General features: G+C 73.6%; 36 protein-coding genes and 2 pseudogenes (2 of these 38 running past the window's edge). 16 read left to right on the plus strand and 22 right to left on the minus strand.

The features are described 5' to 3' along the window. Positions 1-240 carry the beginning of a maltotransferase domain-containing protein gene (locus ACFYNL_RS04290; RefSeq protein WP_388796139.1) on the minus strand. 1,776 nt of this gene lie to the left of the window's left edge, so the window shows 240 of its 2,016 coding nt (coding positions 1-240); the start codon lies at positions 238-240; its stop codon lies off the left edge, out of view. 79 nt (positions 241-319) lie between these two features. Beyond that, positions 320-622: a DUF5133 domain-containing protein gene (locus ACFYNL_RS04295; protein WP_388796142.1), complete on the minus strand. Its 303-nt coding sequence runs from the start codon at positions 620-622 to the stop codon at positions 320-322. Positions 623-921: 299 nt separating this feature from the next. On the opposite strand from ACFYNL_RS04295, the gene ACFYNL_RS04300 reads away from it, so the two are divergent. Both ACFYNL_RS04300 and glgX read left to right on the plus strand, forming a co-directional pair. Next, complete coding sequence (locus ACFYNL_RS04300) at positions 922-1,431, plus strand: pep a2 (protein WP_388796145.1); 510 nt, start codon at positions 922-924, stop codon at positions 1,429-1,431. Beyond that, positions 1,428-3,584: a glycogen debranching protein GlgX gene (gene glgX / locus ACFYNL_RS04305; RefSeq protein WP_388796147.1), complete on the plus strand. Its 2,157-nt coding sequence runs from the start codon at positions 1,428-1,430 to the stop codon at positions 3,582-3,584. The genes ACFYNL_RS04300 and glgX overlap by 4 nt, the downstream gene beginning before the upstream one ends. A gap of 19 nt (positions 3,585-3,603) precedes the next feature. On the opposite strand, the gene ACFYNL_RS04310 is transcribed toward glgX, so the two are convergent. After that, the gene (locus tag ACFYNL_RS04310) at positions 3,604-4,407 is read right to left on the minus strand and encodes a VOC family protein (protein ID WP_388796149.1); all 804 of its coding nucleotides are present in this window, start codon (positions 4,405-4,407) and stop codon (positions 3,604-3,606) included. A gap of 169 nt (positions 4,408-4,576) precedes the next feature. On the opposite strand from ACFYNL_RS04310, the gene ACFYNL_RS04315 reads away from it, so the two are divergent. After that, positions 4,577-4,909: an ANTAR domain-containing protein gene (locus ACFYNL_RS04315; protein ID WP_388796152.1), complete on the plus strand. Its 333-nt coding sequence runs from the start codon at positions 4,577-4,579 to the stop codon at positions 4,907-4,909. 53 nt (positions 4,910-4,962) lie between these two features. On the opposite strand, the gene ACFYNL_RS04320 is transcribed toward ACFYNL_RS04315, so the two are convergent. Then, positions 4,963-5,754 carry an RNA polymerase sigma factor SigF gene (locus ACFYNL_RS04320; RefSeq protein WP_388796155.1) on the minus strand — a complete coding sequence of 264 codons (792 nt, stop codon included), beginning with the start codon at positions 5,752-5,754 and terminating at the stop codon, positions 4,963-4,965. A 560-nt stretch (positions 5,755-6,314) separates the two neighbouring features. Between ACFYNL_RS04320 and ACFYNL_RS04325 the strand changes: the two genes are divergently transcribed. Continuing rightward, positions 6,315-6,836, plus strand: a complete 522-nt coding sequence (locus tag ACFYNL_RS04325) for a hypothetical protein (protein ID WP_388796158.1) — start codon at positions 6,315-6,317, stop codon at positions 6,834-6,836. Positions 6,837-6,990: 154 nt separating this feature from the next. Here ACFYNL_RS04325 and hemC read toward each other — a convergent pair whose 3' ends face one another. From hemC to ACFYNL_RS04350, 5 genes and pseudogenes are all read right to left on the minus strand, one after another. Then, the gene (gene hemC, locus ACFYNL_RS04330; protein ID WP_388796161.1) at positions 6,991-7,926 is read right to left on the minus strand and encodes a hydroxymethylbilane synthase; all 936 of its coding nucleotides are present in this window, start codon (positions 7,924-7,926) and stop codon (positions 6,991-6,993) included. A 175-nt stretch (positions 7,927-8,101) separates the two neighbouring features. Then, positions 8,102-9,118 carry a questin oxidase family protein gene (locus tag ACFYNL_RS04335; RefSeq protein WP_388796164.1) on the minus strand — a complete coding sequence of 339 codons (1,017 nt, stop codon included), beginning with the start codon at positions 9,116-9,118 and terminating at the stop codon, positions 8,102-8,104. A 99-nt stretch (positions 9,119-9,217) separates the two neighbouring features. Then, a complete protein-coding gene (locus ACFYNL_RS04340; RefSeq protein WP_388796167.1) occupies positions 9,218-9,994 on the minus strand; it encodes an NPP1 family protein in 777 nt (258 codons plus the stop codon). Positions 9,995-10,135: 141 nt separating this feature from the next. Then, complete coding sequence (locus tag ACFYNL_RS04345; RefSeq protein WP_388796170.1) at positions 10,136-11,116, minus strand: ATP-dependent DNA ligase; 981 nt, start codon at positions 11,114-11,116, stop codon at positions 10,136-10,138. A gap of 74 nt (positions 11,117-11,190) precedes the next feature. Next, a pseudogene (locus tag ACFYNL_RS04350) lies at positions 11,191-11,655 on the minus strand (response regulator); the annotation flags it as partial. A gap of 88 nt (positions 11,656-11,743) precedes the next feature. Between ACFYNL_RS04350 and ACFYNL_RS04355 the strand changes: the two are divergent. The 3 genes from ACFYNL_RS04355 to ACFYNL_RS04365 all read left to right on the plus strand — a co-directional run bounded on the left by ACFYNL_RS04355 (position 11,744) and on the right by ACFYNL_RS04365 (position 15,043). Further along, the gene (locus ACFYNL_RS04355) at positions 11,744-12,124 is read left to right on the plus strand and encodes a DoxX family protein (RefSeq protein ID WP_388796173.1); all 381 of its coding nucleotides are present in this window, start codon (positions 11,744-11,746) and stop codon (positions 12,122-12,124) included. After that, positions 12,121-12,579, plus strand: a complete 459-nt coding sequence (locus ACFYNL_RS04360; RefSeq protein ID WP_388796176.1) for a peroxiredoxin — start codon at positions 12,121-12,123, stop codon at positions 12,577-12,579. Before ACFYNL_RS04355 ends, ACFYNL_RS04360 begins: the two co-directional genes overlap by 4 nt. Positions 12,580-12,688: 109 nt before the next feature. Continuing rightward, entirely contained in the window at positions 12,689-15,043 is a 2,355-nt protein-coding gene (locus ACFYNL_RS04365) for a SpoIIE family protein phosphatase (RefSeq protein WP_388796179.1), read from the plus strand. Between the two features lie 18 nt (positions 15,044-15,061). On the opposite strand, the gene ACFYNL_RS04370 is transcribed toward ACFYNL_RS04365, so the two are convergent. Together ACFYNL_RS04370 and ACFYNL_RS04375 are read right to left on the minus strand one after the other, a co-directional pair. Then, positions 15,062-15,496: a cupin domain-containing protein gene (locus ACFYNL_RS04370; RefSeq protein ID WP_388796182.1), complete on the minus strand. Its 435-nt coding sequence runs from the start codon at positions 15,494-15,496 to the stop codon at positions 15,062-15,064. A gap of 191 nt (positions 15,497-15,687) precedes the next feature. Further along, entirely contained in the window at positions 15,688-16,299 is a 612-nt protein-coding gene (locus ACFYNL_RS04375) for a DNA polymerase ligase N-terminal domain-containing protein (protein WP_388796185.1), read from the minus strand. A gap of 445 nt (positions 16,300-16,744) precedes the next feature. Here ACFYNL_RS04375 and ACFYNL_RS04380 point away from each other — a divergent pair, with 445 nt between their 5' ends. Continuing rightward, positions 16,745-17,719 (plus strand): TauD/TfdA dioxygenase family protein, encoded by a 975-nt coding sequence (locus tag ACFYNL_RS04380; protein ID WP_388796188.1) that lies wholly within the window; start codon positions 16,745-16,747, stop codon positions 17,717-17,719. A gap of 226 nt (positions 17,720-17,945) precedes the next feature. Next, a complete protein-coding gene (locus ACFYNL_RS04385; RefSeq protein ID WP_388796191.1) occupies positions 17,946-30,410 on the plus strand; it encodes an amino acid adenylation domain-containing protein in 12,465 nt (4,154 codons plus the stop codon). Here ACFYNL_RS04385 and ACFYNL_RS04390 read toward each other — a convergent pair. Both ACFYNL_RS04390 and ACFYNL_RS04395 read right to left on the minus strand, forming a co-directional pair. Further along, positions 30,391-31,893, minus strand: a complete 1,503-nt coding sequence (locus ACFYNL_RS04390; RefSeq protein WP_388796194.1) for a metallophosphoesterase family protein — start codon at positions 31,891-31,893, stop codon at positions 30,391-30,393. The two genes, ACFYNL_RS04385 and ACFYNL_RS04390, sit on opposite strands and share 20 nt — an antisense overlap. A gap of 93 nt (positions 31,894-31,986) precedes the next feature. Next, positions 31,987-32,850 carry an MHYT domain-containing protein gene (locus tag ACFYNL_RS04395; RefSeq protein ID WP_388796197.1) on the minus strand — a complete coding sequence of 288 codons (864 nt, stop codon included), beginning with the start codon at positions 32,848-32,850 and terminating at the stop codon, positions 31,987-31,989. Positions 32,851-33,158: 308 nt separating this feature from the next. Here ACFYNL_RS04395 and ACFYNL_RS04400 point away from each other — a divergent pair, with 308 nt between their 5' ends. The 3 genes from ACFYNL_RS04400 (at position 33,159) to ACFYNL_RS04410 (ending at position 35,927) form a co-directional block, all read left to right on the plus strand. After that, complete coding sequence (locus ACFYNL_RS04400; RefSeq protein WP_388796200.1) at positions 33,159-34,055, plus strand: arginase family protein; 897 nt, start codon at positions 33,159-33,161, stop codon at positions 34,053-34,055. Positions 34,056-34,158: 103 nt separating this feature from the next. Beyond that, the gene (locus tag ACFYNL_RS04405; protein WP_388796203.1) at positions 34,159-35,400 is read left to right on the plus strand and encodes an SLC13 family permease; all 1,242 of its coding nucleotides are present in this window, start codon (positions 34,159-34,161) and stop codon (positions 35,398-35,400) included. Positions 35,401-35,444: 44 nt separating this feature from the next. Beyond that, on the plus strand, positions 35,445-35,927 hold the full coding sequence (locus ACFYNL_RS04410; RefSeq protein ID WP_388796206.1) for a universal stress protein: 483 nt from the start codon (positions 35,445-35,447) through the stop codon (positions 35,925-35,927). Between the two features lie 139 nt (positions 35,928-36,066). Here the strand turns inward: ACFYNL_RS04410 and ACFYNL_RS04415 are convergent, their stop codons facing one another. From ACFYNL_RS04415 to ACFYNL_RS04425, 3 genes and pseudogenes are all read right to left on the minus strand, one after another. Further along, the gene (locus tag ACFYNL_RS04415; protein WP_388796209.1) at positions 36,067-36,864 is read right to left on the minus strand and encodes a DUF899 domain-containing protein; all 798 of its coding nucleotides are present in this window, start codon (positions 36,862-36,864) and stop codon (positions 36,067-36,069) included. A gap of 79 nt (positions 36,865-36,943) precedes the next feature. Further along, positions 36,944-37,642 (minus strand): annotated as a pseudogene (locus tag ACFYNL_RS04420) (dienelactone hydrolase family protein). Between the two features lie 119 nt (positions 37,643-37,761). Continuing rightward, entirely contained in the window at positions 37,762-38,382 is a 621-nt protein-coding gene (locus ACFYNL_RS04425; protein WP_388796212.1) for an L-threonylcarbamoyladenylate synthase, read from the minus strand. Between the two features lie 203 nt (positions 38,383-38,585). Here ACFYNL_RS04425 and ACFYNL_RS04430 point away from each other — a divergent pair, with 203 nt between their 5' ends. Continuing rightward, positions 38,586-40,118: a helix-turn-helix domain-containing protein gene (locus ACFYNL_RS04430; RefSeq protein WP_388796215.1), complete on the plus strand. Its 1,533-nt coding sequence runs from the start codon at positions 38,586-38,588 to the stop codon at positions 40,116-40,118. A 121-nt stretch (positions 40,119-40,239) separates the two neighbouring features. Here ACFYNL_RS04430 and ACFYNL_RS04435 read toward each other — a convergent pair whose 3' ends face one another. The 6 genes from ACFYNL_RS04435 to ACFYNL_RS04460 are packed head-to-tail and all read right to left on the minus strand — an operon-like array spanning position 40,240 to position 45,672. Continuing rightward, positions 40,240-41,487 carry a cytochrome P450 gene (locus ACFYNL_RS04435; protein ID WP_388796218.1) on the minus strand — a complete coding sequence of 416 codons (1,248 nt, stop codon included), beginning with the start codon at positions 41,485-41,487 and terminating at the stop codon, positions 40,240-40,242. Beyond that, complete coding sequence (locus ACFYNL_RS04440) at positions 41,484-42,755, minus strand: cytochrome P450 (protein ID WP_388796220.1); 1,272 nt, start codon at positions 42,753-42,755, stop codon at positions 41,484-41,486. The genes ACFYNL_RS04435 and ACFYNL_RS04440 overlap by 4 nt, the downstream gene beginning before the upstream one ends. Further along, positions 42,752-43,396, minus strand: coding sequence for an ATP/GTP-binding protein (locus ACFYNL_RS04445; RefSeq protein ID WP_388796223.1), 645 nt, complete (start codon positions 43,394-43,396; stop codon positions 42,752-42,754). Before ACFYNL_RS04445 ends, ACFYNL_RS04440 begins: the two co-directional genes overlap by 4 nt. Continuing rightward, positions 43,368-43,730 (minus strand): DUF742 domain-containing protein, encoded by a 363-nt coding sequence (locus ACFYNL_RS04450; protein ID WP_388796225.1) that lies wholly within the window; start codon positions 43,728-43,730, stop codon positions 43,368-43,370. The genes ACFYNL_RS04445 and ACFYNL_RS04450 overlap by 29 nt, the downstream gene beginning before the upstream one ends. Beyond that, a complete protein-coding gene (locus tag ACFYNL_RS04455; protein ID WP_388796228.1) occupies positions 43,727-44,149 on the minus strand; it encodes a roadblock/LC7 domain-containing protein in 423 nt (140 codons plus the stop codon). Before ACFYNL_RS04455 ends, ACFYNL_RS04450 begins: the two co-directional genes overlap by 4 nt. After that, the gene (locus ACFYNL_RS04460; RefSeq protein WP_388796231.1) at positions 44,146-45,672 is read right to left on the minus strand and encodes an ATP-binding protein; all 1,527 of its coding nucleotides are present in this window, start codon (positions 45,670-45,672) and stop codon (positions 44,146-44,148) included. Before ACFYNL_RS04460 ends, ACFYNL_RS04455 begins: the two co-directional genes overlap by 4 nt. Before the next feature lie 359 nt (positions 45,673-46,031). Between ACFYNL_RS04460 and ACFYNL_RS04465 the strand changes: the two genes are divergently transcribed. The 3 genes from ACFYNL_RS04465 to ACFYNL_RS04475 all read left to right on the plus strand — a co-directional run. Next, on the plus strand, positions 46,032-46,268 hold the full coding sequence (locus ACFYNL_RS04465; RefSeq protein WP_388796234.1) for a hypothetical protein: 237 nt from the start codon (positions 46,032-46,034) through the stop codon (positions 46,266-46,268). A gap of 366 nt (positions 46,269-46,634) precedes the next feature. Continuing rightward, the gene (locus ACFYNL_RS04470; RefSeq protein WP_388796237.1) at positions 46,635-48,377 is read left to right on the plus strand and encodes a fatty acyl-AMP ligase; all 1,743 of its coding nucleotides are present in this window, start codon (positions 46,635-46,637) and stop codon (positions 48,375-48,377) included. A gap of 125 nt (positions 48,378-48,502) precedes the next feature. Next, positions 48,503-57,671 carry the 5' portion of an SDR family NAD(P)-dependent oxidoreductase gene (locus ACFYNL_RS04475; protein WP_388796240.1) on the plus strand. The gene runs 4,757 nt beyond the window's last position, so 9,169 of the gene's 13,926 nt are visible here — the first part of the coding sequence; the start codon lies at positions 48,503-48,505; its stop codon lies off the right edge, out of view.

Raw genomic sequence — 57,671 nt, forward strand, 5'->3', positions numbered from 1 at the left:
GGGGGCCAGTTCCCGCATCGGCGTCCACGGGCCCGGACGGCCGTCCGGGTCGGTCAGCACGACATTGGCGGCCACGGCGTCATGGCCCTCACGGAACACGGTGGCGGTGACCTCGAAGGTCTCACCCACGACCGCCTTCGCCGGATGCCTGCCGCACGCCACGGCCGGCTGTACGTCGCGCACCGGGATCCGGCCGATGGTCGCGGCGCCGGTCCCGCTCCTGGTCTTGGTCCTGCCCATGGTTCACCTCCACCGTGCTGAGGGCCGGGCACGGGGCCCGGCCGGGAGTCGACACTGTCGAAACTGCGCCGGAAGGTCCTTACCGCCCGGCGAGGAAACGCCACCGCCCTGCCTTCGGAGGGCCCCGCCGCACGGTGGCGCTGAGCTGGGGGCGCTCGTCCTGTTCCCGGAGATAGGCGGCCAGGGTGATGCGCAGATAGCGCTCGGCGGCATCCGCGGCCTCGCGGGCGCAACGCTTGCCCATCAGCACACACAGGGTGTAGCCGGCGTCCTCGAAGGTGGCGCGCACCGTGAGGTCGGCCGGGGCCGCGAGCATGGCGCGTTCCCAGGCCCGGTATCGCCGCAAGTGCCGGGCGACTTCGGCTTTGGCCGGTAGCAGCATGGCGCCGTTCACCTTCCGGGTGCTCGATGACGCGTCTCCCGACCGTCGGGCGAAAACCCGTGCGCGTACACGCGCGGGTTCCGTTACGGGCATCGAGGTCTTCACACATGGTGCATGTTCGGACACAGACCGTCCTGTTGGGCATTCAACTACCTCAACATGCCCTCCTGTTGCACGAATGGCGTACCGCACCCACCCTGGAGTGACTCAAAAGCGATCAGTGCTCACGCTCCGTGATCGGGGCCCCGTCCCGCAGGGGCGAGGGGAGCGGGAGCTTTCGCGGTGAGGAGGTAACGACGGTGAAGACCGCAGTGCCCTGCTACTACCACCTCGACGTGGAAGTCAGCCCGGAACGGGTGGGTCAGGTCAGCCGAATTCTGGCCGCTCACCTCAGGTACTGGGACCTGGAGACGCTTGTGAAGCCCGTCTGCCGCGGCGCTGAGATGCTGCTGCGGGCCATCGACGAGCACGCGAGGGACAAGAACACCTCGATCGAGATGTGGTGGAACGGCCAGCACCTCATCACCGCCATCGGCGACAACGACCGCGCCGTGCGCCCGGACCACGAACTGCGCGCCTGCCTCCAGCACCTCGCCGCCATGAGCGACGGCTGGGGCTGCTGCGCCACCGAGACCGGAGCCAAGGTCATCTGGTTCTCCCAGCGTGCCCGCGCCGGCGAACGCGCCCCGCTCGTACCGGCGGCCCCCGCGCCCAGCCTGCGCGAGGCCCGCGGCGTGCCGCGCGAGATGCCCGTCACGGCCCTGGCCGGCGCGGGTGCCCCGGACGGCGTACCGGAGGAGGCCCGGTGACCGGGCGTCGCCGCCGCACAGGGGTGCCCGCCTGGAGCGGGCACCCCTACCCGCTGGGAGCCGCATTCGACGGCCAGGGCACCAACTTCGCCCTGTTCAGCGAGGTCGCCGAACGCGTCGAGCTGGTCCTCGTCGACGACAAGGACCGGCACACCGCGATCCCGCTCACCGAGGTCGACGGCTTCGTCTGGCACGGCTACCTGCCCGGTGTGGGCCCGGGACAGCGTTACGGCTACCGGGTCCACGGCCCCTGGGCCCCGGGCCTCGGCCACCGGTGCAATCCGGCCAAGCTGCTGCTGGACCCGTACAGCCGGGCGGTCGACGGCCAGGTGGACAACCACGCCTCCCTCTTCGAGCGCACCCCCGGCGCCCCGTCCGAGGCCGACAGCGCCGGGCACACCATGCTGGGCGTGGTCACCGACCCGTCCTTCGACTGGGGCGACGACTGCCCGCCCCGGCGGCCGTACGCCGACACGGTCGTCTACGAGGCGCATGTGCGGGGCCTCACCCGCACCCACCCCCACGTCCCGCCGAACCTGCGGGGCACCTACGCCGGACTCGCCCACCCCGCCGTCGTCGAGCACCTGACGTCCCTCGGGGTGACCGCCGTCGAGCTGATGCCGGTCCACCAGTACGTCCAGGACGGCGTCCTGCTCGACCGGGGCCTGTCCAACTACTGGGGCTACAACACGATCGGCTTCTTCGCGCCGCACAACGCCTACGCCGCCCACGGCACCCGCGGTGAGCAGGTGAACGAGTTCAAGTCGATGGTGAAGGCGCTGCACGAGGCCGGGCTCGAAGTGATCCTCGACGTGGTCTACAACCACACCGCCGAGGGCAACGAGCGCGGCCCCACCCTGTCCTTCCGCGGCATCGACAACGCCTCGTACTACCGCCTGGTGGACGGGGACTGGGCGCACTACTACGACACCACCGGCACGGGCAACAGCCTGCTGATGCGCCACCCGTACGTACTCCAGCTGATCATGGACTCGCTGCGCTACTGGGTCACCGAGATGCACGTCGACGGCTTCCGCTTCGATCTCGCGGCAACCCTGGCCCGCCAGTTCCACGAGGTGGACCGGCTCTCGGCGTTCTTCGACATCATCCAGCAGGATCCGGTGATCAGCAGGGTCAAGCTGATCGCCGAACCGTGGGACGTGGGGGAGGGCGGCTACCAGGTCGGCAACTTCCCGCCGCTGTGGTCGGAGTGGAACGGCAAGTACCGGGACGCCGTACGGGACTTCTGGCGCGCCGAGCCCGGTTCGCTCGGCGAGTTCGCCTCCCGGCTGACCGGCTCCTCCGACCTGTACGCGCACAGTCGGCGCCGTCCGCGGGCCAGCGTCAACTTCGTGACCGCGCACGACGGCTTCACCCTGCGCGACCTGGTCTCCTACAACGACAAGCACAACGAGGCCAACGGCGAGGACAACCAGGACGGCGAGAGCCACAACCGGTCCTGGAACTGCGGCGCCGAGGGCGGGACCGACGACCCGGCCGTGCTGCGCCTGCGCGCCCGCCAGCAGCGCAACTTCCTGGTCACGCTGCTGCTGTCGCAGGGCATCCCCATGCTCTGCCACGGCGACGAGCTGGGCCGGACCCAGCGCGGCAACAACAACGCCTACTGCCAGGACAACGAGATCTCCTGGGTCGACTGGCGCCTCACGGACGATCAGCGCGCCCTCGCCGACTTCACCCGGTACGTCATCGCGCTGCGCGCCCGCCACCCCGTGCTGCGCCGCCGCCGCTTCTTCCAGGGCGAGACGGCGACCCGCCCCGACCAGCCGCTGCCCGACCTGGTGTGGCTGCTGCCGGACGGCCGGGAGATGACCGACGAGGACTGGCAGCGCTCCGACGCCCACTCCCTCGCCGTCTTCCTCAACGGCGACGCCATCGCCGAACCCGACTGGTGCGGGCGCCCGGTCGTGGACGACTCGTTCCTGCTGCTGCTCAACGCCTACTGGGAGCCGGTGGAGTTCCACCTGCCGGACCGCGCCTACGGCGAACGCTGGACGACCCTGATCGACACCGCCGAGGCCCAGGGACCCCCGGACGAGTCCGAGCACAAGGCGGGCACGTCCCTCCTGGTCGAACACCGCAGCCTGGTACTCCTGTCGCGTCCGTCCCGCGCGGTACCGGCGACGCCGGCATGATCCGAACGACCGGCCCCAGCTAGCGGACGTGCCGGGAGGTGACCGTGAACTGCGCCCCGTCCGGGTCCCTCAGCACCGCCTCGTCGCTCCCCTTCGACAGCACGCTGCCCCCGTGGAGTTCCGCAGCCCGCGCACACCCCTCGACGTCCCCCACCGCGAAGTGAACCTGCCAGTGCGGCCGGATGGTCGGGTCGGGCGCGGCCTCCAGCGCACCCGACTCGATACGCGCGACGATGTCGCCGCCGCTGCGCAGCACGACCTCGCCGCCCTCGTAGCGGACCTCGCAGCACCCGGGCCGTTCCGACGCCCAGTCCAGGACCTCCCCGTAGAACATGGCGGCGTCGAAGGCGTCACGCGTGTGGAGGCGGATGAACGTCGGCGCGGCGCGCCGCCACGTCTCCCAGTTGGAGAAGAGTTCGCCCTCCCAGACACCGAAGGTCGCGCCGTCCCGGTCGGCCAGCAGCGCCGCCCGCCCCGGCGGCAGCGAGAGCGGCCCGACCGCCGCGGTGCCGCCCCGCTCCTGCACCCGCGCCACGGCGTCGTCCGCGCTCGGCACGGCGAAGTAGGGCGTCCAGGCCACGGCCATCTGCCACATCGAGGCGACCGCGCCGATCCCTGCCACCGGCACGCTCTGCGCCAGCGCGACCCGGAAGCGGTCGCCGAGCTTGGCCGGTCGCCATCGCCAGCCGAGGACGGCGGAGTAGAACAGCTGGGTGGCTTCGAGATCGCGGCTGGTCAGGCTCACCCAGCAGGGCGCGCCGAACACGGAGTGTGTGGACACGACCTCGGCCGTGCTACTGGAGGATCTTGCGTCGTGGTTCATGGCAGTCGCGTCCTGGTCTTCGCCCGACCGGCGGCCACCGGTCTTCTCCCAGTGTCCAGCCGGATCCGCTCCGGAGCCTGTCGAGTACCCCCGGCTCGACGGCCAAACGGCCGAGCGCGGGGGCCGTCGTTCACTGGCAGACGCTCGACCGAGAGACGACTATGGGAGCGTGACGCCGGTACCGAGCGAACCCGCCGACGAGACCCACCGGATCGCTGAGCTGGAGGAGCAGATCGACCAGCTCAAGGAAGCGGTGGTCTCGCACGCTGTCGTGGACCAGGCGATCGGGATGGTCGTCGCGCTGGGCCGCGTCTCCCCCGACGAGGGGTGGGCGATCCTCAGAGAGGTCTCGCAGCACACCAACATCAAGCTCCGCCGCGTCGCGGAACTGATCATCATCTGGGGCCGGATGGGGGAGATGCCGCCCGAGATCCGCGTCGAACTCTCAGACGCTCTGGAGCGTCACGGCCCGACGCAGATTCCGGGCTCGGCAGCGGAGTGATCCACTCCTTTCGAGTCCGGTCGAGGTCGAGGTCATCGAGTCGAGGTTCGAGGTCAGCGGGCTTCGGCGAGCAGTTCCTCGCGCAGATGGGCGAAGCAGCCGCTCAGCAGCCGGGAGACATGCATCTGCGAGATGCCCAGCTGCTGCGCGATGCGGCTCTGCGTCATCCCGCCGAAGAACCGGAGGTAGAGGATGGTCCGCTCACGCTCCGGCAGCTTCTGCAGGCACGGTTTGACGGCCACGCGGTCGACGACCACGTCGTACGCCGGGTCCGGGCCGCCGATGGCGTCCCCCAGCGCGTAACCGTCGGTACCGGGCATCTCCGCCTCCAGCGACAGTGCCGAGAAGCACTCCAGGGCTTCCATGCCGGTGCGTACCTCCGCCTCGGTCAGATGCGCGTGCTCGGCGATCTCGGCGACGGTGGGGGTGCGGCCCGGGGCGCTCTGCGACAACTCCTTCGCGGAACTGCGCACCCGGTTGCGCAGGTCCTGGACCCGGCGCGGTACGTGCAGCGTCCACATGTGATCACGGAAGTGCCGCTTGATCTCGCCGGTGATGGTGGGCACCGCGTACGCCTCGAAGGCGTGGCCGCGTGCCGGGTCGTAGTGGTCGACGGCCTTCACCAGCCCCAGGGCTGCCACCTGGTACAGGTCCTCCAGGGACTCGCCGCGGCCCTTGAACCGGACGGCGATGCGCTCGGCCATGGGCAGCCAGGCCTGTACCAGTTCGTCCCTGAGGACCTTGCGCTCCGGACCGTCGGGCAGTGCCACGAGCCGGTCGAACGCCGCGGCCGTGTCGGGGGCGTCGTCGTGCGGGTGCTGCTTCGTCCTGGTGGTGGCACTCATCTGGTGCGCACCTCCCTTAGCAGGTGCTGGTTGGACAGACACCATGGGAGGCGTGGTTCGGGCCACCAGGAGACATCCTGGGCCAGTCGAGGCCGACTCCCACGGACGTGCCTCCTGTCCGAAGCACATACACCAAGATACCCTCCCAATCCGCACCTGCAACAGATTTCGTGAATACGACTACGTGTTACTGCGGGACAACCGTGCGTCGGCGGAGCGCCCGGGCCGACTGTTGCTGCTGGTCACGGGCTGGCCGGTGGTCGGATCCGCCCCGCGCCGCCCCGCCGTGCACTCGGCTGCGCCGTCCCGCCGCGACCCGCCGCCCCGTGTGTCGCCGGCGCTCGTCCGCCGCTCGACCGGTCGGCTTGTCGATCTTGGCGTGGAACGTGATGTGCGGCACGTGGATGAGGTCGGTCGTCCGGCCGGAAAGCGCATTCTGGCAGCCCACGGCTTGATCGGTGATCAAGGGTGCGAATGGGCTGGCCACCGCGCATTCTGCTCATTTGACAGTGCACTGAGCCCAAAGATAGGAAGCAGCTCTCTGGGTCGAGAGGTGGATTGTGTACGAGCCGAACGTGGTCGGGGACTGGCACGAGTACGACGAGCATGCCGGTCTGCGTGTCCGCGTCCACCGACTGGAAGCCGCCGAGCCGCCGCGCGGTCGGGACGACGCAGCCGAGGGGCTCACGTACTTCAGGGTGCGTGTCACCGTCGAGAACCGCGGCGACCGGCACCTCGGCATCCACCTCGAGGACGGCCAGATCGACGTGCGGATCGGCCGCGACGGGGAGGCGGCCTTCATCGACTGGCGCAACTCGCAGTTCATCGAGGGCTTCGACGTCTACCCGCTGCGCCGGGCCACCGCCGTGCTGTACGCCGCCGGCCCCGAAGCGAGCCTGAACCAGGTCGATGTGCAGATCCAGCTGCGTGTCGAGGAGGAGTGGGCGGACCGTCGGCTGTGGAGCGGCGGCCTCGGCCTCCAGGAGGGTTCCCTCGGCGCCCACGCCGCCACCCTGCGGGACGGCCTCGCGCTCCAGGTGAGCAACTTCCTGCGCGAGCAGGCCGAAGAGGGCACCGCCTGACGGATCCGCCGGAGGCCGGGCTGCCGGCGGCGCGCGGTGCGTCGTCGTGCGCTCTCCGCTGCCGTGCGCGACGTGAGCTCTCCGCTGCCGTGCGCCCGGCGTCGCCTCACCGCCCGGGCCAAGATCGCCCGGATGGCGTCGGTGGGTGGAACGGCTAGTGCGGAATGCCGTCGATGATCTCGCGGGCGCCCTGCCGCAGCAGCGCCACGGCCACCGACGTGCCGAGGGTGGCCGGGTCCAGACGGCCGGCCCATTCGTGGGCGTTGAGGCGGGTCTTGCCGTCGGGGGTGAAGACACAGGCCCGCAGGGACAGTTCGCCGCTGCGGTCCACGCGCGCGTACCCGGCGATCGGGCTGTTGCAGTGCCCCTGCAGGACGTGCAGGAACATGCGCTCGGCGGTGGCCTCCCGGTGGGTGTCGGGGTCGCCGAGGCCGCTGACGGCGTCGATGAGCGCGCTGTCACCCTCGCGGCACTGCAGCGCGAGGATGCCCGCGCCGATCGGCGGCATCATCGCCTCGGGGGAGAGGACCTCGCTGATCACGTCCTCGCGCCCGATGCGCTCAAGGCCGGACACCGCCAGCAGCAGCGCGTCCGCCTCACCCGCCGCCAGCTTCTCCAGCCGGCGGTTGGCGTTGCCCCGGAAGGGCACGCACTCCAGGTGCGGGTGGGTCGCGGCCAACTGGGCGACGCGGCGCACGGAGGAGGTGCCGATGCGGGTGCCGTCCGGCAGCTCGTCCAGGGTGAGGCCGCCGGGATGCACGAGGGCGTCCCGGATGTCGTCCCGCTTCAGGAACGCGGCGAAGGTCGTGCCCGCGGGCAGCGGCCGGTCGGCGGGGATGTCCTTGACGCAGTGCACCGCGAGATCGGCCTCGCCCGCCAGCAGCGCCGCGTCGACCTCCTTGGTGAACGCGCCCTTGCCCTCGACCTGGGAAAGATCGCCCATCCACTTGTCGCCGGTCGTCTTCACCGGCACGACCTCGGTGCGGACACCGGGATGAAGGGCCGCCAACTCGGCGCGGACGCGCTCCACCTGGGCGAGTGCCATCGGCGAGTCGCGGGAGACGATACGGATCAGCTCAGGGACGGACATGCGGACACGATAGACCCTCGCGCCCTGCCGCCTTCGCCGTACCGGCGGATCTCCCGCCCCGGTGGCCGAGCACGGCGGCCGCCACTCGAAGGGGTGCAGGTCCGGGGCGCCGGGCCCCCTCGCCGTCCTCGCCGTCCCGTCCGCCACCACGGACCGGCCCGCCGCCACGCCCTGTTCAGGCCAGGGGCCGGCTGATCTCCACCGCCCGCAGGGCGGCCGTGAGGGCGGGTTCGTCGCCGACGTCCAGTGCGGTGTCGGTGAACTTGACGACGTGCTCGTCGCCGTGGGCGAGGGCCCGCTCCAGCACCTCCTCGGCGGTGAGCCGGGCCGCTGGGGTGTAGACGACGGGTTCCTTCGGCGCGTACATCGCGGTGACCGCCGCGGACGCCGTCCACGCGGCGTGCAGGCTCGGCGCCCACAGCTCGCGCGGCAGTGAATCCAGCGTCCGCAGCACCGCGTTGGGGGCGGTCGCCGCGTGCACGAGCATGGTCTCCTCGCCGTGGCCGTGGGTGGCGTAGCGGTGTGTCGCGGCACGGACGAGCTCGGCGAGGCGCTCGCGGGCCGTGTCCGGGTCGGTCACGTCGCCGGCCCAGACGGGCAGTCGGCGCACCGCGGCCAGACGGGCCGGAAACTCGTCGTCGGACTCCTCGACCGCGGGAACGGCGTCCAGCGACCGGGCGGCGGTCGGCGCACCCGGCAGCGCGGTGATACCGGAGACGGGCTGGTGCCGGGCGGCCCAGTAGCCGAGCGCGTGGGCCAGTTCGGTGACGCGGGGCGCGTTCTCGCCGTGCCGCAGGGCGCGCACGGCGTGGCCGACCCGGATCACCGGATGCGTGGAGCCGCCGTACAGCCCGGGCAGCAGGCGCGGCCACCATACGGCGAGGACGCTTCTCCAGGGCCGCTCGGCGAGGGCGCGGGTGAAATGGTCGGTCCAGTCCGCGGCGCGGCGTACGTCACCGAGTGCCGTGCGCCAGTCGGCCTCGGTCACGGGTGCCACGCGGTCCGGAAATTCCTCGAGCTTGCTCTCGTACCGGTCGAGCCACCGGTGCACGGCGTCTGACCGTCCGTTCGCCGCGAGTGCCTCGACGACCATCGGGGCGTGGTTCGAAAGCCGGCCGAGCCGCTCGGGGCCGGACGCGTGGAGTCGTTCCAGGGCTTCTTCGAGCTGCCCGCTCGTGTCGTGCGTGTCCATGCCGTCGACGCTATGCGTGCCCGGCGATCACCGGATCGGGCCCGGGGAGGAACCGGGGGTGCCCTCGGTCCTAGGCCCCGAGCCCGAGCCGGGACGCTGTCAGGCGTAGGGGTCGAAGGGGATGCCGGACGGCTTGGCCGAGGCCAGGTTGCCCGGGAAACTGCCGTCCTTCAGACCGAAGTTGGCGCTGCCGAAGTCGTGGGTGACCAGCTTGTCGCGCACGCCCGCCGGGTAGCCGTTCCAGCCCACCAGTGGCGGGTACTGCCAGGTTCTCTTGTGGTTCTCGGGCGGTTCGTCGTTCGAGTTGGCCAGGCGGAAGCAGTGGGTGCTGATGCCGTCCTTGTGGTAGACGATCTTCGGATGCGTGCCCTCGAAGCGGACCTTGGCGGCGGCGTGCACGGTGTACGAGCCGTGGTTGGACGTCGAGACGTACTGCACCTGGCCGTTCTGCACCCACACCACGACGTGCTCCCAGTCGTGCCGGTGCCCGCCGATGCCGGTGCCCGACAGTGCCTGGTCCTTCTCGAAGTACAGGTCGTACATGTAGGCGCACCAGCCGTTGTTGCACTTGTAGCGCGAGTACGCGTTCGTGTTGTCGAGGTCCGAGGCGTCCCGGCAGTCGCCGCTGAGCGAACCACTGGGCTTGAGGCCGCCGTTGACGGTTCCGTCGGGGCCGATGGCGGGGGTCGAGTAACAGCCGTCGGTGTCGTAGTCGTACGTCGGCTGGTACGTCCTCTCTGCCGCCTCGGCGTTGGCGGGCAGTGCCCCCGGCGGGGCGGCGAAGGCGGTGCCGGGGAAGGCGACGACCAGGACGGCGGCACCGGTGAGCCCGGTGAGCCATCTCCTGCGGTGCATGCGGGACGTAGGTGACGACACTGCGTCCTCCTCCTGATTCGGGCGCAGCCCAACGGTCATGGGGGGAAAGGCAGTTCAGGATGCTGGCTTTTCCCTGCCGTGCCAAGAGCCACGGACGTACCGCCGGTAACGATCAGCGCAACACTTGCGGCTGACGCCGTGTCACAGTGGGGTGTCCGGCAGGTCGGCCGCCGACTCCTCGGGTGTGAGGTCGGGCCTCAACCGCAGCCAGGACGGCTGGCGCAGCAGCCCGGAGCGGGTGCGGACGCTGTAGCGGACCTCCCCGACCAGCCGGGGCAGCACCCAGCGCGCGCCGGGCACGCGCGGAGCGGGATCGAAGGGGCAGGTGTCCGTCGCGGACGCCCGCAGCAGTTCGGCCAGATGCGTCCGCTCGGCCTCGCTCCAGCCGGTGCCCACGCTGCCGACGTACCGCAGCCGGCCCGCCGCGCGCTGGCCGACCAGGACCGCTCCCGGCAGGCCGGTGAGCCGTCCCTTGCCCGGCAGCCAGCCGCCGACGATGACGTCCTCACTGACCATGTTGCGGATCTTGATCCAGGCGCGGGAACGCACCCCGGGCTCGTACACCGAGTCCAGCCGTTTGCACAGGAGCCCCTCCAGACCGTGCTCGCGCGTCGCCCGCAGGGCCTCGGCGCCGTGCCCGACCAGCGCGGACGGCGTCGACCAGTACGGCCCGGCAAGGCCCAGCTCCTCCAGCCGCCCGCGGCGCCGGCTGTAGGGCAGCGCGACGAGGGACCGGCCCGCCAGGTGCATCACGTCGAACAGCACGAGATGGACAGGGGTCCGGGCCGCCATCCGCGCGGCCCGAGCGGGCGCGTGCGCCAGGCCCATGCGGGATTGCAGCAGTTGGAAGTCGGCGCGCCCCTCGGCGTCCAGCGCCAGGATCTCCCCGTCGAGCACGGCGGGCGTGCCGCCGAGCGCGCCGCCCAGCGGACGCAGTTCCGGATAGGCGGCCGTGATGTCCTCGCCGGAACGGGCGCGCAGCAGCAGGCTGCCGTCCCCCTCTACATAGACCACCGCGCGCTGGCCGTCCTGCTTGGTCTCGTACGCCCAGCGCGCGTCCTGCGCGGCGGGCGGCAGGGTGCCGGGCGTGGCGAGCATGGGAGGGATCAGCGGCAGGCTCACGGGTCAGTTCTCGACGATCCCGCCCCTCGCCACGCGCTCCCGCCGCCGTTTTCCCCTGAACGGCGGCCGTGGCGTCACTGCCCCCCGTTCGGCGGTACGGCCCGTACCAGCCCCGACTGGTAGGCCATCACGACGAGTTGCGCGCGGTCGCGGGCGCCGGGCTTCGTCATGGCGCGGTGGACGTGGGTGCGCCGTGTGATCAGCCTGCGGGTCGCGGCGGGGGAGACCAGGGACTCGCCGGCCGCCACGGTGCGGATGCCGTCGAGCAGCACGTCCGCGGTGACGTCCTTGCCCATGAAGTCGCCGGCGCCGGCCCGCAACGCCTGTGCGACGTACTCGTCGATCTCGAAGGTGGTGAGGATCAGCACCCGCACCGCCGCCGGACCGGGATCGGCACAGATCGCGGACGTGGCGGCCGGTCCGCCGGTGCCCGGCATGCGCATGCCCATCAGGACCACGTGGGGCCGATGGACCCGGGCGAGATCGATGGCCTCGGCGCCGTCGGCGGCCTCACCGACCACCTCCATGTCCGCACAGGCACAGCAGGGACGATGACGGCTTGGGCGGGTGGCGAGCCGTGATCTACCCTCCGGTAGCATCCGGCGGCAGGCCATCCAAGGAGGAACCGTGCCCCGGTCCCAACGCTCCCCCCTGCTGCTCGCCGGCCTGCTGGCCACCGCGGGCGTCGCCCACTTCGCCGCTCCCCGACAGTTCGACGCGATCGTGCCCGGCGTCCTGCCGGGTACGCCACGGACCTGGACGTACGCCAGCGGCGCCGCCGAACTCGCGCTCGCGGCCGGTCTGGCGCTGCCCCGCACCCGCAAGGCCGCCGCGCTCGCCACGGCGGCCTTCTTCGTCGGGGTGTTCCCCGCGAACGTGAAGATGGCCGCCGACTGGCGCCACCGCCCCGCCCGGCAGAAGGCCGCCGCCTTCAGCAGGCTGCCGCTGCAGGTACCCCTGGTGCTGTGGGCCCGGGGCGTCGCCAGGAACGCGCAGGGCCGGTCATGAGCGCCCGAGTGGAGGTCGGCGACAAGGTCGAGGACTTCGCACTGCCGGACGAGACGGGCACCGTGCGCAGCCTGTCCGAACTGCTCGCCGCCGGACCGGTGGTGCTCTTCTTCTACCCGGCCGCCCTCACGCCGGGCTGCACCGCGCAGGCCTGCCACTTCCGTGACCTCGCCACCGAGTTCGCCGCCGTCGGCGCGCACCCGGTGGGCATCAGCGGCGACGCGGTCGAACGCCAGCAGGAGTTCGCCGACCGGCACACGCTCGGCATGCCGCTGCTGTCCGACGCCGACGGGACGGTGAGGGAGCGGTTCGGCGTCTCCCGCGGCTTCTCGCTGGCGCCCACCAAGCGGGTCACCTTCGTCATCGGGCAGGACCGCACGGTCCTGGAGGTCGTCCGCAGCGAGCTGCGCATGAACGCCCACGCCGACCGGGCCCTCGCCGCGCTGCGCAAGTGAGCGCGCCCCCGGGCCGCCCGGCGGCATCCGCACGCCGTCGGGCGGCTTCGGCGCGACCGCCGGGGCACCGCGGTTGATGAGGTGCCCCGGAAGACTCATCCTGGACGGCATGGAGCACGTCTCCACCGCGGCACAGGAGCCCGCCGCGGTGATCATCGATGCCCAGGGTGCGGTCACCGGGTGGAGCGAGGGCGCCCAGCGGCTCACGGGCCTGACAGCCGGGGATGCCCTGGGACGTCCCGCGCGGGAGCTGCTCGCCGAGGCACCGCCCCCCGAAGCCCTGACGGCCCTGACCGGCACCGCCGTACTGCGCCACCAGGACGGCTCCACCGTCGCCGTGCCCGTGACGGCGTGCGCGCTGCTGGGCGCGGACGGCGCACCGGGCGGCTACGTGATCACCACCTCTGCGTCCGACGGCGCCGAGCCCTCACTCGCCGAGCTGGCCTTCCAGCAGGCGTCCATGTCCATGTCCGTCTTCGACACCGGGCAACGCTATCTGCGCCTCAACGAAGCGGCCTGCAAGGTCATGGGCGTACCGGAGGCCGTCCTGCTCGGCCGCCACTTCCCGGAGACGGTGGGGAACGAGGAGCACAGCCGGGGCTTCCTGTGGCATCTGCGCCAGGTCGCGCAGACCGGAGCGCCGCTGCGCTACGAGAGCTACGCGGGGGCACCGGCCCTGAACCGGGAGCACTCCTGGACCACCGACATGTGGCCCGTGCGGGACTCCTCCGGCCGGCTGGTCGGGACCGCGCTGGCCGCGTTCGACAGCACCGAGCAGTACTGGGCCCGGCAACGGCTGGCCCTGCTGAACGAGGCGGCGGCCGGCATCGGCACCACCCTGGACGTGGTGCGCACCGCCGAGGAACTGATCGAGGTCGTGGTGCCCCGGTTCGCCGACTTCGCCAGTGTGGACCTGTTCGACTGGGTGCTGGGAGCGGAGGAACCCCCGGCGCTGGCCGGCACGGACGTCGCGCTGCGCCGGATCGCCCACGGATCGGCGACCGAGGGCACCCCGGAAGCCGCCGTGCACCTCGGTGAACTGGACCACTACCCGCCGTTCTCGCCGCCGGCCCGAGCGATCCTCGAGGGCCGCGTGGTCCACAGCCAGGCGGGCGAGCCGGCGTTCATGCGGTGGGTCGCGGAGCGCAACGCCCGGTCACCGGCCGGCCGGCAGTACCGGGTGGGCGCCCACTCGATGATGGCGGTGCCCCTGCGGGCCCGCGGCACCACGCTGGGTGTCGCGGTGGTCGTACGCATGGGGCAGCCCGACGACTACGGCGCGGACGACGCCGTCTTCGCCGAGGAACTCGGCAGCCGGGCCGCGGTCTGCGTCGACAACGCCCGCCGCTTCGCACGGGAACGCACCACCGCGCTGACCCTCCAGCACAACCTGCTGCCCCGCGGGCTGCCCGGACAGGCCGCCGTCGAGGTGGCCCACCGCTATCGGCCCTCCGGTTCCCAGGCAGGCATAGGCGGCGACTGGTTCGACGTGATCCCGCTGTCCGGCGGCCGCGTCGCCCTCGTCGTCGGCGACGTCGTGGGGCACGGCATCCCCTCGTCGGCCACCATGGGCCGGCTCTGCACGGCCGTACGCACCCTCGCCGACGTGGACCTGCCGCCCGACGAGCTCCTCACCCACCTCGACGACCTCGTCACCCACCTCGCCGGGGACGACACCAACGAGGTGGCCGAGCTGGGCGCCACCTGCCTGTACTCCGTCTACGACCCCGTCACGCGGCGTCTCGCCCTGGCCGCGGCAGGCCACCCGCCGCCGGTCCTCGTGCTGCCCGACGGAACCACCCAGGTCATCGAGCTGAGCGCCGGGCCCCCGCTCGGCGTCGGAGGGCTGCCCTTCGAGGCGGTGGAGGTGGAGCTGCCGGAGAACTCCCTGGTCGCCCTGTACACGGACGGCCTCATCGAGGACCGCGACCGCGACATCGACCACGCGACCGGTGAACTGTGCCGCGCGCTGACCGCGCCCGCCGAGAGCCTCGACGCCCTGTGCGACAGCGTCCTGAAGGCCGTGCTGCCTGAAGACCCCGGTGACGACGTGGCCCTGCTGCTGGCCCGCACCCGGGCCCTGGGCGCGGACCGCATCGCCACCTGGGACGTACGGCCGGACCCCGAGCACGTGGCGGCCACCCGTCAGGCCGCGACGGAGCAGCTGACCGAATGGGGGCTGGACGAGGCGGCCTTCGTCACCGAACTCGTCGTCAGCGAACTCGTCACCAACGCCATCCGGTACGGCGCACCGCCCATCCAGCTCCGTCTGATCCGCGACCGCACTCTCATCTGCGAGGTGTCCGACGGCAGCGCCACCTCCCCGCACCTGCGCCGGGCCCACGCCTACGACGAGGGCGGCCGGGGACTGCTGCTCGTCGCCCAGCTCACCCAGCGCTGGGGCAGCCGGCAGACCGGCAGCGGCAAGACGATCTGGGCCGAGCAGCCGCTGCCGCCGACATGAGCCCCGCCGACGGGCCGGTCACTCGAACGGGCAGCCGGGGTTCGGCGCGTCCTGGGAGAACGGCGCGCCGTGCGGCAGCACGTACAGCACGTCGAGGACCACCGGCGTGCCGCCCTCGTTGCGGCCGATGTGCACGTTGCCGGGGCCCGCGGGTTCCTGGATGAAGCTGCCCTTCGGGTAGACACCGTCGGACACGCAGGTGGAGTCGTAGTGGCTCAGCGTGCCCTGCCGGGTGAAGGCGTACAGGGGTCCGTCGTGGTAGTGCCAGCCGGTGGCCTGGCCGGGCGGAATGGTGACCTCGCGAAGTATGTAGTCGGTGTCCCCGACGGTCTTCTGACTGATCGTGCGTGCCGTGACGCCGGGGCCGGGCGCAGTGGCCTGGGCCGGACCGGTGACCAGGACGGTGGCGGCTGCCACGGCGCCGGTGACGGCGATGCGGAGCGCGGGGCGCATACGAGGGCCTCCTGGGACGGGAGCTGCTGTCGCCGTGAACATAGAGGCCGGCACGGGTGGTTGAGGGCGGAACGACAACATCCGCCGAATTCAGGGACGCGACCGCAGCCCCGAGCGGGAGAGCAGCGCGTGCCGCCCACCCGCACGGCCGGGGCCGCACACCTGCCGATCCGCAAACCTGGTCGCCACCGTCACCCTTCGTCGCCGTCGGCGGCGACCTGGGCGAGGGTACGGCCGGTCCGCACCGAGCGGGCCCGGTACGGGTCGGGGGTGCCGTGCCCGCGCGCCCGCCCCCTGCCGGCCTTCACCAGCAGCCATGCCTCCCGGTCGCCGTCCCGTCCGTCGCGGATCCGGGTGAGCGCGTACTCGCCGTGCAGCTTCGAGCCGTTCAGCCGGAACGTGGCGTGTCCGCGCTCCAGGGACTCACCGAAGTCGACGGGCCGGCCTTTGCGGTCGTGGGACAACGGCTCGTACGTGCCGTTGTCCCAGACGATCACCGTGCCGCCGCCGTACTCGCCCTGGGGGATCACGCCCTCGAACTCCTCGTACTCCAGCGGATGGTCCTCGGTGGGCATGGCGAGCCGCTTGTCGCTGGGATCGCCGGAGGGGCCCTTCGGCACCGACCAGGACTTGAGCACGTCGTCCACCTGGAGCCGGAAGTCGAAGTGCAGGGTGCGGGCGTCATGGATCTGCACGACGAACCGAGGCTCCTCGCCGGGGGCCGCCGTGCTTCCCTCCGGCTCGCGGGTCCGCCCGAAGTCCCGTTTGCCATGATATTCGCGCAGTCGGTCCTTCCCGCTCATGAACGCCTCCTTCACGCGGGCACCGCGAGGCCCTTCCCGCCTGGACCCGAGTACCCGCCGGGACGCCCGCGACGCGCGTCAGAACTCCGCGTGCGCCTCATCGGTCGCCCGCCGCTCCCCGGCTCGGCCGGTGAGGCTCATCGCGGACGAGGGGTGCTGCGCGAGCGGGGGCGGCACACGGCGAACCGGCCCGGCGGGAGCGGTACTCGGGTGCGGTCGCTCCGTGCCCGATCCGGTGGGCGCGGTGTCGAAGGGGGTGGCGGGGCGACCGGCGCGCCGCGGAGCGGGGCGGTCGACGAGCTGACGGTCCCGGGACCACCGGTGCACCGAAGGTCCTTCGGCAGCCGGGTGCGCCGGGGCGCTGTCGCCATGTGCACCGAACCTGCCACGATCACCCTGGGACCGGCTCCGACCGGAGCCGGTGCGGACGACCGACGGAGCGCGCATGACGACGGACAGGGCCCCCGCCGACGGGACGGACCACATCGCGGGAATCGAGGTGAAACCGGTCGCCGGGCACATCGGCGCGGAGGTCACGGGCGTCGACCTGGCCGGGGAGCTGGACGACGCCGTGGTCGCCGCGATCCGGCAGGCGGTGCTGCGCTGGAAGGTCGTGTTCTTCCGTGGGCAGCGGCTGGACCACGCCGGGCATGTGGCGTTCGCGCGCCGGTTCGGCGAGCCGGTGGTGCTGGGCAAGCGGGGCAGCGCCTCACCGGCGGGGGTGCCCGAGGTCGAGACCACCGCCGACCGGCTGGAGCTGGGCGGGAAGTTCGGCATGGAGCACGACGAGTGGCTGCGGCGGCGCCGCCACACCCTGCTGCGCGGCTGGCACTGCGACCACGGCGCGCGCCTCGACCCGCCCGCCGCGACGATCCTGCGCGCCGAGACCGTGCCCCCGTACGGCGGCGACACCACCTGGTCGAACCTGGCGGCCGCGTACGCCGGACTGTCGGGCCCCGTGCGGGAGTTCGTGGACGGGCTGCGGGCCGAGCACCGTCTGGGCGTCGGCTACCAGCCGAGGCCCGGCGACGACGCGTACGTCCGCCATCTCCTGGACCACCAGGTCGCCTCGTTGCATCCGCTGGTACGCGTCCATCCGGAGACGGGGGAACGCGTGTTGTACGTCAACGGCTACTACGTCGAGCAGATCGCAGACCTCTCGCGGGCCGAGAGCCGCGCGATCCTCGACATGCTCTTGGAGCAGGCCGTACGGCCCGAGTACACGGTCCGCTTCCGCTGGGAGCCCGGCAGCGTGGCCTTCTGGGACAACCGTGCCACCATCCACCTCGCCCCGAGCGACAACGCCCACCTCGGCCACCCCCGGATCATGCACCGGGTGATGCTCGCCGGTGACGTGCCGGTCGGCGTGGACGGCAAGCCTTCCGAGCCGATCACCGGGACCGCAGCGGGGCGCTGGTAGCGGAGGGCCGGTCCGTCGGGCGCGGCCGCGCGGTGGGCGGACCCGACCCCGGGGGCCTGGGCGGATCCGGCTCGTGCGGAGTCGGCCGCACCCCCTCCGGCCGGGGTGAACCGTTCGACGAAACTGATCGTCGTACAGGTGAATGATCGAAAACGCCCGTGCCGGTACCGGATCCCGGCAGGGCCGGTCCGCGGGCGCGCGTTCCGTGGGACGAGGAAGGAAGCGCATGCCGACTCCCGGGCGCCGTACCGCCGCCACGCTCCTCGACATCCTGCTGCACGCCGCCGAGGAGGCCCCCGGTCAGGTCGTCGTCCACGTCCGCGGAGACGGCGGCGAGCGCACCGTCACCTTCGCCGAACTGCGCGAGGACGCCCTGCGCGTGGCCGGCGGCCTGCGCGCGGCGGGACTGGAGCCGGGCACGCCCGTGCCGCTGCTCGCGGCTCTGGGCGAGGACTTCCAACCGATGTTCTGGGGGGCGCTGGCGGCGGGACTCGTGCCCGTGCCGCTCGCTCCGGAGGCCCGCCGGGTGGGGCCGGTGTGGGAGTTCCTGGGCAGGCCCGCCGTGGTGGTGGACGAGACCACCGAAGCCCTGGTCGCCGAGCTGCCGGGCCCGGTGCGCGCCCTGCGGCTGGGTGAGCTGCGCGAGGGCGAACCATCGCGCCCGCTGCCCGCCCGGGACCCGCGCGACGTCGCCTTCCTGCAGTTCTCCTCCGGCAGCACCGGCGCCCCCAAGGGCGTGGAGGTCACCCACGAGGCAGTCCTCGCGAACCTCCGGCAGATCCGCGCGGCCATGGCGATCACCTCGGACGACGTGGTGGCGACCTGGATGCCGTACTTCCACGACATGGGCCTGATAGGAACCCACCTCGTCCCCATGGCGGCACACCTGAAGCAGGTGCGGCTGGAGCCGCTGACCTTCGCCAAGCGCCCGGCCCGCTGGCTCGAAGCCGCGGCGCGTCATCGGGCGACCCTGCTGTCGGCCGCCAACTTCGCGCTGGCCCTCGCGGTGCGGCGCGTGCCGGACAGCACCTGGTCCGCACTGGACCTCAGCGGCGTACGCCTGCTGCTCGTGGGCGCCGAGCCCATCGCGCCGCGCGTGTGGCGGGAGTTCACCGCGAAGGCCGGTGCGGCGGGACTGGACGCCAGGGCCATGCTGCCCGTGTACGGGTTGGCCGAGGCCGCGCTCGCGGTGACCGTACCCCCGCTCGGGGAGGTCGCCGCCCCGCTTCACCTGGACCGCAAGGAGCTCAGCCGGGGTCGGGCCGTGCCCGTGCGACCGGGCCCGGACGCCGTCGGGTTCATGGACGTGGGCCGTCCCGTCCCGGACTGCCGGATCCGCGTCACCGACGACGCCGGAGGACCGCTCGCCGACCGGCGTGTCGGTCACGTCGAGGTACACGGCCCCCAGGTGGCCCGCGGCTACCACCGCAGTCCCGAGGCGAGCGCGGAGGCGTTCACCGGAGGCTGGCTGCGCACCGGTGACCTGGGCTTCCTGCACGAGGGCCGGCTGTGTGTCACCGGTCGGCACAAGGACGTCGTCTTCGTGGGGGGCCGTACCTTCCACGCGCCCGACATCGAGGAGACCGCCGCCGCGACTCCGGCGCTGCCCCGGGGCGTGGTGGCGGCGATCGGCTCCACCAATCCGGACACCGGTGGCGACCGGGTCGTGGTGTTCGTCCAGTGGGCGCGGCCCGCCCTGGGCACCGCCCTGCCCGTCCTGGACGCGGTGGCGGCCAGGGTCAGGGAGACGCTGGGCCATGACGACGTACGGGTGTTGCCCCTGCCCCCCGGGGCGTTCCCGCGGACGACGAGCGGCAAGCTGCGGCGGGCGCTGATGCGTGCCCGGTTCGAGGCGGGCGCCTACGCGGCGGTGGAGGAACGGCTCTCGGGGGCGCGGGGGAGGGGCCGAACCGGGGCGGACCAGCCTGTGCGGGACGGTCGGCAGGGGGCGGCGCCGCGGTCGCGGCGTGACGTCGAGGACGTGGTCCGGGGGATATGGGCGCGGACGCTGGAGCTGCCGCCGACACAGATCGCCCGGCACGACCGGTTCTTCGCTCTCGGGGGTTCTTCACTGAAGGCGATGACCGTGCTCGCCGGGATCGAGGACGCCTTCGCCGTCACCGTGGAGCCCCGCGTCCTGCGCGACCACGACACGGTGGCGGGGCTGGCCGGGCATGTGCTTGCCCGCCTCGACGCGGCGGAGCGGACGTCCGCCGACACGGCGGAGCGGACGTCCGCCGACACGGCGGGCCGGGGTCGGGGGCCCGCCGGCAAGGACGCCGGGCGGGCCCCGGCGCCGCCCGGCGAGGGAGCGGGGCCGCTGGCGGTCCTCGGCATGGCCTGCCGCTTCCCCGGCGCCGAGACCCCGGAAGCGTTCTGGGAGCTGCTGGTGTCCGGGCGCGACACGGTGACAGCGGTGCCCGAGGGCCGCTGGGACGGCCGGGAGGGCCGGGACGGCCGGGAGGGCCGGGAGGGCCGGGAGGGTCGGGAGGACCGAGAGCGCCGGGAAGAGGGCCGAAGCGGCCGGGGACCGGGCGCCACCCCCGGCCTCTTCGGGTCCTTCCTCCCCGATCCCGCCTCCTTCGACGCCGCCTTCTTCGGCCTGGACGACGAGGAGGCCCGCGCGACCGACCCCCAGGCGCGGCTGTTCCTGGAGCTGGCCCACGAGGCGCTGGAGCGCGCCGGATACGCCGGGCCGCGGCGGTCCGGCCGCCGGATCGGCGTCTTCGCCGCCGTCGGAGACAGCGGCTACCGCGAGATCCTCGCCGCCGCCACGGACGGCGACCTCGCCGCCCAGCCCGCCGCGCTCACCGGCAACCTGCCCAACCTCGTCGCCGCCCGCCTCTCCCAGGCGCTCGACCTCGACGGCCCCGCCCTCGTGGTGGACACCGCCTGCTCCTCCGCGCTCGTGGCGCTCCACCTGGCGCGGCGCAGCCTCCAGAGCGGCGAGTGCGACATCGCCGTGGTCGGCGGCGTCCAACTCGCCCTGACCCCGACCGGCCACCGGCTGCTCGCCCGCGCGGGCGCGCTGTCCCCGACGGGCGGCAGCCGCCCCTTCGGCGCCGCCGCCGACGGCATCGTGCCGGGCGAGGGCGGGGCCACCCTCGTACTCGCCCGCCTGGACGACGCGCTGCGGGCCGACGACCCGGTGCTCGCCCTGGTCCGCGGCACCGCCGTCAACAACGACGGCCGCTCGCTCAGCCTGCTCGCCCCCAACCCGCGCACCCAGCGCGAGGTCATCACCCAGGCGTACGACGAGTGCGGCATCGACCCCGACACGGTCTCGTACGTCGAGGCGCACGGCACCGGCACCCCGGTCGGCGACCCGGTCGAGGCGCAGTCACTCGGGCACGCCTTCCCACCCCGCACCGACGGCCTTCCGCGCCTGCTCGGCTCGGTCAAGGCGAACATCGGACACCTGCTCAACGCCGCCGGGATGCCGAGCCTGGTCAAGACGGTCCTGGCACTCCAGCACCGCCTGATCCCGCCCTCCCCGCACGCCATCGAGCCCGCGCCCTACGTGCGCCACCTCGCCCCCGGCTTCGAACTCGTGGCGGGGCAACAGCAATGGCGGGCCCCCGGCCCTCTGCTCGCGGGCGTCAACGCCTTCGGCTTCGGCGGCACCAACGCGCACGCCGTCCTGGAGGAGCCGCCCGTCCGAACGCCCCCCGAGAGCCCCGGAGCCGACGGCCCGCACCTGCTCACCCTGTCGGCCGGCAGCGCCGAGGCCCTGCGCGCGTCCGCCGCCGAACTCGCCGCGTTCGTCCGGGCCACCCCGGACCTGGACGAGGCCGGCCTCTGCGCCACCGTCAACACCGCCCGCGAGGACGGCGCCCACCGTCTCGCCGTGGTCACCGACGGCGACCTGGCGGACCGTCTCGAAGCCGTACGCCCGTCGGACTTCACCGTCGCCCGGTCGCGCTCACGGATCGTGTTCCTGCTGCCCGGCCAGGGAACCCAACGGCCCGGTCAGGGACGCGCCCTGTACCGGTCGGCCCCGGCGTTCCGCGAGGTCCTGGACGAGGCGTCCTCGCTGACCGGGCCCGTCCTCGGACGCTCGCTCGCCGAGTGGTGCCTCGATCCGGGCGCGGACCCGCGGGAGTTGGCCAGGACGGAGGTGGCGCAGCCGCTGCTCGTCGCGTTCGGCGTGGGCCTGGCCCGGCAGCTGGGGGAGTGGGGCCTCGGCGCGGACGCGGTCGCCGGACACAGCGTCGGTGAGATCGCGGCCGCGTGTGCCGCCGGTGCGCTGAGCCTGGCCGAGGCGGTGGGGTTCGCGGCGGAACGCGGGCGCCTGATGGGCGAATTCGCCCCGCCCGGCGCCATGGCCGCGGTCAGGGGGGACGAGGACACCGTCGCCGACCTCGTCCACGGCTCCGGCGGCTCGCTCGGCGTGGCGGCCGTCAACGGGCCCGGTCAGGTCGTGATCTCGGGCTCCGAGGACGCCGTCGACCGGGCTCTCGCGGAACTGACCCGACGGGGTGTGACGGCGCGCAGGCTCCGTGTCTCGCACGCCTTCCACTCACCGCTGATCAAGCCGGTCCTCGATCCCCTGCGGGACGCGGCCAAGGCACTGACGGCCGAACCGGCGGACCTTCCCATGCTGAGCACGGTCACCGGGGAGTGGCGGCCCGACCTCACACCCGGCTACTGGCAGGAGCACGCCGTCCGGCCCGTGCGTTTCGGCGCGGCTGTGGCGAGGCTCCTGGAGGAGGGCTACGACACCTTCCTCGAACTCGGCCCGGACAACGCCCTGGGCGGCGCGGTCCGCGCGGTCGCCGGCGCGGGAGCCGCCCGCGACGTGGCGGTGTGGACGACGGGAACGTCCTGCGTCCCGGGCCGCAGCGGTGCCCCCTCCGGTGCCCGGGCCCTGCTGGAGACGGCGGGCCGCCTGTGGGCACGTGGAGCGGCGCTGGACCGGGAGGCTTTGGCCCGCGCGACGCGTGCCACCGCCGGCCCCAGGGTCCCGGTACCGACGTACCCGTACCGACGCACCCGGTACTGGCCGCGCAAGCCGGGCGCGGTGACCCTCGTCCGGCGCCTCGACTGGCGGGAGGCACCACTCACGCCGGCGGCGGGCCCGGGTGCGGTACGGCTGATCGGCGCCGACCACCCGCTCGGGCGGGCCCTGACCGAGCGTCTGACCGGCCGCGGAGTGACGGTGCTGGCGGAGCGTGAGGCTTCCCGGCAGGGTGCCGCCTCGGTCGACACGGTGGTGTGGCTCGGCGGCGCGGGGGAGGACACCCTCCTGGCGGCGGACGGCGGTGAAGGGGCGGCGGACGGCCGAGCCCGGGCGGCGGACGGCCGTGACGGGGCCAGGGATGTCAGCGAGCGGCCCGACCGTGCCGCGGACGTCGGCGACCCAGCCGCGATCGGCGCCCCCAGGCACGCAGCAGACCGCCCTCACCGGACCGGATCCACCCCTGACTGCCCCGCCACCGCCTCACCGCGCCCCGTGCTCGACGCACTCGCCGACGCCGACGGCTGTTCGCGTCTGCTGGTCGTCACCGAGGACGCCTTCGTGACCGGCACGGCCACGGAACGGGCACGCCCGGCGCGGGCGCTTGCGCACGGCTTCGCCCTCGCACTCGCGGAAGAACACCCGGGGCTCACCGCCCGCAGCGTCGACCTGTCCTCGCACGACACGCTCGACGCGCGGCTCGACGCCCTGGAACAGGAGCTGTGCTCGGCCCCCGACCCGCAAGGGCAGGGCGTGGGCGGTGCGGTCGCATGGCGCGGTGACCGCAGGCTCGTCCGTACGCCGTCCGAGGTTACGGACGCAGCCACGTCCCTCGGCGCCCTGCCTGCGCACGGCACCTACCTGATCACCGGCGGAGCCGGCGGCCTCGGTTCCGCACTCGCCCGTGACCTCGCCGGGCGCGGCGCACCCCGGCTCATCCTGACGGGGCGTTCCGCGACCGCCCCCGGCGACCTGCTCGCCGAACTCCGTGCCCAGGGCGCCCTGGCCGAGTACCACGCGACCGACGTGTCCGACGAAGCCGCAGTCGACGCCCTGTTCGCCACGCTGCCCGCTGTGGACGGCGTGTTCCACGCCGCCGGGACGGTCCGGCCGGGCACCCTCCGCTCCAAGACCGACCGGGAGATCGAGCAGGTGCTCGCCGCGAAGGTGCGGGGTACGTCGCTGGTCGCCGAGGCGCTGCACCGGCACGGCCGGCGCCCCGCGGTGTGCGTCGCCTTCTCCTCGCTCTCCTCCGTGGTGCCCGGCCTGGCGGGTGCGCTCGGCGACTACGCGGCGGCCAACGCCTTCCTGGACGCCTTCGCCGCCGCCGAGCGCGCGGCCGGGAATCCCTGGCAGGCGATCGGGTTCGGACCCGTCGCGGACGCGGGACTGGCCGCCGGTTCACCGGCCCTGTCCCGTATGGGCGCTCACGGACTGACCCCCATGACCGCGCGGGACGCGATCGCCGCACTGCACACGGCCGTTGCCACGGATGCCGCGCACCTGCTGGTCACCTCGTCGCGGACATCGGCGCCGACCGTCGTGCGGGACGGTTCGCACGACAGCCCACCCACCCCGGACCTGACCACCGCGGACCAGCCCACCGGGGACCTGACCACCGCGAACCCGATCGCCACGGACCTGACCACCGCGGACCCGATCACCGCGGACCCGATCACCGCGAACCCGATCACCACGAACCCGATCACCGCGGACCCGCCCACCCCGGACCAGCCCACCGCGGGCGCCGTGCGCCCCGTACCGGACCCGGCCCGTGTGACCGAGCTGGTGCGCCGGCTGCTGGCCGAGGCGCTGCACCGCGCCCCCGAGGACATCGGCGACGACGAGCACTTCCTCGGTCTCGGGCTCGACTCGCTCACCGCCGTGGACCTCGCGCGTCGCCTGGAGGGGGAACTCGGGCTGCCGCTGCCCGCCACACTGCTCTTCGAGTACCGGACCGTCGGCGAACTGACCACGCACATCAGGGGACGGACACCGACCGCCGCCGCTGCCCCCGCCGCCGCGCAGCCCGCGCGCGAGGACTCCCCGCCACGCCCCCTGACCCCGCTCCAACTCGCCTTCCACACGACCGAGGCGCTGTACGACGGCGTCACCGCCTACGGCTACATACGCCAGACCGTCCGCGGCCCCCTCGACACAGGGCTCCTCGGCCGTGCCTTCGCCCACCTCGCCGCACGGCACTCCATGCTGCGGCTGCGGATCACCGGCGACGGCACACCGCCGCGCCAGTACGTCGCGCCCGCCGGGCCCACCGACCGACCGCCCCGCTGGTACGAGGTGCGCGAAGCGGACGGCACCTCCCCGCCGCTGCCCGACGTCGAACGGCGGCTGTACAACCGTCCGTTCGACCTGACGGCAGAGGACCCGGTGCGTGCCGTGCTCGTCCGCGACCCGCGCGACGCCCACCTCGCCCACCTGCTGCTCGTCGTCCACCACAGCGCCGCCGACGGCTACAGCCTCAAGGTGCTGTGCGAGGAACTCTGGTCCCTCCACACCGCGCTCGTCCACGACGACACCCGCGAACTCCCGCCGGTCCACGCCGAGTTCGGCGACTACGCGGACCTCGTGCGCGCCGAACGCCGCTCTCCGGCGTTCACCAGGGACCAGCGGTACTGGCGCGAGCGCATCGCCGCACACACGGCAGCCGCCTCGGCGCGGGCCCTGCCCTACGACGGCGACCCGGAGGCGCCGCCGACACCACCGCTCACCCACCACCAGACCACCGTGGACGCGGCACTCACGGCGAGGCTGCGGGAGCTGGCCGCCCGGCACGAGGTCTCCCTCTTCCACCTGCTCCTCGCGGTGTACGGCCGCTGCCTGGCCCGTTGGAGCGGCGGACGGCGCGTCGCCGTGAACGTGGCGCGAGCCCGCCGCGAGGCACCCCTGCCCGGGATCGACCGTCTGGTGGGCCCGCTCGCCGACACCCTGCCGGTGTTCGTCACCGTCGACCCCGACGAGCCCGTGACCGCACTGGCCCGGCGGCTGCGCCGGATCTGGCAGGAAGCGGAGTCCCACGCCACGCTCACCAGCCCCGACATCGCCGCGCTGCTGCCCGCCACCGGCGCGCCCCCACGCACCGTCGCCCCTGCCGGGTTCAGCTTCGCCCGGTTCCCCGTGAGCCACGGCCGCGACTGGCCGGTCACCGTGACCCCGGCCGCGGCGGCCACCGCCTCCGCCGCGACCCGTCTCGGGCTGCTGTGCTGGGAATCGGACGCGGCCCTCAGCCTGTCCTGGAACCATCCCGCCCACCTGTTCCGCCCCGAGACCGTCGAGCGTCTCGCGGCCGAGTACGGGGAAGAACTGCGCGCCGCCACCGAGCCGCCCACCCGTCCGCGGCCACGCGGGGACGGCGAGGGGATCGTCGACCGCCTGGATGCCCGGTTCCTGGCGACACCACGAGCCGTCGCGGTGGACACCGGCCGCACCACCCTCACCTACGCCGAACTCGACACCGCCTCCACAGCGCTCGCGGCACGGCTGCGTACCGCGGGCGTACGTCCCGGTGATCTGGTCGGCCTGCTCACCGAACCCGGCGCCGACACCGTCGTCGGCGTGGTCGGCATCCTCCGAGCGGGCGCCGGCTGGGTGCCCCTGGACGCGACCCACCCCGTGGCCCGGCTGCGGGACCAGGCACGTCGCACCGAACTGCGGGTCACGGTCTGCCGGCCCTCGACCCGTGCGGCCGCCGCCGCGCTGGACGGCGTCACACCGGTCATGGTCACGGCCGACGACCAGCCCTTTGCCACCCCGCCGCCGAGCGAGCCGCCGCCCGCCGACCCGGACGCCATCGCCTACGTGATCTTCACCTCGGGCTCCACGGGCCGCCCCAAGGCGGTCCCGATCACCCACCGGTCGATGCTCAACTACCTCGACTGGTCCGTGGCGACCTTCGGTTACGGCCCGCAGGACCGGCTCGTGCAGACGGCGTCGGTCTGCTTCGACGCCTCCGTACGGCAGTTGCTGGCGCCGCTGCTGGCCGGTGCCACGATCCACACCCTCACCCGGGACCTCCTGCGTGACCCCGAAGCACTCCTGGACCGGATCGTCGACCACCGGATCACGGTGTGGAGCTCGGTACCCACGCTGTGGGAACGCCTGTTGACGGCCGCCGAGACCCGGGCGCGGCAGGACGGGACACCCCCGGACCTGTCGGCACTGCGGTGGGTGCACGTCGGCGGCGAGGCACTGCCCGCCGCGCACGTACGCCGCTGGTTCGACCTGCTCGACGCGTGCGGCGGTCGGGAGCACCGGATCGCCAACCTCTACGGGCCGACCGAGACCACCATCAACGCCACCTGCCACATCATCGCCACCCGGCCGGCCGACGACGTACGGCAGGTGCCCATCGGGCGGCCGGTGGCCGGGACCGACCTGGCCGTCGTCGCCGAGGACGGCCGTCACTGCGCGCCCGGCGAACCCGGTGAACTGCTCATCGCAGGCACCGGGTTGACCCCCGGCTACCTCGGCGAACCCCACCTCACCGCCGAGGCGTTCGTCGAACGCGACGGCAACCGCTGGTACCGCAGCGGCGACCGGGTCCGCCGGGCGGAGGACGGCGTACTGGAATTCCTGGGCCGCCTCGACGACCAGGTGAAGGTCCGCGGCCACCGCGTGGAACTCGGCGAGGTGGAGGCCGCGCTGCTCACCCACCCCGACGTCGCCCGTGCCGCCGTGCTGCTCCATGACGGGCGTCTGGTGGCCTACCTGGAACCCCGGTCGGGCTCGGCCGATCCCGACGCACGCGAGATACGCGCCTTCCTGGCCCGCGCGCTGCCGCCGTACATGTTGCCCGGCCGCATCCGCACGCTCCCGGTGATGCCCCTCACCGGCACCGGAAAGATCGACCGCAACCGGCTGGCCCACCAGACGGGAGCGGCGTCCGAGGCGGAGACCGGTGACAGGGCGGCCACGCACGAGACCGGTCACCACGCCGTGGGGGGCCCTGCCGCGCTGCCCGCGCGAACCGGCCCCGGCGCCCCGCCCGCCACCCCGACCGAGCACACCGTGGCCCGCATCTGGTCGGACCTGCTGGACGTGCCGGTCGTCACCCGCGAGGACGACTTCTTCACGCTCGGCGGCGACTCCATCCTGGTCCTGGAACTCTTCGCCCGCCTGCGCGCGCACCTGCCGGCCGTCCCCCGGCCCACCACCGTCTACACCCACCGCACGCTCGGCGCCCTGGCCGCGGCCCTGGACACGGCCGCCTCACCGGAGCCGCTCCCGGAGCCCGCCCCCGCGCGGGCGACGGACCCCTACCCCCTCACGCCCTCCCAGCGGGGGTTCCTGCTCGCCGAGGCCCTCGACCCCACCGCGGGCTCCGGCTGGCTCGCCCGGTTCCGTCTGGCCGGAACACTGCGGCCGGACGTCTTCCAGCGGGCCGTCGACATCCTGGTGGCCCGTCATCCGATGACGCGTACCGTCTTCCCCGCGGGTGCCCGCCCACCGGTGCAGCAGGAGCTGCCGGACTCGTTGCGCCTTCCGGTGGACGTGGAGTCGCTGGCCCACCCCGGTCTGCTGGAGCAGCGGATCACCGAGGAGGCGGGGCGCCGGATCGAGTCCTGGGCCTGGCCGCTGCTGCGGCTGCGGCTGTTCACCGTGGCGCCCGACGACCATGTGCTCCTGGTCCACGCCCACCACCTGATCGGCGACGGCTACAGCGCCGCCCTGCTCGCCAGGGAACTGCTCACCGTGTACGACCGTCTCGACCGCGGCCTGCCGCACGGTCTGCCACCGCTCCGCAGCACCTTCCGCGACCACGTGGCCCTGTCCGCCGTCCACGCGCGACCCCGGGACCCCGAGGCCGAGGCGTACCACGCACGGGTGCGCGCGCCCTACACGCCCCCCGTGCTGCGCCGCCCGGCCACCGAGGACACCGAAGCGGGCCCGGCGTTCCACACCACGGGGTTCACGCTGGACACCGCCACCACCGAGGCGGTGCGCGGGCTCGCCCGGGCAGCGCGGCGCACGCTGTACGCGCCGCTGCTCACCGCGTACTACCGGGCTCTGGCGTCTCTCACCGGCCGACGCGACCTGGTCCTGGGGCTCGCGGTCACCGGCCGCGAGGACTCCACCGCCGACGCGCATCGGGTGTTCGGCCCGTTCGCGCAGGCGGTGGCGGTACGACCGGCCCGCACCCATGGCCGGGACGAAGCGCAGCAACCGCCCTCGTTCCACGAGGACATGAGGACCATCGCCGCCGAGGCCGAGCTGGCCCGGGCGGCGGGGCCCAGCGAGGCGCGCACGACGGCGGGGCTGCCCCAGCACGCCCAGTTCTTCTTCACCTTCCTCGACTTCACCTCGCTCGGCTCCCTGCCCGACGGCCCTCTGACCCTGCACGCGGACGAGTCCGACACCTCCCTCGCACCGCCGCCGGTGGGCACCGACGTCTTCCTCGCCGTGCGGCCGGTCGCCGAGGGTGCGGGTCTGCGCGTCACCGTACGAGCCTCGGCGGCGGCGCTCCCGGCGCGCGAGGTCGCCGGCCTCGCGCAGGAGATACGGAGTCAGCTCCGGGGCGCGCTCGGCGACACCGGTGCCTCCGGCGCCCGCCGCCCGCGGCCCACGACGGCCCCGCTCGACGCCGCGCTCGTCGGCTACCTGCCCGCACCGCGTCATCTGGCCGCCCTCGCCGGGCTGCCGCAGGACCGTCCCGGCCTCGACCGCGAGGAGATACGGGCGCTCCTGTTCCCGGACGGCCGCGCACGTCTGCTGGAGTGGACCACGACCCCGCTGGGGACCTCCGGGTTCGTCGCCCTCCCCGTGTTCGCCGACGAACTGGCCCCGGGAGCCGAGCTGGCGGCCCGCACCGCCCGCGCCGTCGAGCGGGCCGCCGCACTCGGCGCCCGCTGTGTCTCGCTCGCCGGCATGATCCCGTCCCTCACCGGCTACGGCTACGACGTCCTGCGCGAGACCACGACGGGCGCGGCGCTCACCACCGGACACGCCATGACGACCGTCGCCGTGGCCCGCACGGTCCACGCGGCGCTCGCGGCGACCGGCCGCGACCTGGCGGATCTCTCCCTCGCCGTCGTCGGATGCGGCTCGATCGGCACCTCGGCCCTGCGCCTGCTGCTGGCGACGGCCTCCCGGCCGCCGGCCCGGCTGCTGCTGTGCGACCTGCCCGGCAGCGCCGCGCGACTGCGCCGGCTGGCCGCGGAGCTGTCGTCCGCTCACCCGCGGACACCGGTGGACATCGCGGAGTCGGGGCGGACACTGCCGCCCGCGGTCTACGAGGCCGACGTGATCGTCACCGCCGTGAGCGGCGCCCACGCCCTGCTGGACATCGGCCTGCTGCGGCCCGGCACGGTCGTCGTGGACGACTCCTTCCCGCACTGCTTCGACACCGCGAGCGCCCTGGACCGGATGAGCCGGGAGCAGGACGTCCTGGTCGTCGGAGGAGGTCTGCTCGCCCTCGACTCGACGCGGACCCGGCTCGACGCGGAACTGCCGGACGTGGCGAGGTCCGGCTTCGCCCTGCGTCCCGGGATCCCGGACACCATGGCCTCGTGCCGCCTGGAGTCCCTGCTCCACGCCCGGCTCACAAAGTCCGGCCGCCCCTCGGACCTGCCCCTGATCCACGGCCTCGTCGATCTGCCCCGCGCCCTCGCCCACTGGGACGCGGCCGACGCCGCCGGGATCCGGCCCGCCCCGCTGCACCTGCTCGACCGGGTGGTGGCGGAGGACGCGGGGCGGCCGCTCAGACCAGGGGGATCGTGATGTCGTCCTCGACGGGCGGGTCGATCTCCTGGGCGCGGTTGCCGGTCGCGGCGTAGCAGCGCAGACGGACGGCCTCGGGGGTGACGTCCAGACGCAGGAAGGACTTGAAGAACGGCGGGCTGTAGGTCTCCGAACTCGGTGAGAACAGCTGCGTGTAGATCTTGCGCACGGGCAGACGCAGCCGCGCCGTGCGGTCGGGGCGGCGGCCGGCGCCGAGCAGGGCGGCGACCAGGCGGATGCGCCATGTGATGCGGGCGGTCCGCTGCTGGGCTCGGGTCAGCGGGATGCCCAGACGTTCGGCGACGACGGCCGCCGCCTCCGCCTCGGTGAGGGTGAAGAAGCGGCGCATCCGCAGCCGGCGCCCGTAGAGCCGGCTGTAGAACGCGAGGGAGTCACCGCGCAGGGGATAGCAGTGGAAGTCCTTCTCGGTGACGTCCGCGATGTCGACCCGCGGGATCGTGTGCGTGGCGTGCATGAACGCACCGCCGCCGCCCGAGACCACGTACTGGATGCGGCGGCCGTCCACCTGCACGGGATAGCGCTGGTAGTTGTGGATGTCGCCGCCGATCGCCGCGACGTAGCGGTGGGCCGGGTCGCGGACGATGTCGTCCACGGTGCCGCCCCCTTCGATGGCGCAGGGGTGGTGCTCGCCGTCCACGTACAGGGGCTGGCCGGTGACGAGGATCTTCGGGCGCGGGTCCTCGGACACCTCGCGCAGCCACGCCCCCTGCTCGGCGTCGATGGTCCCGAGCAGCCCGGTGTCGATACCGACGATCCGCACCGGCCCGGCGTCGATCGCCCAGTACGGACCGGGCTGGACGGCCTGCTGGACGGCGGCCGACCGCAGCGTGCGTGCCTCGGCCAGGCGCCGGCCGTCCCCCTTGCGAGGCCGGTGCCACAGCAGCGCGCGCAGCCACGCCCTGCTGAACGCGCGGGGCGCGGGCTCGGGTGCCAGGGGCGGGGCGTCGCCGCAGAAGACACGCATGAACGCGTCGAGGTCCTCGTACCAGTCGTGGTTGCCCGGCAGCGCGTAGATGGGCGCCTGGTAGTCCCGGTACGGCCGGAAGAACTTGGTGCCGTAGTCGTCGGCGCTGCCGACCGGGTAGATCACGTCACTGGCGAGGATCGCGAACCGGGTGTCCTGACCCACGTTCAGCAGGCCCGGCACGACGGCGTACTGGGAGTCGTCGCCCTCGCCGGTGTCGCCGATGACAAGGAAGGAGAAGCGGTCCGGGTCGTCGCGCCGGATCACCTTGTCGGCGGGCGCCCCGGCAGCCGCCCGCTGGGCCACCCAGCGGCTTCGGGTGCGGCCCGTGGGGTCGCCGAACCAGGACGCCAGCAGGCCGTTGCGCGCGGCCCACAGCGTCTTGGGGTTCAGCCAGGAGATCTTCTCGACCTCGGGCGGCATCAGCCGTTTGTACGTGCCGAGTTCGGCGGCGCCCCAGCCGGCGCCCTCGGCGGTATCGCGTGAGGAGTCAGACACGGGTGCACCGTAACAACGGCCGGGTTCGGGCCGGGACGGCAGGCGGGGGCGGGCGCGGCGTCGCTTCCCCGCCCCCGGTCACCGCTCGCGGGCCTACGCCTTTCGGCCGGGCGGTCGGGCGCCGACGGGGGCGGCCCTGAGTTCCGGCCCGGTACCCGGCCGTTGCCCGGGTGCGCTGTCCGGTCGGGTGCGCCGGGGGACGGCGGACCGGCTCCGCTCGGACTCGCCGAGGACCAGCAGCGGGTCGAACATCACCACCACGCCGGCCAGCAGCAGGAAGGTGATCGGGCCCAGGAGCATGGGCAGCAGCAGCGAGGTGGGCGAGTCGCCGGACCACGAGGCGCCCGTGGTTCCGTGCAGGTGCACTTCGACGGCGGCCATGCCGGTGTAGTGCATCCCGGAGACGGCGATCCCCATGACCAGGCTGGCGCCGAGGCTGGTCGAGAAGCCGCGGACGGTGACGGCCGCCCACAGCGCGGTGGTCGCGGCGACGACGGCGATCAGGACGGACAGCCCGACGGTGACCACGTCGTACCGGATGCTGCCGTCGAGGTGCATCGCGGCCATGCCCAGATAGTGCATGGCGGCCACACCGAGCCCGGTGATCACACCGGCGCCGGTCAGTGCCCCCTTGCCCGCCCCTCGGTAGCCGACGATGAACACGCCCACGCCGACCACGAGGATCGCCAGGGCGAGGCTGAGGACGGTGAGGCCCGCGTCGTAGCCGATCCGGGCCTCCGCCACGTCGAACCCGATCATGGCGATGAAGTGCATCGTCCAGATGCCGCAACCGATGGACGCGGCGCCCAGCGCCAGCCAACCCGGCTTCCAGGACTCCTTGTCGAGCAGCGAGCGGACGATGCACCGCAGCCCCAGCGCCCCTCCCAGGCAGGCCATCAGATAGGCCGCCACCGGGGTCACCGCACCGTAGCGGAACCCGTCGATCGTGCCTTGCATGAGCCAACTCCCCCCAGAGCCATGGCCATTGATGGAGCAAGGTCTACGGGTCAAGGATGCGTAGAGCAAGCCCTTACCGTCGGTAGCCGTTGAACCCTGGATCAACAGGAGGCAACTCCGGTCACACAGGGACGACTTTCGGCCACAAAAGGGCCCCGTTCCTCTGACGCCCGGCGAGCGGCGCAGCCCTTGCCGCACCGGGAGCCGTCCGCACCGCCGCCCGCCGGAGCACGAGTGGTACCGGGTCGGCGGATGTGGCACAGATGGAGTGGGGAGGCGGCGGTCGGACTGCGGCGGAAGGGCCGGGCATGCGGGAACTCGCGATCATCGAGGCACCGTCCGTACTCGGCCTGCGGCCCTCGGGCGTCCAGGACCTGCCGACGGCCCTGCTCGACGCCGGCCTGTCGGCCGGCCTCGGCGCGGTGACGGCCGGCCGTGTCGAACCGCCGGCCTACGACCCGGTCCGCGACACCGGCACCGGCGTCCTCAACGCGCACGCCATCGCGCGGTACTCCGCCCGGCTGGCCGACGCCGTCGGCGACGTCCTCGACGCCGGCGGTTTTCCCGTGGTCCTCGGCGGAGACTGCAGCATCCTGCTCGGCAACCTCCTCGCCCTGCGCCGCCGTGGTCGCCACGGACTGCTGTTCCTCGACGGACACACCGACTTCTACCAGCCCTCGGCGGAGCCCCGCGGCGAGGCGGCCTCGATGGAACTCGCCCTCGCCACCGGTCGCGGCCCGCGCCTGCTCGCCGACCTGGAGGGACGCGGCCCGCTGGTGCGGGACGAGGACGTCGTGGCCCTCGGCTTCCGCGACGCCGAAGAGTCCGCCGAGGCCGGGATGCAGGCCCTGCCGCCCGGTCTGCACGCCGTCGACCTCGACGGCGTCCGCGCGGCCGGCGCGGCCACGGCGGCACGGCACGCGGTCGACCGGCTCACCGCCGGCCCCGAGGGCGGGTTCTGGGTCCACCTCGATGTGGACGTCCTCGACGACGCGGTCATGCCCGCCGTCGACTACCGCATCCCCGGCGGGCTGACCTGGGAGGAACTGGAGAGCGTGCTGCGCACGGCCCTGGCCGACAGGCGCGCCGCGGGCTTCGACGTCACGATCTTCAATCCCCGCCTCGACCAGGACGGCACGATCGCCGCCCGACTCGCCGAGTGCCTGCGCAGGGGGCTGGGGGTGCGGACAGCCCGGCACCGGTGACTTCGTTACGCTTTGGGCACCTCAACGATCAAGCACTCTCCCGGCCGCGCCGCGGCGCACCGGGCCCCACTCCCGAAAGGCTCCCACCCTGAACGGCTCGCTCATGGAAGCGCTCTCTGCCGTCCTGCTCGTCCTGGTGCTGGTCTGTGCAGTGGTGCGTCCACGGGGTCTGCCGGAGGCGGTCTTCGCCGTCCCGGCCGCCGCGGTGGTCATCGCCACCGGGGCCATCCCCCTGGACCACGCGGCGGACGAGGTCACCCGTCTCGGTCCGGTGATCGGCTTCCTGGCGGCGGTCCTCGTGCTGGCGCAACTGTGCGACGACGAAGGCCTGTTCCAGGCGTGCGGCGCCTGGATGGCGCGCACCGCAGCAGGACGCCCGCGCCGCCTGCTGGGGCAGGTGTTCCTCGTGGCCTCCCTGATCACCGCGGTGCTCAGCCTGGACGCCACCGTGGTCCTGCTCACCCCGGTGGTCTTCGCCACCGCCGCCCGGCTCGGCGCCCGTGCCAAACCGCATGTGTACGCCTGCACCCACCTGTCGAACACCGCCTCCCTGCTGCTGCCCGTCTCCAACCTCACCAATCTGCTGGCCTTCGCCGCCAGCGGCCTGAGCTTCGCCCGCTTCGCCCTGCTGATGGCGTTGCCGTGGCTGGTCGCGATCGCCGTCGAGTACGTGGTCCTGCGCCGGTTCTTCGCGGTGGACCTGGACGCCGGGGCGCAGGCCCCGTCCGTCGGCGAGACCCCCGAACTGCCGGTGTTCGCGCTGGTCACGGTGGCGGGCACGCTGGCCGGCTTCCTGGTGACCTCCGCGGTGGGGATCGATCCGGCCTGGGCGGCCCTCGCCAGCGCGCTGGTGCTGGCCGTCCGCGCCCTGGCCCGGCGCCGGACCACTCCCGCGGCCCTGGTGCGCGCCGCCGCGCTCCCCTTCCTCGCCTTCGTGCTGGCCCTGGGTGTCGTGGTGCGGGCGGTCGTCGACAACGGGCTGGACGACGCCCTCGGCCACCTGATCCCCGACGGCACCGGCCTGCTCGCGCTGCTGGGCATCGCGGCGCTGGCCGCCGTCCTGGCGAACGTGATCAACAACCTGCCGGCGGTCCTGGTGCTGCTGCCGCTGACCGAGGCGGCCGGACCCGGTGCGGTGCTGGCGGTCCTGCTCGGCGTCAACATCGGCCCCAACCTCACCTACGCCGGGTCCCTGGCGACCTTGCTGTGGCGCAGAATCGTGCACGAACACGACACCGACGTGAAACTGGGGGAGTTCACCCGGCTCGGCCTCCTGACCGTGCCCGCGGCGCTCACCTGCTCGGTGGTGGCACTGTGGGGGGCACTGCACCTGACCGGCACCTGAGCGCACCCGACCGGGGACGGAACGAGAGGCGGGAGGTGATCCGTGTGGCCGTCGTCGTGTGGATCGTCGAGGGCACCTGGCACGCGTGCGTGGACGCGGCCCGTAGCCAGGTCCCCGAGGGCGCGGAGATCGTGCTGCTGCACGTCACCGGGCACGAGAGCGAAGGCGTCGCGCACGGTGCCTTCGCCGGTCTGCTCGGCCGGGGCCACCCCGAACGGGACCCCGGCACCCGGATGGAGCAGTCGGCCGCCGAATCCGCCCGCGGGCTGCTGCGGGAGGCCGCCGACCGGCTCGGCAGGCCCTGCACGCGGGTGGAGCGCTCCGGCCGGGTCGAACGCGCCGTGGTCGACGCGGCCGAGGGCGCCGACCTGCTCATCGTGGCCAGGGACGGCGACCGCGGCCACCTCGGGCCCAAGAGCCTGGGTCCGGCAGGACGGTTCGTCGTGGACCACGCGCCCTGCCCGGTGCTGCTCGTCTGGCCGGGGCCGGCCCCGGACCCGGCCGCCGTCCCGCCGCACCACCGTTAGGGGCTTCGACAGCCCCGCACAGCACCCCCGGCGCGCGGCACGCCCTCTCGCGCACCGGCCGAACCGCGCGTGCGTCCGGCACGAGGGCTTTCGTCCGTCCGCCTCACGGCGCGCCCGCCCCGGCGCCTGACGGTCGGTGTCAGACGTCGTACTCGTCGGGCAGACGCAGCGCGGGACCGCCGGCCTGCAACCCGAGCGGCACCGCGCGCCCCTTCGGCTCCTCCCACGCCTCCTGCCGCCCGAGCGGGGTGAGGTCGAGGTAGGGGATGCCGTAGTGGAACTGCTCGATGCCCCGGCCGAACGTCGAGTACGTGTGGAAGACCTCGTCCCCGGCCCGCAGAAAGACGCTGATGCCCGGCCAGTCGCCCCGCATCTCCGGCGACCACGGCATACCGGCCTCGGCGAGTTCGTCCTCATCGCGATGGAAGACCTGCACCGGGGCGACGCGTTCGTCCACGGTCGCGTGGAAGTCGTAGTTGAAGTCGCTGCCCGCCGACGAGTACCAGGGGAACGTCCACCCCATCCGCTCCCGATACGCGGCGATCTTCGCGTACGGCGCCCGGCTCACCGCCACCAGCGTCGTGTTGCGCGCGTGCAGCTGGCGCAGCCCGCTGATCCCGTCGGCCGCGGAGGAGCAGCTGGGGCAGCCGGTGTCCCGGGGGTGCTCGACGCCGTCGGCGTCGAGGTCGTACGTCCACATGAAGTGGTGCACGACCAGCTGAGGGCGCCCCTCGAACAGGTCGAGCAGGCGGACCCTCCCGTGCGGGCCCTCGAAGGCGTACGGCTTGTCGACGCGGACCATGGGGAGCCGTCGCCGCTCGGCGTTGACCCGGTCCCGGGCGTGTGTGAGTTCCTTCTCCGCGGCCAGCAGTTCCTTGCGGGCGGCGAGCCACTCCTCGCGCGACACCACATCCGGCAGGTTCGCCATCGACGTCATCTCGGGACTCCCCCGGTCGAGGCAGGGACTCCTTCAGCTTGCCCCTGCCCCGCCCGCGCCGCACATCGTGCCCGGCGCCTCAGAACGTCCGCTCCAACAGGTCGAGCAGCGCCGCCCCGTGCCGCTCGTCCCCCTCGGGGTGGTACGCGGAGGTGTCGGCCTGGGTGAACCCGTGCCCCGCCCCCGGGCAGACCTCGCAGCGGTGCCGGACCCCCGCCTCGATGAGCGCGTCCTCGATCGAGGCGTTCGATCTGCTCGACGGGCAGGGACGGATCCTGGTCCGCGTGACCGAAGTACAGCTCGGCGGTGACGTTCCCGGCGACCAGGTGCGGGCTGTCCCGCTCGTCGGTCGCGAGTCGGCCGCCGTGGGCCGCCGCCCTAGCCGGTCACCGCGACCGGGCCGTCGGCCACCGCGGGGCTCTCGGCCGGCGCGCGCAGGAAGGCACCGGCGTCGCGCATCGCCCGCTCGGGCGTCAGCGCCCGCATCATCGGCAGGACTTGCTGCGGAAGATCTCCGGCCGGCCGCGAGATCGATGAACTCGGGCAACTCGACCACCGGAGTACGACCGTGACGATGGAACAGGTTGGGCACCAGCACCGTGTACCCGGCCGCGGCCAACCGGTCCGCCACCGCCTTCGGACGCGGCCGCAGACCGAAGGCGTCCATGGAGAGCAGCACCCCCCGGCCGTGGCTCTCCGTCCAGGGGACGGACGAGGCAGGCGTCGGCGGTGCCGTCCCCGGTCGGGACGTCGACGGCGATCCCCTTACGGCGGTCATGGCGGGGTGGGCCTCTCTGTGCGGGGCGTCGGTGAGCCCGGGCCCGCGGACGGGCCGGATCGAGGTCATCGTGGCACCGGCACGTGTGAGCGCCCCGACTCCCTCGACCCGGCCCCGGCTCACTCGAACCGGGACGTGTCGCCCGCTCCCTTGCGCACGATCTCGGCCTCACCGCCGGAGAAGTCGATCACCGTCGTCGGCTCGGTGCCGCAGTCCCCGGAGTCGACCACCGCGTCCACCACGTGGTCGAGCCGGTCCTTGATCTCCCAGCCCTGGGTCATCGGCTCGTCCTCGTCGGGCAGCAGCAGTGTGCTGGAGAGCAGCGGCTCACCGAGCTCCGCGAGCAGCGCCTGGGTGACGACGTGGTCGGGGATGCGCACGCCCACCGTCTTCTTCTTCGGGTGCTGGAGCATGCGCGGCACTTCCCTGGTCGCCGGCAGGATGAAGGTGTAGCTGCCCGGTGTCGACGCCTTGATCGCCCGGAACACGTCGTTGTCGACCCGGACGAACTGGCCGAGCTGCGCGAAGTCCTGGCAGACGAGGGTGAAGTGGTGCCGGTCGTCCAGGCGGCGAATGGTCCGGATCCGCTCGATGCCGTCACGGCTGCCCAGTCGGCAGCCGAGGGCGTAGCAGGAGTCCGTCGGATACGCGATCAGCGCACCGGAGCGGACGCTCTCGGCGACCTGGGACACGGTGCGCGGCTGAGGGTTGTCGGGGTGCACGTCGAAGTACTTCGCCATTCACCGAGCCTATGCCCTGGAGGACCGCCGGCAGCGCAGGGCCGGGCAGGAACACCGGGCATCGGGCCGGGCGGGGCGGGGATGAGTCCCGCGATCCTGGGAAACCCGTCCCCCGTGCGAGCGCCCGCGTACGACCGTGCACGCGTGAGGTAACGTCCCGAACGGTATGTCGGGACGGAGTGCGGGACGAGGTGAAGGCCGACGTGGCTGAGAGGGAGGACGGGGACCGTCCGGCGGGGGTGAGGGGCGCCGACTCCTCGGCCTGGGCCGAGGAGTTGCTGGCCCACCTGCGGCCGACCGGGCGTGACGTCCGCCGGGTCGTGGCCTGGCTCGCGGACGCCGTCCAGGGCACCGCCGCGCTCCAGGACGACGCGGGAACCCTCCTCGCGGGCACCCGGCCGCCCCTGGACGACCGCCTGGTCGCCGACATCGCCGCCGGCCGGATCGCCTCCGCCGCCTGGGAAGGGCAGGGCCGTCATCTGCGCCTGGTCAGGGTCGCGTACCCCGACCCCACCGCGGCGGGGGTGCTCGCCGTGTCCCGGCAGGCGCCGTTCGACCGGCGGACCGCCGACATGGTCACGCACACCGTCCAGGTCATCGAACTTCTGCTCAGGGCGGGCGAGACGACCGCCGCCGGGCGCCGGCTGGAGAGGGCCACGTCCGATCTGCGCCTGGCGATCCTGCAGTTGCTGATGGTCGAGGACACCGTTTCCGCCCGCCGTGTCGCCGCGGGACTGTGGCCGGGCCTGCTCGACACCGACACCGCCTGCGTCTACGTCGTCGAGGGCAGCGCCGAGGAACGCGACCGGCTCGCCCAGGAGTGCATCGACGCCACCGACGAGCGGGCACTGGTCGTGCGCTGTCCGGCGATGGACCAGCACGTGATCGTGGTGGCCCCCGACGAGGCCGCGGCCGGGGAACTGCGGTCGCTGATCGGCCCGCGTCCCGGCATCTTCATCGGCGGCAGCGCCCGGCAGAACCTGGCCCGCACCGCTACCGCCTACGGCCAGGCCGTGAGCGCCCTCGCCGTGGCGCACTTCCGCCCGGACAAGGCCGCGGTCTACGCGGAGCGCACCCACCCCGAGCGCCTCATCGACCCGGCCGCCCTGCACGACTGGACGTCCGGACTGCTGCGGCCGCTCGACACCCTGCCGCACCACACCCGCGCCGAACTGCTCGCCACCACCCGGCTGGGCCTGGAATTCACCGCCGTCAACGCGGCGAAGGTCCTCGGCGTCAGCCGCAACACCGTCCGCGCCCGCATGGAGCGTGTGGAGACCCTGCTGCGCACGGACTTCTCCGACCTGACCGCTCGCGCGGTGGTGCACCTGGCGCTCAACATCCAGGTGGGCCGGGCCGACGAACCCGACGGCGCCGGCGCCCGCGAGGAATCGGGCGCCTCGCTGCGTGAGCTGCTGTCCGGCCCCGCCATGCGGACCTGGGCTCAGGACCTCCTCGCCCGCCTGGACACGGACACCCGGGACCTGCGCCGCACCCTGCGCGCCTGGATCGCCGAAGGCGGCAACGCCGAACGCGCCGCGCAGGCCCTCGGCGTGCACGCCCAGACCGTCCGCGAGCACGTCCGCAGCGCCGAACCGGTCCTCGAACGGCAACTCCTCGCCGGCGGCAGCGACCTGTACGAGGTAGTCCTGGCCCACCTCGTCGTGGGCGACCTGGAACACCCCACCCTCCCCGGGGCGAAACCGGGCCTTCCGGACTCACTTGTGCACAGGTGAGCCCCGCGGGCCGCGAAGCGGGCACTGCTGCGATACCCGATCCCTCCGCGTAGACGTAAGTTCGACTGCACCGCGGGGACACGACCGGAACGGGGGACCGGTCGCGTCCCCGGGCCGCGCGTCATCCCTGGCGCAGCCGCACCGGGATCTGCTGCCAGCCGAACGCGATGAAGGACGGCACCTGACGCAGTTCCTCCCCGTCCACGGCCAGGCTCAGGCCGGGGAAGCGGTCGAACAGCGCGGGCAACGCCGTCAGGGCCTCCACCCGGGCCAGCGGAGCCCCGATGCACCGGTGCACACCGATCCCGAACGCCAGATGGTCGTCGGCCCCGCGCGCGGCGTCGAAGGCGTCCGCGTCCGGCCCGTAGTGCGCGGGGTCCAGTCCCGCGGCGGCGAACGTGGTGATGATGGCGTCCCCGGCGGGAACGGTCACGTCGCCGACCTCGATGTCACTGACGGCGAAGCGCAGGGGGAGCGCCGCGATCGACGGATGCACCCGCAGCGTCTCGTCGACCACCGCGTCCCAGCCGATCTCCCCGGACCGCACGGCCGCCAGCTGCTCGGGATGGGTGAGCAGGGCGACGACCGCGTTGCCGATCAGGTTGACGGTCGTCTCGAAACCGGCACCGATCACCAGCAGCAGCGTGTACAGCAACTCCTCGTCGCTGAGCCGGTCGCCGTCCTCGTCGCGCACCCGGATCAGCTCGGTCGTCAGGTCGTCCCCGGGGTGCTCGGTGCGGTGGGCGATCAGTGCGGGCAGCACCGTAGCTATCTGCTGCTGCACGAACGCGGCGTGCTCCGGGCTCGGGTCGGAGGTGTCCATGATGGACGCGATGAGCGCCCCGGTCGCCTCCTGCAACTCGTCCGGCACGCCGAACAGTTCGCAGATCATCCGCATCGGCAGAGGATGTGCGAAGGCGGCCTTCAGGTCGACCACCGCGGCTGCCTCGCCGTCGAGGGCGTCGAGCGCGTCGAGCAGCTCCGTGGTGATGGCCTCCACACGCGCCCGCATCTTCTCCGTGCGCCGCTGGGTGAAGCTCGGCGCGACCAGTTTGCGCAGCCGCGTGTGGTCGGCGCCGTACGTCGAGAGCATGTTGACCACGCCGACCCAGCCCAGGATCCAGCCCCAGGAGGGGTGTTCGCCCACCTCCGGCCACAGCCTCCAGTGCAGCCGGGGGTCCTTGCTGACCCGCGGATCGAGGATGAGGTCCCTGAGGGTGTCGTAGGTCGTCGGCGCCCAGGCGGGGATGCCGCCGGGCAGCTCCACGGGCACGATCGGGCCGAGGGCGCGCAACCGTGCGCTCTCGCCGGGGATGTCGGCGCCGAACGGGTCGACGGCGAAGCGTTCGGTGCGGTCGGTCACGGTCACGAGGCGACTCCTGGCTGGTCGGGGGAGCGAGGGCTGAACCGGACGGGCAGGGACGTCAACGAGCGGTGGAAGGGGCCGGGCCGCCAGGTCAGGCGCTCGCGCGGCAGGACCGGCTCCAGATCGGGCAGCCACTGGGTGAGCCTCTCGATCGCCTCGGTGGCGATGAGCAGCGTGTGCTGCCGGACCGGGCAGGCGTGCGGGCCCGCCGACCAGGACAGGTGCGAGGCGTCCCTGGGGTGGCGCCGGCCCGGGGCCTGCGGCTCGGCGACGGCCGGACCTCTGCTGCCCTGTGGGTCGTCCTGGAGCGCCAGTGCCCCGTAGGAGACGACCACCGGCACCGCGGCCCTGATCCACGCGCCGTGGAAGGAGACGGGCCTGCGGGCGTAGTGGATGCCGTAGTTGGCCAGCGGTGTCTCGTGGTGCAGCACCTCCGTCACCGCGTCCGTCACGGGGCGGGCACCGCTGGTGAGGGTGGAGTAGTACCGCGGGTTGCCGAGGATGCGGGACAGCGCGTTCGACACCAGGTTGGCGGTCGGCTCGTACCCGGCGCCGAGGGTGAGGAACACCTGCCAGGTGACCTCCTCCGCGGTGAGTCCCGCGGGGTGGTCCAGCAGCCGGCTGGGCAGGTCCTCGCCCCGCCGCTCGGTCTTGGCCGCGATCAGCTCCAGCACGTAGCCGCCGAACTCGGCCTCCCCCTCGGCCGCTTCGGCGCCGCCCTCCATCATCTTGCCCAGTGCCACGTGCAGCCGGTCGCCGTGGCTGTCCGGCAGTCCGAAGAGGTCGTTGAACACCAGCGCCATCAGCGGGCGTGTGAACTCGCCCACCAGGTCCGCTCTGCCCTCGGGTCCGAACCGGCCCACCAGCACCCGCACCGCCCGATGCACCCGCGCCCGCAGGTCGTGCGGTTCGATCCGGTCGAAGGTGTCGATCAGCGAGGTGCGGTAGCGGGCGTGGGCCGCGCCGTCGGCGAACAGCGTGTTGGGCCGCCAGCGCATCATGCCCAGGACCGGCGAGTCGTCGGCGACCGTCGACTCCCAGGGCCGCGGGTCGTGCGAGAACGTGTCCGTGTCGTGCAGCAGATCCAGTGCCGCGCGCCGGCAGGTGACCACGTACGCCGGCACCCCCGGCGCCAACTCGCCCCAGCCGACCGGCCCCTGGGCGCGCAGAGCCTCGTAGTACGGGTACGGATCGAGCGCGAAGCCGTCCTCCCACAGGCGTACGGGTGCCGAGCGGGCGAAGACGTGCCGGTCGGGGGAGTGGGTGGTCACCGTTCCTCCGGTGCGTGACGGTCGATCAGGTGCTGGACCAGCGCGAGCAGCGCGTCCACGGACGAGTCGGCGACCCGGGCGTCACACGTGACCATGGGCGTGCCCGCCTCCAGGTCCAGGGCCGCGCGCAGCTGGTCCTCGGTGTGGTGGCGGGGCGCGTCCGGGAAGGTGTTGAAGGCGACCGCGTACGGCAGGCCCGTCTCCTCCACCAGACCCAGCACGTCGAAGGACGCGTCGATCCGACGGCTGTCGACCAGGACGAGGGCGCCCAGCGCCCCGTACGCGATGTCGTCCCACAGCACACGGAACCGCTCCTGGCCGGGTGTGCCGAACAGGTACAGCACGACCCCGCCGGGCAGGCTGATCCGCCCGAAGTCGACGGCGACGGTGGTGGTCGCCTTGTCCCGCACCCCGGCGAGATCGTCCACCCGCGCCGACGCCTCGCTGAGCGGTTCCTCGGTGTGCAGGGGCCGGATCTCGGAGACCGAGTCGATCAGGGTCGTCTTGCCCACTCCGAAGGGGCCGGTGATCAGGATCTTCACCAGGTCCCGGGCGGTGTCGGGCAGGTGGACGTCCGCGCGCGGGGCCGCCGTGTCGCGGGCGGGGGCGTCGCTAGGGGTGTTTGAGGGCGCGAAGGCCATCGGCCACTCTCTTCAGCAGGTCGGGGTCGAAGCGTGCCGCGGGCGGGACCGGCGCACGGGCCAGTACCAGGTCCCGGTCGATGAGTTCGGCCGCGAGGACACGCACCGCGGACACCGGCAACCGCAGCAGTGCCGCGGCCTCCACCACCGTCAGCGAGCCGCCGTCCAGGGCATCCAGCAGGGCGAGCTGGGCGGCCGGCAGCCCGGCGGGGACGGCGCCGCGGGCGCTCGCGAGAAGGGACAGCCGTTCCAGGTGGGGACGGCTGGGCCGGGCCACACCGCCGGTCGACAGATACGCGGGAACCAGAGGGCGGCCGGCACGGCGGCCGGTCATGCCGGCGCGCCGCCGTCGGCGCCTCGGGGCACGGCGGTCATCGCCTTCTCGCCCATCCGGGCCACCTGCGAGTGGACCCGGTGCGCGAGCAGGTCCAGGCGCACCTCCTCGTCCCCGTACGCGGCCACGCACGTCCCGTGGTCCGTCGGCACGATCAGCACGTATCCGTGGTCCGACTCGATGACGACCTGCCGCACCTCGGCCCGGTCCCGGTCGGCGAACGCGGCTGCCGCCGTCCGGCACGCTCCCTGCACGGTGCTGGTGATGGCGGCCACCCGCTCGGCCGAGGGCCGGCTGAGCGCGTCCGTGTACCCGGTCACCAGACCGTCCCGCGTGAGCAGTACGGCGGCCACCACGTGCGGCACCTGCAGGATCGGTTCGAGCACCCATGCCGTGTCTCCCGCGTCGCGGCTGGTCATCGAGCCGTTCCCCCTTCGTCCTCGTGGTGCTGGTCGGTCCGGTCGGTCCGGTCGGTGTCCGTGTCGTGGCTCGTGTCCACGGCGGTGGCTTCGGGTACGGCCGTCGCGGTGTCGCCGCTGCGCTCGCCGGCCGCCGACCGGGCCGCGGACGTGCCTGCCTGCAGCGCGCCCAGGGCGGCGGCGGCCTGCTCGGGACGGCGCCCGGCGGGGCGTGCCGCGGGCGAGTCGGCGGACGATGCCGTCACCCGCGTACGGCGTCGGCGTTGCGGAAGGCCGGCGGTGTCGCGGGAGGCGGGATGCCCGGACGGGGCGTCGCGGACGCCCGTGTCGGGCTCGGCGCCGTGTCCGTGGGGGGCCGCGGAAGCCTTGCCGTGGAGGGCGTCGGGGGCCTCGCCGACGGACGTGGCGGGCGGGGCGTCCGGCGCCCCGGTGGACGGTCCGGCGGCGGCCCTGCGCGTGGAGCGGGGCGCGCTCGCGGCCGGTGGCCGCTCCTCGGGGTCGATCCGGCTGAGCAGACGGCTGTCGACCCGCAGCACCGCCCGCACGCCGCCGTACGGCGACGGCGACGACACGTCCACGCTCAGGTCGAACTGCCGGGTCAGCTGGCCGATCGCGGCGAGCCCCATGCGCGGTGGATCGCCCAGCTCGGTGAGGAGGATCGGTTCGGTCCCTGCCACCAGCCGCTGCGCCCGGGCGCGTTCGTCCCGCGTCATGCCCAGGCCCGCGTCGTCGACCGTGACGCAGACGCCGTGATGGACGTGCTCCAGGTCGACGACGACGTCGGTGTCCGGCGCGGAGTGCCGCAGGGCGTTGTCGATCAGTTCGGCGACGATGATCGCGACCGGTTCCACGGCGTGGGACACCAGGGCCGTACCCGCCGCCAGGTGGTTGTGGACCCGGACCCGGTGATAGCCCGCCAGCCGGGCCTGGCCACCCGTCACCGCGTCCACCACGTGCGACTCCTCGCGGGCGAGTCCGACCCAGGCACCGCACACCACGGCCGTGACCTGCGCGCGCCGCAACGACTGCTCGTTCTCGTGGTCCAGTTCGAACAGCGTCTGCGCCAACTCGGGTTCGTCGTACCGCTGTTGCAGCCCGCGCAGCGCGTCCTGCAGCCGGTACAGGGCCGCCTGTATCTCGCGTGTGGCCCCGCGCATGCCCGCCTGCGCGGCGGCGTCGATCCTGGTGCGCTGCGCGGTCAGCTCGGTGCGCAGGCCGGTCAGCACCCGGTCCAGCGCGAGGCCCAGCGGTGTCCCCGCGGACTGCGGGTGCAGCGGGCCGGGCACGGGGACATGGGGATGCGCCAGCTGCGCGGCGGCGGCCGGCAACCGGTGGGCCGCCAGATGCTCGATCTCTGCCGTGAACGTCCGCAGGGCGCCGTCGAGTTGGCGGCGCAGTGCGGCGATCTCCGCTCGCTGCCGGTCCCGTTGGCGCAGCGTGCGCAGCAGACCGCCGCCCAGGGCGAGTGCGGACAGCGCGCCGACGGCGAGACCGCCGGTCACCAGGTCCGGTGTTTCGATCATCGAGTCGGTTCCCAGGGTCGGTCGGGATCAGTCGGTCAGGGTCGGGTCCGGTGCCGTGGGGCGAGGCGCTCGCAGCACAGTACACACCGTCATCGACCGATCTCGCACGGTCGATCAACACATCGCTTCGAAAGTGACGGGACTCTGCTCACACTTGCGTCATCTGTCGGAGATGCCTTGAAGCAAGGGGGAGTTGGCGCAGTTGCCCGCCCTTGACCGACGCCTTTGTCATGCCCCTGGGGAGATGTCCCCGGCGTCGCGGGAATGCGCGGGAATGATGCCCTCCGCGCGGTGTGTCCGTTCGGGCGGCGGGTACTCGGCGGGTCCAGGAACGAGATCGATCGCCGGAGGAGGTCCGAATGACCAGCGGCACGGAGACCGGTGGTGTGACCGGTACGCAGGACAAGGACTACAACCTGATCTGGTACGTGGAGGCATGCCTGAGCAACGCGCTGCGGCTGGAGACCTACATCGAGGACGCCGAGCGCGAGAAGGACGCCGAGGTGGCCGACCTGTTCCGCAAGGCCCAGGCGGACAGCCGCAAGGGTGCCGAACTGGGCAAGGCGCTCCTGCGTGCGCGACTGAACGGCGGCTGACCGAGCCTGCCCGCGGGGCCCGGACACCGAGCGGTATCGGGTGTCCGGGCCTTCGCCTGTCCGGATGTGCGCGTCGTGCTGGAACCGTGGAGAGCCCTGGCTTCGTCAACCATCCGACGGACACGTAGAGTTTACGTTCGTTCGGTCCATCGAACCGGACGGGCTTGCTAGGGTGCTACTCACCGGTAGCAAGTTGAACGGGGGGTGCGGGGAGCGGCGCGTCGGCGCCATGGCTCCTCGGCGGGTCGTCGAGACGGAACGTCCGGCAAGGGGGCCGGGTCGGGCCGGGGCGTCTGCACGTGGTTCGCACGTGACCCTCGAACTCCAGTTCCTCGCCCACCGATCCAGACAGGTGAGACTCGCACTATGGTTCGTTCCCTGGTCGATCTCCTGACCGCCCACGCCGCGCACCACCCCGACCGGACCGCCTACCGCTTCCTCGTCACCGGCGACAGCGACGGCGAGGTCCAGGAGATCTCCTACGCCCGTCTCGCCGAACGCTCCCTGGCCGTCGCGGCCTGGCTGCAGGAACGCGGCCTCACCGGCACCCGGGCGATGCTGCTGTACCCGCCGGGCCTGGACTTCATCTGCGGCTACCTCGGCTGCCTGGCCGCCGGTGTCGTGGCCGTACCGGGTGTTCCGCCGCAAGGACGTGCTCACAACCACCGCGCCCTGACCCGGATGAAGCGGCTCATCGCCGACGCCGACGCCAAGGTGATCCTGGGGGGCCGCGAGGTGATCACCGCGCTGGCCGGCGCGACGGAGCACCTGCCCGAGCTCGCCGACGTCATCCGCGTCGCCACCGAGGACATCCCCGACGAGGCGGCCGCCTCCTGGCGCGATCCCCGTGTCACGGCCGACTCGGTCGCCTTCCTCCAGTACACCTCGGGCTCCACCGCCGCACCGCGCGGCGTGGTGGTCACCCACCAGAACCTGCTGGACAACGTGCGGGTGATCAGCGAACGCATGGGCCACACACCGGACGTCGTCGACGAGTACCGCCACGAGATGTTCGTCAGCTGGCTGCCCGTCTACCACGACATGGGCCTCATAGGCCCGGTCCTCAACACCCTCCACCTCGGCGCGACCGCCACCCTCTTCTCCCCGCTGCACTTCCTCCAGCAGCCCGGACGCTGGCTGACCGCGATCAGCCGCTACCGCCCGCACACGAGCGGCGGCCCCAACTTCGCCTACGAGCTCTGCCTCAAGCACGCCGGGCCCGAACTGCTCGACGACCTGGATCTCAGCGGCTGGAAGGTCGCCTTCAACGGCGCCGAACCCGTACGCGCCGCCACCCTGCGCCGCTTCGCCGACACCTTCGCCCCGGCCGGCTTCCGCCGCGAGGCCCTCTACCCCTGCTACGGCCTGGCCGAGGCCACCCTGATGGTCACCGGCGGCACGGTCCACACCCCGCCGACCCTGCTCCAGGCCCCCCGGACCGGCCCGCACGCCGGCGAGGCCGACGCCGCGGCCGTCAGCTCAGGCCGCCCCGGACCCGGCGTCACGGTCGCCGTCGTCGACCCCGAACGGGGCGAGGAACTGCCCGAGGGCGAGATCGGTGAGATCTGGGTGCGCGGTGCGAGCGTCGCCAAGGGCTACTGGCGCAACGCCCTCGCCACCCGCGAGACCTTCCGTGCCACGCTGCCCGGCCACGACGGCCGCTTCCTGCGCACCGGCGACCTCGGTTTCCTGCGCGCCGGCGAGCTGTTCGTCACCGGCCGCCTGAAGGACCTCATCGTCGTCGACGGACGCAACCACTACCCGCAGGACCTGGAGCTGACCGCCGAGATGGCCCATCCGGCCCTGCGCCCGGGCTGCACCGCGGCGTTCTCCGTCGACGGGGACACGTCGGACTCCGCGGGAACCGGCGGCGAACAGGCCGTCGTCGTCGCCGAGATCGCACCGGACTCGGCCTCCGAGGCGGAGAAGATCATCGACGTCGTCCGCAGCGGAATCGGCGAGGCCCACGGCCTGCCGGTGCGTGAGGTCGTCCTCGTCCGGCCCGGCACCATCCCCAAGACCTCCAGCGGGAAGATCCAGCGCCACGCCTCCCGGGCGGCCTACCTGAACGGCACCCTCGCCGTCATCGAGGAACCCGCCCTCGACTGACACCGCCCGCCACCGTCGCACTCCGCCGTGGCGCGTCGCCCGCGGCGGCCGTACGGCGCGTGCGCCCTGCCTGCCGTACGGCCGCCGCCCTCTCCTTCTCCACCTTCACGAGGACACCTGTCTAGATGCCTGCGCACGAGTCCCCGAAGCAGTCCCCCGGCCCCTCGCTGACGACACCGCAGGAGGTGCGGGCCTGGCTGGAACCGGCCGTGGCCCAGGCGGCGGGGCTCGACCCGCTGGCGGTGGACCCGCACCGGCCGATCGCCGAACTCGGGCTCGGCTCACGGCAGTTGGTGACGCTGGCCGCCGAACTGTCGGCGCTGACCGGTCGTGCCCTGGACCCGTCCGTCGTCTTCGACCACCCCACCGTCGCCGCACTCGCGCAGGCGGTGTTCGACGACACCCCCGCAGGCGCCCCGCCGGCGCCTGCCGCCACCAGGGACCCGGCCCTGCGGGCCGCCGACGACATCGCGATCATCTCCATGGCCTGCCGCTTCCCCGGCGGGGCCGACACCCCCGAGGCGCTCTGGCGGCTGCTCGCCGCCGGGGAGGACGTCATCTCCGACGTCCCGCAGGGGCGTTGGGACACCCGAGCGCTGCTCGATGCCGACCCCGACGCGACCGGGAAGGCGTACTCTGTGCGCGGCGGCTACCTCTGCGGCATCGACCGCTTCGACGCCGGCTTCTTCGGGATCTCGCCACGCGAGGCGGCGGCCATGGACCCCCAGCAACGGCTGCTGCTGCAGACCGCCTGGGAGGCCGTCGAACGGGCCGGCATCGTCCCGGACACGCTCGACGGCAGCCCCACGGGCGTCTACATCGGCCTGTACGACAGCGGATACCTGGCCGCCGCGTCCCTGGACCAGCTCGACGGGCACGTCGGCACCGGATCGGCCGGCAGCGTGGCCTCCGGCCGTATCGCCTACACCCTCGGCCTCCAAGGCCCCGCCGTCACCGTCGACACCGCCTGCTCGTCGTCCCTGGTCGCCCTCCACCTGGCGGCACGGGCCCTGGCTGCCGGTGAGTGCGACCTCGCGCTGGCGGGCGGCGCGAGCCTGCTGGTGACCCCGCGCGGGCACGTCGAGTTCAGCAGGCTGCGCGGGCTTTCGCCGTCCGGGCGGTGCAGCCCCTTCTCGGCGGACGCCGACGGAGTGGTGTGGGCCGAGGGCTGCGGCGTGCTGCTGCTCAAGCGGCTCGCGGACGCGCGTCGCGACGGCGACCGGATCCTCGCGGTCGTCAAGGGCTCGGCGATCAACCAGGACGGCCGCAGCCAGGGCCTGAGCGCCCCCAACGGGCCCGCCCAGGAACGGGTGGTGCGCGCGGCCCTCGACGCGGCCGGGCTCCGGCCGCACGACCTGGACCACGTCGAGGCCCACGGCACCGGCACCCGGCTGGGCGACCCCATCGAAGGCCGTGCCCTGTCCGCCGTCTTCGGACCCGACCGCCCGGCCGACCGCCCCCTCGGGATCGGCTCCCTGAAGTCCAACATCGGCCACACCCAGGCCGCCGCGGGCATCGCCGGCGTGATCAAGACCGTACTGGCCCTCCACCACGAACGGATACCGGCGTCCCTGCACGCCGACTCCCCGACCGAACACATCGACTGGGCGCACGCCGGTCTGCGCCTCCTGCGCGAGGCCCAGGCGTGGCCCCGCGACCCCGAACGGGTACGCCGCGCCGGCGTGAGCGCGTTCGGCATCAGCGGCACCAACGCCCACGTGGTCCTGGAGGAAGCCCCCGAGGAACAGCCCTCGGCCCCCGGCACCCTCCCCGGCCCCACCCTCTTCCCGCTCTCCGCCCGCACCCTCCCCGCGCTGCGTCGACAGGCCGGCCGCCTGCGCGACAGCCTCACCGGACAGCCCGAGTCGGCGCTCCCCGCCGTGGCGGCCACCCTGGCCCACCACCGCACCCACTTCGAGCACCGGGCCGTCTTGCAGGCCGGTGACCGCGACGAACTGCTCACCGCACTGCGGGCCCTGGCCGAGGCCGAGCCCGACGCGGCCGGGATCACCGGCCCGCAACAGGCCGTTCGGACCGGCAAGCTGGCGTTCGTCTTCCCCGGCCAGGGGGCGCAGTGGACCGGCATGGCGCAGGATCTGCTCGACCGCGATCCGGTGTTCGCCGACGAACTGGACCGCTGCGACGCCGCCCTGCGCCCCTTCACCGGCTGGTCGGTTGCCTCCGTCCTGCGCGGCGACGAAGGAGCCCCTGCCCTGGACCGCGTCGACGTCGTCCAGCCGGTGCTCTTCGCGGTGATGGTGTCGCTCGCCGCCGTGTGGCGGGCCCGGGGCGTCCGGCCGGACGCGGTCGTCGGACACAGCCAGGGCGAGGTGGCCGCGGCCTGCGTCGCCGGGGCGCTCGGCCTCAACGACGCGGCGGCTGTGGTCGCCCTGCGCAGCCAGGCCCTGACCGAGCTCTCCGGCACCGGCGCGATGGCCGTCGTCGGCCTGCCGCACGCCGACGTCGAGGACCGACTCGCCGGCCTCGACGGCGAGATCGGCGTGGCCGCCGTCAACAGCGGCCGCTCGACCGTCGTCGCCGGGGCCGTGGACGCCGTGCAGGCCCTGCTCGCCGACCTCGAACGGCAACACGTCTTCGTCCGCCGGCTCGACGTCGACTACGCCTCGCACAGCGCCCAGGTCGAACCGGTCCGCGCCACCGTCCTCGACGAACTCGACGGCATCACCACCTGCCCGACGTCCGTGACCTGGTACTCCACGGTCACGGGCGAGCCCGTCACCGGTGAACTCGAAGCCGACTACTGGTACACCAACCTGCGCGAACCCGTCCGTTTCTCGGCCACCGTCGAACGCATGGTGGCCGACGGCTACCGCTGCTTCGTCGAACTCGGCCCGCACCCGTCACTGCTCACCGCCCTGCACACCGTCGACGAGGACCTCGTCGCCGTCGGATCGCTGCGCCGCGACGAGGACGGGCCCGCCTGCCTGGACCGCGCCGCAGCCGAACTCCACGTCCACGGACGACGCCTCGACTGGCGCCGCCTGGTCCCGCACACCGGCCCCGCCGACCTGCCGACGTACGCGTGGGACGACCAGCGCCACTGGACCGAACCCGCCGCCTCGGCCACCGCCCCCGGCCTCCTCGACCGCGCCGCCCACCCGTTGCTGGGCGTCCAGCTCCGGTCGGCGGACGCGACCCGCTGGACCTTCCGCGACGAGTGGTCCCCGGCCACCGCCGACTGGCTGCCCGACCACACCGTCTTCGGCCGGACCGTGGTCTCGGGCACGACCCTGATGGAACTGTGCCGAGCCGCCCTCGCGGTGGCCCGCCCGGACGCCCCCGCCGACGTCACCGACCTGCTCCTGCTCGCCCCGCTCACCCTGCCCGACACCGGCACCGTCGAGGTGTCCGTCGAGGTGACCACCGCCGGGACCGCACCGGAGATCACGGTCCACAGCCGGCCGCGCGGCCAGGACCCGGCGGACTGGACCCTGCACGCCACCGCGTCCGCCGCCGGACCCGCCACCGACTCGGCCGACGCCCCACCGACGTGGCCCGAGACCGGCGAACCGGCCTGGAGCGAGGACACCTACGAGCGGCTCACCGCACTCGGCCTCGGCTACGGCCCCGCGTTCCGGGGCGTACGGCAGGCCGTCGCGACCCGCGACGAGACCCTGCTGGCCCGCCTCTCACTGCCGCCGGTCGCCCGTGACACCGCCGACGCCTATCCGGTGCACCCGGCGCTGCTGGACGCCGCCCTGCAGGTGGCCGCCGCCCTCGACGCCTCCGACCGGCGGGTGCTGCTCCCGGTCGCGGTGGCCCGCTGCGTCCTGCCGCCCGGCGGCGCGACGGACCTGACCGCGTCCGTGCACCGCACGGGCGGCTCCGACACCGACCTCACCCTGGACATCGGCCTCTGGGACGACGACGGCTTCCCGGCGGGCCGCCTGGAGGGGGTCCGCCTGCGGGCGGTGAGCCCCGCCGATCTGAACCGGTCGGAGAACGCCCGGCACCTGTACGAGGTGGCGTGGACCACCCTGCCGGACAAGCCGGCCGAGACACCCGCAACGGCGTGGGCGGTGCACGGCGACCCCGCGGACCCGGCCGTCGCCGCCGCCCTGCGCGACCTGCGCGCGGCGGGCGTCCCGGTCACCGACGAGGGCGCCGACACCGTCGTACGCCTCTGGCCCCGTCCGCCGGCCGACACCGCACCGGCGACGGCAGCCCACGACCTGGCCGCCACGGCACTCGCCGAACTCCAGGCCCTGGTCGCCCTGCCACCCGACGAAGCACCCTCGCGCACCATCTGGGTGACGCGCGGGGCGATCGCCGCCGCGGCCGGCGACGCGGTCCCCGGGTACGCCCAGTCGGTGCTGTGGGGCCTGGCCCGCAGCGCCCGCGCGGAGCACCCGGATCTGGGGCTCACCCTGCTCGACATCGATGAGGGCGAACCGTCGCCGCTCTCGGCCGTCGCCCACCCCGATGAGCCCGAACTCGCCCTGCGAGCAGGCGAGTTGTCCGCACCGCGTCTGGTACGCGCCCGCGCGTCGGACGCCGAGCGTTCCGTCCGCGTCCCCACCGCGGGCACGGTACTGATCACCGGCGGACTCGGCGCGGTGGGCAGCCACATCGCCCGCCTGCTCGCCGAGAACGGCGCCCACCGCCTGCTGCTGACCTCCCGTCAGGGCGATCGCGACCCCCGCGCGGCCGCGGTCACCGCCGAACTGACCGCGCTCGGCGCCGAGGTCGAGATCGCCGCGTGCGACGTCGCCGACGCGACGGCCGTGGCCGACGTACTGAACCGTTGCGGTGGCGAGGCGCCCCTGCGCGGAGTGGTCCACTGCGCCGGCGTCCTCGCCGACGGCGTGCTGGCCGAGCTGACCCCCGAGCGCCTCGCACAGGTGCTGCGTCCCAAGGTCGACGGCGCCGCCCACTTGCACCGGCTCACCGCCGACCTGCCGCTCGACCTCTTCCTGCTGGTCTCCTCCGCGGCGGGCGTGGCCGGGAGCCCCGGTCAGGCCAACTACGCCGCCGCCAACGCCTTCCTCGACCAACTCGCGCACCACCGACGGGCCTCGGGTCTGCCCGGGGTCTCGATCTCCTTCGGCGCCTGGGCGGGGGAGGGGCTGGCCGCCGAGCACGCCGACCTGGAGCGGATGGCCCGCCTCGGCCACCGCGCCCTCACCCCGGACCAGGGCCGCGAACTCACCGAGCTGGCCCTGCGGCGCGACATGGCGCACGCGGTCGCCTGGGCCCTCGACCTGCCCCGGCTGCGCTCCGCCGCACCGACGGACGGCCTGTGGCGCTCCCTGCTCCCCACGCCCCGCACCGACCGGGCGGGCGCACGCACCCTGGCGGACCGCCTGGCCCGCCTCCCGGAGTCCGAACGCGCCGCACGCGTCCTCGCCCTGGTCAGCGAGGAGGCGTCCCACGCCCTCGGCCTGCGCTCAGCCCGGTCCGTCCGCCCCGACCAGCCGCTGCGCGACCTCGGCATGGACTCGGTGACCGCCGTCGACCTGCGCAACCGCATCAGCGCCCGCGTCGGCACCAAGCTCCCCGCCACCCTGCTCTTCGACCACCCCACCCCGGCCCGCCTCACCGAGTACCTGCTGACCGGGGCGCCGGCCCTCTCGACCCGGACGGACCGACGGGCGGCACCGGCACCCGCGATCGCCTCCGGTGAGCCGATCGCCCTGGTCTCCATGGCCTGCCGCCTGCCGGGCGGGGTCACCGACCCGCAGGGCCTGTGGCGTCTGGTGGCCCAGGGCCGGGACGAGGTGGGGCCGTTCCCGGCGGGCCGGTGGGACGTGGAGTCGCTGTACGACCCCGACCCGGACGTCCCCGGCAAGTCCTACGCCCGCGAGGGCGGCTTCCTCGACGACATCGACTCCTTCGACCCGGGCTTCTTCGGCATCACCCCGAAGGAGGCCGCGGCCATGGACCCGCAGCAGCGCCTGCTGCTGGAGACGGCCTGGGAGTCGCTGGAGCGCGCCGGGATCGTCCCCGCCGACCTGGTCGGCAGCACCACCGGGGTGTACGTCGGCATGTTCGGCAGCGACTACCTCTCCGGCACCCGGCTCGACCAGCTGGACGGCTACGTGGGCACCGGCTCCGCCCTGAGCGTGGCCTCCGGCCGGCTCGCCTACACGCTCGGGCTGAACGGCCCCGCCCTCACGGTGGACACCGCGTGCTCCTCGTCACTGGTGGCCGTCCACCTGGCGGCACAGGCGCTGCGTGCGGGCGAGTGCGACCTCGCGCTCGCGGGCGGAGTCACCCTGATGGTCACACCGCAGACCTTCGTCGAGTTCAGCCGACTGCGCGGCCTGTCGCCGACGGGCCGCTGCCGCTCCTTCTCGGACACCGCCGACGGCGCCATCTGGGCGGAGGGCGCCGGCATGGTCGTACTGAAACGCCTGAGCGACGCCAGACGCGACGGGGACCCGGTCCTCGCCGTACTGCGCGGCACCGCCGTCAACCAGGACGGCCGCAGCCAGGGCCTGTCGGCGCCGAACGGTCCCGCGCAGGAGCGGGTGATCCGGCGCGCGCTCGAACAGTCCGGCCTGCGCGCCGCCGACATCGACCACGTCGAGGCCCACGGCACGGGCACCACCCTCGGCGACCCGATCGAGGCGAACGCCCTCGCGGAGGTCTTCGGCACCACACGTCCGCCGGGTCGCCCGCTCCATCTCGGCTCGCTGAAGTCCAACGTCGGCCACACCCAGGCCGCTTCCGGAGTGCTCGGCCTGATCAAGGTCGTGCAGTCGCTGCGCCACCACACCCTGCCGCGCACGCTGCACGCCGACACACCCAGCCGCCATGTCGACTGGGCCGGCAGCGGACTGACCCTGCTGCGGGAGGAGGTGCCCTGGCCCGCGTCGGCGCAGCGGGTGCGGCGAGCGGGCGTGAGCGCCTTCGGGATCAGCGGCACCAACGCCCATGTGATCGTGGAGGAGGCCCCGGCGCCCAAGAACGGGCCCACGGGCGAGGCGTCCGATGTCGCAGCTCCGTGCGCGAAGCGGCTGTTCGTGCTCTCGGCCCGCAGCGATGCCGCCCTGCGCGGACAGGCCGCGGCCCTCGCCCGCCACCTCGCCGCCGACGCCGCCCCGCTGCCGGACGTCGCCCACACCCTCGCCCGCCACCGCGGTCACTTCGAACACCGCGCGGCGGTCGTGACCGAAGACCGTGAGGAACTGCGTGCCGTCCTCGCCGAGTTGGCCGACGGACGGATCACACCGGCACCGCCGCGGGAGGAGCAGACCGGCAAGGTCGCCTTCGTCTACGCCGGACACGGTGGGCAGTGGCCGGGCATGGGCCTGGACCTGATGGCCGATTCGCCGGCGTTCAGCGAGGAGCTGACCCGGATCGACGAGGCGGTGCGACGGCACGCCGGCTGGTCCGTGCTCAACGCGCTGCGGGCGCCCGAGGAGTTCTCCCCGCTGGAACGCACCGAGTACCTGCAGCCCGCGCTGTTCGCGGTGAACGCGGCACTGACGGCCGCCTGGCGCTCGCTCGGCGTCGGTCCGGACGCCGTCGTCGGCCACAGCCTGGGCGAGATCGCCGCCGCGTACAGCGCGGGCGCCCTCACCCTGGACGACGCCGTCGCGGTGGTGACCGGCCGCGCCGGGACCGTCGCACCCGTCGCGGGCAAGGGCGGCATGCTGTCCCTGGACCTGCCGCACCCCCGCGTGGAGGAACTGCTCGCGCCCTACACCGGCCGGCTGTTCGTGGCCGCCGTCAACAGCCCCCACTCCACGGCCGTCTCCGGCGACGGTGACGCCCTGGCCGAGTTCCGCCGAAGCCTCGACGCGCAAGGGATCGAGGCCCGGCCGCTGTCGACCCCCTTCGCCTCGCACACCCCGCTGATGGCACCGCTGCGAGAGGAGCTGATCGGCCGCCTCCCGGCCACCCCGGCCGCAGGCGCCGACACCCCGCTGTACTCGACGGTGCTCGCCCGACCCGTCGCCGCGGACCGCCTGGACCCCGCCTACTGGTACGCCAACCTCAGCGAGCCGGTCCGCTTCGCGGACACCATCCGCCGCATGCTGGACGACGGTCACCGCTACTTCGTCGAGCTGAGCCCCCACCCCTCGCTCGGCTCGGCCATCGAGGCGGTCGCGGCCGAGGCCGGCGTCGACGCGGTGAGCGTCGGCACGCTGCGTCGGCAGCACGGCGGACGGGACGTACTCCTGCGCGCGCTGGGCGCGTTGTACACGGCTGGCCACACGCCTCACTGGCCGACGCTGTTCCCGACGGGCCGCCGCGTCGACCTGCCGACCTACGCCTTCGACCGCGAACGGCACTGGCTCGCGCCCGCCCCGGCGGTGGCGGCCGGCACTTCACCCCTGCTCGGGACCCACGTGGAGGCCAGCGACGAGACCGACCGGCACCTCTTCCAGAGCGAGGTGGACCTGCGCGACAGCCGCTTCGCGTATCTGAGCGACCACCGGGTCACCGGTGAGACATGGCTGCCGGGCGCCGCCTTCCTCACCATGGCGCTGGAGGCCGCGACGACCGTGCGGGACTCCGGCGACGTACGGCTCACCGACGTCACGTTCCTGCAGCCGCTGCGCCTGGAGGAGTCCCGGCCGACCCTGCTGCAACTGATCCTGCGGCCCGCCGTCGACGGCGTCCGGGACTTCACCATCGCCTCGGCGCCCGTCGGCCGCGGACCCCGCACGCGCTGGGAGCACCACGTCAGCGGACGCATCGCCGTCACACCGGCCGCATCCGCCACCGACTCGGGCGAGGCGCTCGCCGACCTGCGCGCACGGTGCACGCAGCCGGCGGACCTGCCGGCGGTCTACGCCGCCCTCGGCGCCCTGGGCATCGACTACGGCCCCGCCTTCCGGGGCCTGAACTCGGGCCGGCGCACCCGCTCGGCGAGCCTCGCGCGACTGACCGACAGGCCCGCCGCCGGCCACCTGCTGCACCCGGCCGTCCTCGACGCCGCCTTCCACACGGCCGCACTGCCCGAAGACGCACCCCAGGGACGGGCGTTCGTCCCCGTCGGCGTAGCACGCCTCCACCACACCGGACTGCGCACCACGCCCGCGTGGGCGACCTGTGAACTGCGGTCCGTCTCGGGCGACACGGTCACCTACGACCTTCGCCTGTACGACGAGACCGACCGACTGCTGCTGGAGGCGCACGAGTTGCGGCTGGCCGCGCTCTCACCCCTGGACGGCGCCCTGTTCGAGACCCGCTGGCGGCCCCGGCCGGCCGCCGCCGAGCCGCCCACGCAAGGCGGCTGGCTGATCCTGGCCGACGAATCGGGCACGGCATCGGACCTCGTCGAGCGGCTGGGCACCGAGGTGCCCTGCGTGGTCGCCCGCC

It is taken from the genome of Streptomyces sp. NPDC007808 (assembly GCF_042868655.1).
GTDB lineage: Bacteria > Actinomycetota > Actinomycetes > Streptomycetales > Streptomycetaceae > Streptomyces.

What these genes read in the sequence shown, in the direction of transcription:
- ACFYNL_RS04465 (WP_388796234.1), top strand. Translation starts at nt 46,032, where the DNA reads ATGACCAGCGGCACGGAGACCGGTGGTGTGACCGGTACGCAGGACAAG.
- ACFYNL_RS04460 (WP_388796231.1), bottom strand. Translation starts at nt 45,672, where the DNA reads ATGATCGAAACACCGGACCTGGTGACCGGCGGTCTCGCCGTCGGCGCG.
- ACFYNL_RS04370 (WP_388796182.1), bottom strand. Translation starts at nt 15,496, where the DNA reads ATGCGCCCCGCGCTCCGCATCGCCGTCACCGGCGCCGTGGCAGCCGCC.
- ACFYNL_RS04335 (WP_388796164.1), bottom strand. Translation starts at nt 9,118, where the DNA reads ATGGACACGCACGACACGAGCGGGCAGCTCGAAGAAGCCCTGGAACGA.
- ACFYNL_RS04415 (WP_388796209.1), bottom strand. Translation starts at nt 36,864, where the DNA reads ATGACGTCGATGGCGAACCTGCCGGATGTGGTGTCGCGCGAGGAGTGG.
- ACFYNL_RS04425 (WP_388796212.1), bottom strand. Translation starts at nt 38,382, where the DNA reads ATGGCGAAGTACTTCGACGTGCACCCCGACAACCCTCAGCCGCGCACC.
- ACFYNL_RS04310 (WP_388796149.1), bottom strand. Translation starts at nt 4,407, where the DNA reads ATGAACCACGACGCAAGATCCTCCAGTAGCACGGCCGAGGTCGTGTCC.
- ACFYNL_RS04405 (WP_388796203.1), top strand. Translation starts at nt 34,159, where the DNA reads ATGGAAGCGCTCTCTGCCGTCCTGCTCGTCCTGGTGCTGGTCTGTGCA.
- ACFYNL_RS04375 (WP_388796185.1), bottom strand. Translation starts at nt 16,299, where the DNA reads ATGAGCGGGAAGGACCGACTGCGCGAATATCATGGCAAACGGGACTTC.
- ACFYNL_RS04445 (WP_388796223.1), bottom strand. Translation starts at nt 43,396, where the DNA reads ATGGCCTTCGCGCCCTCAAACACCCCTAGCGACGCCCCCGCCCGCGAC.
- ACFYNL_RS04385 (WP_388796191.1), top strand. Translation starts at nt 17,946, where the DNA reads ATGCCGACTCCCGGGCGCCGTACCGCCGCCACGCTCCTCGACATCCTG.
- ACFYNL_RS04295 (WP_388796142.1), bottom strand. Translation starts at nt 622, where the DNA reads ATGCTGCTACCGGCCAAAGCCGAAGTCGCCCGGCACTTGCGGCGATAC.
- ACFYNL_RS04450 (WP_388796225.1), bottom strand. Translation starts at nt 43,730, where the DNA reads ATGACCGGCCGCCGTGCCGGCCGCCCTCTGGTTCCCGCGTATCTGTCG.
- ACFYNL_RS04380 (WP_388796188.1), top strand. Translation starts at nt 16,745, where the DNA reads ATGACGACGGACAGGGCCCCCGCCGACGGGACGGACCACATCGCGGGA.
- ACFYNL_RS04455 (WP_388796228.1), bottom strand. Translation starts at nt 44,149, where the DNA reads ATGACCAGCCGCGACGCGGGAGACACGGCATGGGTGCTCGAACCGATC.
- ACFYNL_RS04470 (WP_388796237.1), top strand. Translation starts at nt 46,635, where the DNA reads ATGGTTCGTTCCCTGGTCGATCTCCTGACCGCCCACGCCGCGCACCAC.
- ACFYNL_RS04400 (WP_388796200.1), top strand. Translation starts at nt 33,159, where the DNA reads ATGCGGGAACTCGCGATCATCGAGGCACCGTCCGTACTCGGCCTGCGG.
- ACFYNL_RS04320 (WP_388796155.1), bottom strand. Translation starts at nt 5,754, where the DNA reads ATGAGTGCCACCACCAGGACGAAGCAGCACCCGCACGACGACGCCCCC.
- ACFYNL_RS04365 (WP_388796179.1), top strand. Translation starts at nt 12,689, where the DNA reads ATGGAGCACGTCTCCACCGCGGCACAGGAGCCCGCCGCGGTGATCATC.
- ACFYNL_RS04360 (WP_388796176.1), top strand. Translation starts at nt 12,121, where the DNA reads ATGAGCGCCCGAGTGGAGGTCGGCGACAAGGTCGAGGACTTCGCACTG.
- ACFYNL_RS04395 (WP_388796197.1), bottom strand. Translation starts at nt 32,850, where the DNA reads ATGCAAGGCACGATCGACGGGTTCCGCTACGGTGCGGTGACCCCGGTG.
- hemC (WP_388796161.1), bottom strand. Translation starts at nt 7,926, where the DNA reads ATGTCCGTCCCTGAGCTGATCCGTATCGTCTCCCGCGACTCGCCGATG.